A 57,671-nucleotide genomic window follows, 5' to 3' on the forward strand; every position below is an offset into this window, starting at 1 on the left:
TCTTTGTTAGTAACTGCAACTACATTTGAATTACTTGACTCTGCGACAACATAATATTTACCTTCGTCTTTATTAGCCATAGTACCTGTAGTCATATCAACTTCTCTGCCATACTGATCTTTAACAGATAATCCGCCCCAATCCCATCCAAAGTCTAATAGTTGCTCTACTTTACCAGATTCTTGACCTACTTGCATAATAGTTTTAAAAACTGTAGTATCTAAAGATAATTTATCAGCCATAACTTTTTTCTGAACATTTATAGTTATGCTACTAGGTTTACTTGTATCCGTTGCTACTGTTATAACTCGTTGTCCCTCATTTGGATAACCTTTACCATCCATATCTCCAACTCTTAATGAAGCAGTTCCATCAGTATTTCTAACCCAATGTGCTCCAGAAATTAAAACACCTAGTTGAACTATATCTGAATATTTTGTTAATACTTTTCCATTTTGATCTAATGCTACAAATAGAATCTCTTTATCTTCTCCAATAGCTATCTTATAAGTAGGTTCAATTAATTTGATTGAATCTATTTTAGTACCAATATTTATACTTGAATTGTCATTCCGTAACTAATAAGCTTATATTGATAGTGGGAAGCCTATCAATTTTCAACAAATTTTCGTCCGGTCCACACCATACGTGCGGCTTTCATCGCATACGGCGTTTCCTCGATAATAGAAATTTTAGGAAAGTTATTCAAATTTTATCTTTTTAATAATAGCATATTATTGTATTTTTTGATAGCTAATATTGTATTTTTTAAACAATTTATTTGTTTTTTGTTAAAATATCTATTTTTTTGTTTAAATCTGTTTATTTAGTTTGCAGAATGATAAACTCCCCTGCACCATCTATTGATAAAAGGAATTCAATAAATCTAATGTTGATATTTTTTTCTTTTGCTGTAGACTCAAAAAAAGAAAAGAAGAGCATCCCTAAAGATACTCTCAGTATTAATTTCACTATTTAGTTTTCAGCCAGTGTATGACCTGACTATTTTATGATTTTTGATGTGATTGACTTGGTTTGTCCCTGAGATGATAGTTATATAATCTGCTTCCCACAGCTTATACAACTTTATATTTAAATTTAAATTACTTCCGCTTAATTCCTAACTTTCTATTACCGACTAGGTTCCTTCGCTATCCCCTGTTTTATCCTCATCTTCTGTTACCAGAAAGCTACAAACGGCAGGAGGTCATCACTACTATGAACCCGCTGAGCCTCTATATACTTCAATGGAGCTGTATCTCCTCTTTATATAGAGCATCAAACGTTCCATTTTGTGTATCCCTTGTGTTTTGTTTACCTTAGGTCTCCACTAACGAGCTAAGTATATTGAGTTTAACAGCCTAAATTGTTCTCAATCCAATATGTTATCTCAAACATATTGTTTCATGCCAAGCTAAAGACAGACATCTATTTTAACAGCATGAATTATTCTGAGCACGCCTAAACATGGATTAGGTATCCTTGACCATAGTAAACTTTTAAGGAGCCCCGCATACGACTCCCACGTATTACGTCTTTACCAGGCTTCATCTGTTATGCAATACAAATCATAACAAATGCTGGAGGATTAGGCATCAAGTTTAAAAGGCTATTACTTGAGACAGGGCTTTCACCTGACTATTCCACAAAACAGTTAAAACTTTTCAAAAAATAGATTTGACATAAGAAGGTATAAAGTTACCTTTATACCTTCTTATATGTATTACTATTATCTGCTTAAGTTTTACTTTTTTCGCTAGAAACTAGCTTATAAAGTAACGTTTCGCACTTTTATTATTTAGCTATTGTTATTGTATAAGTAGTTGCATTTTCTGCAGCATCTACTAAAGTAACAGTTGCCCCATCCAACATATTAACTGTAGCTAGTGTAACAGTTGAATCTGTACTAAATGTTTTAAATAAATCAGTAGTTGTAACCGCTTTATCTTTAGCTAATTTAGTTCCATCTTTTAAAATAACAGTAACTTTAACATTTTCGTTTAAAGTACTTTCTGCTTTTGTTATTTCTGCTGATTTTAAAGTTATAGTATTTTCAGTTCCTACCTCTACAGCATTACCATTAACTTTTATACCTGATACTGTTGGTGCAACTGTATCAACCTCAGCAGCTAATGTAAATGTTTTACCACCATAAATTGAAGCAATTTCCACGATAACTATAGCGTCATTATCTACTGCTGTTACTGTTTTAATTGCATCAGCTGGTAGTTTATCTCCATCAACTACAGCAGCTATAACAGCGGCTTTTAAATCAGTTAATTTATTTACTTTAATTTTTCCAGCTGGACCTTCTTTTAATGTTAAAGAAGTAATTTGAGGAGTAGTATTATTAACCGTTACATTATATGTTGCAACTGGTGTCTTAAGATCACCTTCAACTGTGTACAATGTAATTGTTGTAGATCCTTTAGCAACAGCAGCAACTTTAATTTTAGAACCATCTCTAACTACTGTTGCAACTTTCTCGTTAGAAGATAAAACTTCATATTTAACACCGTTAGATGGGAAATCAACATTCACGCCATTAACATATGCTTCAACCTTAATATCCAATGCTATATTATTTTTATCTGCAGCTGTATTCATGTCTAATTCAGCTGTATCAGCAGCAACAACTAGTTTATAAGTATCTGGTGCAACATTTGCTACTTCTACAGCTTCAACTGTAAATGTACCAAGTTTGTTTGTCTTTTTAGCATCGTCATACACATTTATTGTATTTATGCCTTTAACAAATGTAGAATTAATTTCACCTGCAGCTTTTACAACATTAAGATTGTTTAAAATTGTACTTTCAGTTGTAGCACCATCAGCTGTTACAGTATAGAATACTCCAACAGTAGTTCTCATTTCTTCTTTGGCTTTATCAAGAAGTGTGAACTTAGCAGTTTGGTTAGCTACTCCTGCTTGTACTTTTTGTGCGTCAGCTTTAATGCTTGTAACTTCTTGAGCATCTTTTGTTGTTACTTGGATTGTTTTTGTTTCTGTTATTCCTTCAAATTCAACCGTTAATGTAACTGTACCAGCTTTTAGAACTTTAATTCCATCAGCATAGTAAGCAGTTAATGAATCGCTTGATTTCACTGTTTTTACTTTTGGTTGTGTAACCGTAGAATCTTTATCTTTATTGCTTTCTGCAAAACCATTCTCATATAAAGTAGCTGCGATTCTAACAGTATCCTCTTTAGTTATTGAAGGTGCTGTCCATTCTTTACCAGTAGCATTAACAAGACCAATTTCATTCACTTTAGTAGCTTTTGTAGCATCAACAACTGTTACTTCAACAAAATCAGCTGGTGCCAATGTTTTAGGAAGCATGTTACCATCTTTATCTGTTACTTGAACTGCATATTTAAAGGCATCACTTACTGTTACTTTACCATTAAGATCTAAACCCATTTTATTATATTTGAAGTCTACTTTATAACCTTCATACTTCTTTTCAAACTCAGTTTTTGTAAGCTTCTCTAATCCATTAACTGAGAATTTAAGATCTGTTGCCTTGTTAGCAGCGATTGTTTGGTTAATAGCACTTACTGATGTAACTGTTAATTTTGTTGTTGCTGGCTTATATGCATCTAAAATTTCTTTTGTTGCTTCAGTCTTTCCAGCTGTAGCAGCCTTTACGATTGCTATTGATGGATCTACATGATCAGCTATAGCAGCTACGAAAGCTGTGTTAGCTTTATCATAATCAAGATATTTTCCATTGCTTACTTCTTTTATAACTACATTTTTAGCATCCATTTCAGCTTCTAGTTTACTAACTAAGGCATTGTTAGATACTAAATCTGCTTTTAAATATTTTGTACTTGTAGTTTGATTGTAAAAATCACCTACTGCAGCATTTGCACTAATCATTTGAACTGAACCTAATACAACTGCCATTGCAGCAGTAGACATAATCTTATATGGTAATTTCATTAAAATTTCCCCCTCGATTTTTGAATGTCAAAAATATAAATTTCTAACATTTCAATGTTTTCCTATATAATATAATACGATGGGGCAACTGCCCCATCATACTACTTATTAGATTAAAGGCCTCTAATTACATCTTTTGAATTTACTTCTTTAGCATTTGCATCATATGCTTTTACTACAACAGTAGCTCCAAGTTCAACATCATTCATATCAATAACGAATGTTCCATCAGCATTGATTGTAACTGCTACAATTTCTTTTCCAGCAACAGTAGCTTTTACAGACTTAACTTTTGTTGCATCAACAGTTCCTTTTATTGTTGTAGTTATTCCCTTATATGAAGGTGATGCTACCCATTCAACAGTTACAGTTATAACTATTGCAGTTATTTTATCTTGTAAAGCTGTTTTATCTGTTCCTGTTGGTAATGCAGTTACTAATAATTTTGCTGCATCTACATCAGCTTGTAATTTGCTTTTTTCAGCTTTAACTACTGCTGCTGTTGCTGCTGCTAAATTATCTTCTAAAGTAACTATTTTAGATACTCTAGCTTGTAAATCTGTTTTAACTGTTGCAGTTGCTAATAAATCTACTGCAGTTTGTGCTGCTGTTTTATCAACTGCTAATTTACTAGCTTCAGCTTTAACTACTGCTGTTGTTGCTGTTGCTATTTTAGTTGTTTCTGAATCTGCTGCTGTTGTACCAGCGAAAACAATCTTAATTGTCTTAACTTTTCCATTAACAACACCAGAAACTGTAACAAAATCACCAGGCTTAACATCCATAGATGTAATAGTACCATCATTAGCAAGAACGAATGTTGATCCAGTTGCAAGCTTAGTTTCATTAGGAACTACTTTAAATGCTGACAATGCCATACTGTCTGTATCATATTGATCTTCTGCTGCAATATAAACATTTTGTGTAGTACCAGCTTTTCCATTTGCATCGTATTGTGCTAAAGAATTTCCTAACATATCTGCATAAGAATTACCAGCAGATTGAGCAAGAGTTATAACATCATCTTGTTCAGAAATACCAAATACTTCAGTTGATACATGAGCATATATTGATTTAGCTTCTGGATCTACTGTTGTAGATTTAATTGTTGTAGATCTTGCATAAACCTTATCATCAGCTCCCATAAAACTTACTTCTAGTTTAGTGCTTGATGCTGTCTTCATAGAATCTGCAAAGTCAAGTGCAACTACTCTTACTTTATCATACTTACAAGTACCACCTAATGTTTCAGGTCCTCTAATTATTTTAAAGTCTTTACTATCAACTTTTGCTTGGAATATTGGCTCACCTGATAATATTACTTGTGCACCACTTGCTGTTGTACCAAAAACTTTTACACCAGCTTTATAATCTACTTGTCTATCTGATACAGTCTTAGTAACATGATCAACGTTAGCATATATTGGTTCAGTTCTTTCAGATATTACATAATCTTTAATATCATCATTAGCTAATACTGAGAATGTTTGAGATTGAGTATCAACAGGCACAAGAGGATCTCTGTTAGTGCCATCAGCCTTTGTAGGATCAGTGTTATACAATTTAAATGTAATAGTTGCTGTTCCTGCTTTATCTGCTGTAAGTGCTATATAACCTTTTCCTGTACTTAACTTGTTATCAGTTATAAGCTTTTCGTCTCCGTCTTTGTTAGTAACTGCAACTACATTTGAATTACTTGACTCTGCGATAACATAGTATCTGCCTTCGTCTTTATTAGCCATAGTGCCTGTAGTCATATCAACTTCTCTGTCATACTGATCTTTAACAGATAATCCGCCATTATCCCATCCAAAGTCTAATAGTTGCTCTGCTTTACCAGATTCTTGACCTACTTGCATAATAGTTTTGAAAGCTGTAGTATCTAAAGATAATGTATCAGCCATAACTTTTTTCTGAATATTTATATTTATGCTACTAGGTTTACTTGTATCCGTTGCTACTGTTATAACTCGTTGTCCCTCATTTGGATAACCTTTACCATCCATATCTCCAACTCTTAATGAAGCAGTTCCATCAGTATTTCTAACCCAATGTGCTCCAGAAATTAAAACACCTAGTTGAACTATATCTACATACTTTGTTAATACTTTTCCATTTTGATCTAATGCTATAAATGGAATTATTTCGTTTTCACCAACAGCTATATTAAAAGAAGGTGACAATAATTGGATTGAATCTATTACTGCTGCTTTCTTTAATGTTACCATCAATTGTGAATTTTTTCCTGTATAAGTCATAGCTACAATTTGTACGTTTGGCATATCTTGTTGAAGAATATCTGTTGCATTTTTAACTTGAACTTGAATTGCTGCTTTCTTTGAATCTTTTGGATCATGTACAATTTTAGTAGTTAAATATGAGCTTGACGCAGTTAACTCGTCATTATCATTTAATATTAAACCATTTTTTACAAGATCATAATCTGTTGTAGGATTACCACTAATATCAGTTGCAGTATAAGCAACATAGAATACAGTTGAAGTATCTTCTGCAGTTAACACTTTGTTATCAGCATTTGTTAAAGCTGTAAGGTTTATTGCACTTAATGTACCAGATTCTGTAGATACTGGTAATATAGCACTTGTATTAGTTCCTGAACCTGAATCAAAAGCACTTATTGTTACTGAAGTAAATTGTAAAATATTCATATTTGGTGTTAATTTAATTACACCATTTTTTCCTTCTACATTACCTAATCCACATTTGAATGTTAAGCTGTTAGCAATAGGAGCCTGTGTAATATCATTTCCAAATTGATCTAATACTTGATAAGTTACAAATCCAACTCCGAAATCATTGCTATTTTTTCTAACTGAATTGTTAATTCCTAATTTAGTTGAAGTTATATTAATCTTAGCAATTTTTTGTTCTACTACACTTAATTTTGTAGTTCCAAGATCAGTTGTACCATTTACTACATTAACTGTATACTCTCCTATTGGTAAGTTTGATGTATTATTTAATGTAGCTTCTGTTTTAGCAGTATTCCAAACAACTGTTAAACTTTTAACTGCTGATAGTCCTTGTTTAACTGTAAATACAACCTTTGATGTATCTGTTACTTCAGCACTAAATGTTGCTTTGAAACTTTTAGCACCATTATTAGTTACTGTTACTGCAGCTGAATCTTTATCTGCTGCTGGATAATTAGTTACTACTCCAGTAGAACTTTTGTAAGTTACTGCTGGTATAACACTTGCTGCTACTGTTGTTCCAGTTACATTGTTAATCCAGTTTCCTTCAAAGTTTTTAACATAAATTGCTCCACCTGCGACCATTGCATTAGTGATTTCAGTAAGGTTTTTTGCATCATTAGCATAAGCTAAGTCAAAAGCTTTGTCTCCTATTACTACAGTACCATTAGACATTGCTGCAAAAGCTGAGAAAGATGTTGATCCTGCTATCATTAAAGCAGCAAGAGCTGTGCTTGTAATTTTCTTGTTCATATATTTATACCTCCATTTAATTTGGTTTTATTTTGATACTTTATTTATTAACTACCCTTAATTAAATATTAATTAAGGGTTAAAGTCCTTTTAAAAGTTACTATTTAGCAGCTACTAAAGCTACTTCATTTGTTGCAATTACTGTTCCAGCTGCATTTATTAATTTAACATTAACTTTGTCTCCTGCAACTTTAGCTGGAATAGACATAACTGTTGTAGCTGTTCCTAAAACTTCTATAGCTGATAAAGCTGATGTACCATTAAATACTTGGTATTTAACTGCATCTTTTGAAGTTGATGTAACAGTTACTAATGCTCCAAATGTACCAGCTTTTACTGTTGCTTTAATTTCTGATGTAGTTGGATCTACTGGTACTACTGGTGCTACTGTGATTGTTCCTGATTGTCCTAAAGCTACTTCTATAACTTTAACTTCTTTTGCATTTGCATCAAGTAATTTAATATTTACTTTATCGCCTGCAACTTTAGCTGGTATAGACATAGCTGTTGTAACTGTTCCTAAGTTAACTATAGCTGATATAGCACTTGTACCATCAATTACTTGATATTTTGTAGCTGTAGGAAAGTTTTTAGTACCTCCTGTTGTCATAGTTACATTTACTGCTGCTCCAAATGTAGCTGCTTTAACAGTAGTGTCAAATACTTTTACTGTATCTTCTGCTTTAACAGTTACCATTATTGTTTTCCAAGCTTCATATGTTCCGTATGTTGAACCTTGATTAGCATCTGTTTTGTCTTGTGCTAAGTATTTTGCCCAAGTTGTTGATTTTTCTGTGTTTGCATGTACAACAACCATATAAGTTCCTGGTTTTGTGAATGTATATGATGGAGATTCTTGGTAAGTAGTTACTCTTTTTGTCCATACTCCAGTTGTTGGATCCATTACGTGCATTGCATATTTGTATGGTCCTGGAATTCCGTTAATTCCTTCTATTTTGTTGAAAGTTAATTTCATTCCATTAACAGTGTAATCAGCTTTTCCATTAGCGTATACTCTACTCGCATCATTTTTAGCAACACAATTTAATTCTGCAACATAATAACTATCAAAGTTACCATTTTTGTTTGATTGAATTCCTGTTTCTCCGTCTCTTTTTACCCAAACTGAAACTTTAGCTTTTCCTAATTTGAATGCTGGTGTTTCTGGTAAAACATATGGTGTTTTAGCATCTACTGATGCGCCATATCCCTTTGTTAATTCTGCCCATGTTTTACCATCGAACATAAATGCTCTGTATTGAACTTTTCCTGAAAAGCTTGAAGTTACTGTGAATTTCTCAGTATCTCCTACTATTAGTGGTGAATGTTCTACTCCAACATAATTTATCGCTGGAACAAGTACCTGTGTAGCCTTTGTTGTAACTGCTTGTGCAGCGTTTGCTGTAACATTACCTAAAATTCCGGCCATTACGAATATTGCTGCCATGAATATGCTTAGTGATTTTTTGATTTGTTTCATATAGTTTGTCCCTCCCATTAATATATACTTTTTATTTTTAAAAAAATAAAAACTTAGTTATAATTGTAGACTTTTTAAAAGAATACAATATTTTCTCCTTTAACTACACCCCCTAGGGAGCTTTTTTTTATTACTATAAAAGATAAAAATCAGTTTAAAGTAACTTAGTAATTAAAGACTTCAATGTGTTTGTGATACCTTTAGAATGTATGGTGCTTTACCATATTATGAAATGACATAAATATTTGTGATAACATTAATCCAATTACACAAAATTCATGCTGTACCTATTATATAACTCTTTCTGTTTAATTTCAACTTTTTTATTAAAATTTAACTCAATTTCTTTAATTTTCACATGGTACACTTATTTTCATAACTTACACTTATATAACGTTTATGGTTATGTTTTAGTTGCACCTTTTAGAAATCTTTTTTACTTTTCTTTACTTGGGTTAATTTTCACTTAGTTATTAAAATTTCCTCTAGTTCATATGTTTTCATATTTTATACTTATATAACGTTTATGACTATATTTTAGTTGCAACTTTTAAGAAATCTTTTTTACTTTTCTTTGCTTGGATTAATTCTCATTTATTTATTAAAATTTCCTATAGTTCATAGCTTTTCATTATTTACAATTATATAACGTTTATCACTGTAATATAGTTGCACTTTTCTAAATTTTTTTTTAGAATTAAATTATCATCTAGGAAACTGCAATGTGCTTAAACTATAAGATCAATAGGGTATACGCTAGCATGTTTATAGTCCTTTACATATTTATTACAAACAAATATGATTTATTACAATAAATTTTAGTAACCTTCTAGAATATTTCTTCATATATTAATATAGTAGAAATATTTGAAGGGAGCCTTTTATGTTCTATTGTCCAAAAAATGTTTATAATCCTTATTCCTTATATAGGGTAAGCCCTATTAATAACACTCGCCCCATGACTTCATATTTAAGAATTCTTCATGCCGCGCCTAAATCCCCAGTTGTTGATATATATATTAATGATATGTTAAAATTCAAAAACCTAGCCTATGGTGATTTCACAGATTATATAGATGTTATAACTGGTAATTACAATGTAAAAATCTATGCAGCTGGAACTATTGCCTCTCCCGTACTTAATAAAACACTTTTTATTCCACCTGAAAAAATTTACACTATTGCTGCCATTGGAATGTTACCTAACATGGATTTACTTCCTGTTCCTGAAACTAAAATTATGCACCCAGCAGATAAGGTGTATATTAAATTTGCTCATTTATCGCCTAATACTGGGCCTTTGGATATTGTATTACCCGGCGGTAAGATTTTGTTTAAGAATATTAGTTACAAGGGATTTACTGACTATATAGAAATTCCTGCTGGAACCTATACTTTAGAGGCTAGACCTACTGGTACACAAACTACAGTTTTATATGTTCCTAATGTAAAACTAAAGTCACAGCGTTTTTACACCGTTTATGCTATAGGCCTACTTAATGGTCGCCCAGGCCTTCAAGCTTTAATCCCTCTTGATGGTAGTTCTTATTTAGAAATGCGAGAAGACTAAATATTTGGTGCCACCCAGGTGGCAAGTGGCATATTTTAAATAAAAAAAGGCTTCTATAATAGACTAATATATTATAGAAGCTTTTTTTTCATGCTACCATACTTTTTGTCTCCGCCTTATTGATGTCCTTATAAGAAGATGTTATAATGTTGTCAGTTTATAGGTGTATATACATAGGTATATGTTTGTGTATAGAAGTTGATTAACAATAAATGTACATAATATTATAAACATGGTTTGTAGCCATAGCATAACAAAAGTACATATTGCAAACACTATATTTCATTAGGAGGAGAACTCATGGAAAAATTCAAAATTGCTGCAAAGAAAACATTTAAACGTGATTTTATAGATGCCTTAAGTGCAATGGCATTAGGTCTATTTGCTTCATTAATTATCGGACTAATATTAAGTCAATTATCAAAAATTCCTGGCCTAACCTTCCTTAAAGAGTTTACAGAAATCATTTCAGCTAAATCCCCTGTAGTTGGCTGCGCAATAGGTGTGGCTGTAGCTTGGGGCTTAAAGGTTGCCCCTCTTGCAATGTTTTCGTCTGCTGCCACCGGTGCCTTCGGGTATATGTATATGGGTGGTGGCCCTGTGGGAGCTTTCATTGCTGCTGTAGTAGGTGCAGAGCTTGGAAACTTGGTGTCTGGAAAAACAAAACTTGATATTCTAATAGTTCCCATTGTTACTATTGTTACTGGAAGTATAGCTGGTAAATTTGTGGGTCCTTATATTGCCGTCTTTATGACGGGTTTGGGTGCAGTCATTAATTCCGCTACTAATCTTATGCCTATTCCAATGGGTATCGCTGTATCTACTTTAATGGGCATGACGCTTTCTTCTCCAATTAGTAGTGCTGCCATAGCAATTTCTTTGAATATGTCTGGCCTTGCAGCCGGTGCTGCCACGGTGGGTTGCAGTGCTCAAATGATAGGCTTTGCTGTTTCTAGTTATAGAGAAAATAAAGTAGGTGGTTTGGTATCCCAAGGACTAGGTACCTCTAAGCTACAATTACCTAACATAATAAGCCACCCTCAAGTTTGGATACCTCCTACCTTAGCAGGTGCAATTCTGGGACCTCTTTCTACAACTGTTTTTTCTATGAAAAATAATTCTATAGGTGCAGGTATGGGCACCAGTGGATTTGTAGGTCAATTCGGAACCCTTGCAACTATGCAAGGCAGTGAGCCTACTTCTATAATAATTTTAAAAATATTATTTCTACACTTTATAGCCCCCGCAGTCTTAACTTTAATTTTCTCAGAGATTATGAGAAAGAAAGGTTGGATTAGGGAAGGAGACTTAAAGCTGAAACTTTAAGTGAATTGAGAATTGAAAGTTTATAGGTATTTTATAGTGGAGCAGTAATATTTTACTTTCCCGAACATGACAATGAAAGAAATACACTGAATGATGATTGGCAAGGAAAACTAACTATTGATTATAACTATGAAGTAATTAAAGTATGGGAGCTTAAAAAGGACTTAATCATTAATCAGAAATTATATGGGTTATATCCACTTCTTCCTCTTATGCAAATTGAAAAAATGGAAATGCCTGAAGATATTATAAAAAAAACAGTAGATGCTATAGATACTGTTGAAGATACCACCTTGAAAGCGGATCTTATGGCAGCTATGTCAATACTCGCAAGTTACAAATTTTCAGAACATTTAGTAAAAAAATACGTAAGGAGGGAAACACTTATGGGATCTCCACTTTATAATGAATGGATGGAAGAGGAAAGAAAAGAAGCAACTACTGCTACTTCGCAAAAATTTATAATTGAATCATTAGCAGAAAGATTTGATATAGTCCCAAAGAAAACCAGAAAAAATATTGAAGAAATAAAGGATATAGTTATCTTAACTGAATTATTCAGGAAATCCATTAGAGTTGCAACCATAGAGGATTTTCAAACCATATTAGACAAAGCCATCAAAAATAAATAAAAATTTCTGACTTAACCCACACAATGCAAATGAAAAAAATCCCTATATTTTTAGGGATTTTTTCTTTTGCACTCTTAATCTAAACAGCGTCTTGTGAACTACTCATCACTTTAGCTATGTCCTCCCGTAGTTGCTCCTATTTGATATTCCTGATATTTTTCCCCTTTAGCCCTGCCGGACGTACAAAAGGAGCTGCAAGCGAAATCCCTGCAACTCCTTATTTAACAATATTCTATTTATATAAATCATTATAAATTATCTTAAATACTTCCAACGCTTCTTCGATTTTATCTTGCAATAGATATTTTTTATTTTCTAATTGCCTTTTACCGACATCGGTGATCTTATAAATTTTCTGAGCCTTCTTAGAGTTACACCATTCACCAACTATTAGTTTTTCCTTTTCCAATCTTTTTAAAAGAGGATATATCCCACCTGTACTAGGAACCCAAAGACCATTTGTCCGCTCTCCTATTTTGTGAGATATATCATTTCCATTAGTTTCACCTAAACTTAGAATAAATAATGCGTACAGTGGTAGTAATCCTTTTGTGAATACTTGCCCCACTGCTTCTTTTTCCTTTTGAACTTTTCGGAGTTCTAGAAGTTTTTTCTTATATTCTTCATAAAGTCTTTTTTCTTCAGCCCTAATGTCTATCTCACTTTCTTTAATCTCTATATTACCCATCTATATCTAAGGTTCCTCTATACAAACCATTCCTATTAAACCTGGTCCACTATGAACTCCTGATACAGGGCTTATATATCCACCAAATTCTATAGAAATAACGTTTGGATGAGGACGTATACTCTCCATTACTTTTTTAGACTCTTCTAAAGCATCGCCGTGAACTATATAAACTCTACACTTTTTTTTATCTAAAATATTGTTTGTAAGTTCTACAAGCTTATTAAGAGATTGCTTTCTACCTCTTACCTTTTCACAGGTAATATACTTACCATCAGTATCTACAGCGATTATAGGCTTAATATTTAAAAGCTCTGCTATAGTACCTGAAACCTTTCCTATTCTTCCACCCTTTTTTAAGTACTCTAAAGTGCCTACTAGAAAATATAAATGGATTCTCTCTTTAATAGAGGGAATAGCTTCTACAATTTCTTCAAAGCTCTTTCCTTCTTCTATAAGTCTTCCACATTCAGTTACTATTAACCCTTCACCAAGAGCTATAGATTGTGAGTCACATATGTGTGTATTAATTCCTGGATGATTTTCACTTGTAAGTTTCATTGCATTGAATATACCCGATAACCCAGTGGACAGCGTTACTGCTATAGCATGAGTGTATCCTTGTTCTTCTAATTTCAAAAATAGTTCTTCCATATCCTTCATTGATGGCAGTGAGGATGTAGGTACTTCTTTTTCCATATTTGCATAAACTTCCTGTGAAGTAATATCTACATTGTCTAAATATTCTCTATCAGAATAGATAATCCTAAAGGGTAATACATTAATATTATATTTCTCTATGACTTCTCTACTTAAATCGCTTGTAGTGTCTGTAATTAAAGCTATTTTGTTCAAATTAACTCCTCCTATATGCTTTATATTGACATTATATCACTATCCATTATATGTATCAATAGTGATACATAAGAAAAAAATTACCTGGGGACGGTTAACAATTAATTCAACTTTATGTAAGGGGACAGTTAACAATTAATTTAATTAATTACGCAAATTGGAGAAACAGCTCTAACATAAAAACAACCCTCTTTAGCTACTATAACGCTAAAGAGAGTTATTTAAGGAAGATTCTATTCTAACTCCATGTACTCACCTATAATATCTAATAAAATCTCACAATCTTCTGCTTCAACTAATTCCCCATTTATTCTGGCAATTAATGTATTCCCGCATTTATCGCAGGCACCTATACATTTATTGAGGGTAACTGTACATTCTGGGTACTCATTTCTAACAGCTTCAACAACTTCTCCTATTCCGTCGTTATGCTTACAAAAACTAATCTTCATATATGTAATCTCCTTTTGCTGATTTTACTAAATGCAAAATATTTTCTTCTAATGTATTGTACCAAAAAATTCGAATAAAAGGAATATAGTTAATTGTTTTGCTTTTCATCTATTTAAATATTTCCTTAAACCATTCTAAATTTCCAAAAAAATGCACATGTCCATAGGCTGCTAAGGTGTTTTTCAAAGCATATCCACATTTCCAACTTTTAAGGCTACCATCATAAATCTGTTTAGAAAGTATACAGACCTTTTCCTCCTGTACCAGAACAGTAGATTTATGAAATTCATGGCAGTTTATACTCATGTTTTTGGATATAATATTATTTTCTACCTCTACCTTAATTTCTGCATATCCAAAATTCTGAAGTTTTTTTGTCAAAGTATAATAACCTTCAAAAAAACCAACTGTATTATTTGATATTGGCTCTTCCACACCTAGTTTTTCTCCTAAAGTAAGATACATTAATCCTCCACATTCCGCATAGCAACGCAGTCCATTATTAAGAGATTTTTTTATACTTTCTAGCATAGATGTATTTTGAGATAACTCTTTTATAAACACCTCTGGATATCCTCCACCTATATAAAGAAAATCAATATTACTTGGAAGCTCATCATCCTCAATTGGACTAAAGTATATAACTTGTCCCAGTTCCTCTAAAAGCTCCAAATTTTCTTTATAATAAAAACTAAAGGCTTTATCATAGGCCACAGCTATTCTTTTCCCCTTATTCTCCACATGAAAATTGTCTACATATTTTTCGCTTTCTTTAAATCCCTCTAATAATAAATTCATATCCAAATGCTTTTCTAATAACTGGGCACATATTTCAATTTTCTCTTCTAAATCCTCTACTTCACTGCTTTGAATTAACCCTAAATGCCTACTTTTTAAATCTAACCTGTCATCCTTCGGAAGATAACCTAAGACCTTCACGTTACAGTTTTCTTTAATAGCAGCTTTAAGTAAATTGTAATAACTTTCTGTTACATTGTTTAGTATTATGCCCTTTATATTAGCGTCTTTGAAATTCACTATTCCATTTATTTCTGCACAAAGAGTTGCTACCTGAGCCTTTGGAGACAATACAAGTATAATGGGCAAGTCCAAAACCTTTGATATGTGATAAGTAGAATAGGATGTATCTATACCTTTCCCATCATATAAACCCATAACACCCTCAACTACCCCTAAGTCACCATCGCCTCTAGAAAAGCTAGCTTTAACTCCCGCCTCTCCCATAAGATATAAATCTAAATTTCTTGAATCACTACCGGTTATCTTTGTATGAAAAGCTGGGTCTATATAGTCAGGGCCTACTTTGTACCCTTGTACCTTAAATCCTCTATTTTTTAGTGCTTTCATGATTCCCAGTGTTACTGTGGTTTTACCACCACCACTGCAATTCGAAGCTATAATTATACTCTTCATTTTTAATCTTCACATCCTTGTTTTGCTAAAATTGAAATAGTTTTATCGGTGTCTAATGTTTACCTGTCCCCGCTTAATTACCGTATTTGTCTCCAATGTTTACCTGTCCCCGTTTAATTATCGTATTCATCTCCATCTCCAATGTTTACCTGTCCCCATTTAATTAAACTTAATTAAACTTAAAATTTCAGACTCTCTAACATTGCCACCAATTTTTCATTGCTAGCCCTATCCTTAATAGCCAGCCTTACATACTGTTTATCAAGTCCTCTAAAATTGTCTGCTTTTCTTATTACAAAGCCTTGTTCTAGGCAAGTCTTATAAAATTCCTCTGAGTTTAGTCCTTTTTCAAAGGCTAGTCCATTTAATTTGCAAAGCACATAATTTCCATAGGTTAAAAATACTTCTTCTATAAAATAAATATTTTTCAATGATTTTAAAAACCTAGGTCTTTCGGCTCTTATCCACTCTTTGCTTTTTTCAATATATATACTATCCTTTAACACATGGCGTGCTGCAAGTTCTGCAAAGCAATTTATGTTCCATGGGTTTTGTTTTAATTTAATATTTTTTATTAAAGCAGCATTACTACTTATTCCATACCCAAACCTTATACCAGGCATTGCAAAAAATTTAGTTAAAGCTCTTATTATAAATAAACACTTGTACTTTTTAACTTCATCTACAAAACTGTGCCTGGAATCTCCCGTAAATTCAATAAAAGCCTCATCTATTATTATTACTTTATTATTACTCTCACAATATTCAAGAATTTTTTGAAACTCCCCTCTATCAATGATATTGCCATTAGGATTATTGGGATTACCTAAAACCATGGCTTCTACCTTTTGTAATTTATTTAAAATATCTTTATAATCATAGGAAAGCTGAGCATATTCATTCTTTAATAAGTCATTGTAATTAATATCCTCTTTTAAATATGAATACTCTATATTACAACCCCACTTTTTAGCATCAATCTCATACTCCACAAAAGAAGGCACAACAATTAATAAGCTTTTATGACAAGCTATAACCAAGTCAATTATTTCTGCAGCTCCGTTGCCTAAAACAAAATAGTCTTCTGGGCAATCAATGTATTCTTTTAAACCTTTTAACACATTTCTATATTGAATATCTGGATATCTTGTTAAGGCATTTATTGCTTCATCAATGTTATCAATGAAGCTTTTAGGAACCCCTAATGGATTTATATTAGAACTATAATCAATTAACTCTCGGCCCTGAAGTAATCCATCAGTATAAACGTCTCCACCATGTATCATTAAATACCTTCCTTTCTATTTATAACTTTTCAGAAGCCACCCAGCTTCTTCAATATACTATCTTTTTAAACACAAAAAAAGTAGTAAGCTTAAGATAGCGACTACTTTTTAATTAATTTATAATTAAATTAACTATATTAAAAAGCTATTTCCCTCCGAAATCTTTGTTAACATCATTTAGGCAGGTCTCCTGGCTTTTGAGGAGCTATCCTCAATTACAGTAGCGGGGGGCTGCTGCGGATTTAAACCGCATTCCCTTTTCACCTATTAAAAGGCACCTAAAATTCTATTCTATTTTAACTACAGTTTATTATAATTACGCCCTCATGTCAATAAAATGCTTGGGGACGGTTAACAACTTTTTGAACTATGAATATCTTCACCAGATAAAGTCAATAATATAAAGAATTATATAAAGAGGTGTTTTTTATGGCAAGAAAAGCAAGATTAAAAACAAATGATGCTATATATCATATTATGTGTAAAAGCATCACTGAGGTAGATTTGTTCAGAGATGATGAAGATAAGAAAAAATATTTATCCCTTGTAAAAAAATACAAAGATCTCCATCATGTTAAAATTTATGGGTACTGTCTTATGGATAACCATTCACATCTATTAATTGATGCTAATGGTGCAGATATATCCAAAGTCATGCATGGAATTAATTTTTCTTACGCAATGTACTTTAATAAAAAGTATAAAAGAGAGGGCCATCTTTTTAAAGACAGATTCAAGAGCAAAATAGTTGATAGTGATAGATACTTAAGGACTGTATCACTATATATACATAATAATCCTACAGATATAAGTGAATTTAAAGATTGTCCTGAAAAATACGCTTTTTCTAGTTTAGGAATATATATTGGAAAACGACGTGACCATTTAAACATAGTTGATTACGGATTTGTCATGGGCTTTTTTGGTAATGATCTTAAACTGGCAAGGAATTATTACTATAGCCTTGTTTTTGGATGCACCGACGAAAAATTAAAAGAAGAATTTGAATTTAAAGATGAAAAGACAAATTATAGCAGTGTACGGACAATACTTGTAAGAAACTTTAAGCCTGAAGATATCATAGAATTTATAGCAGTAAAAATGAATATAGCAAAGCTTCAACTTCATATGAAGTACAGTAGAAAACTTGTAGAAGCAAGAGCATTAACCGTTGTTTTAATGAGGAGTATCTGCAATTTGAAATCCAGTGATATATCCACACTACTTGGAAATATTACACCAGCTAGAGTATCAAAATTAAGCAGTATTGGTATAGAATTAATTAGAACTAACAAAAACTACGAAAATATCCTTGAGGAATTTATTAAATGTTACGCTCAGTGATTAATATTAAGCTTAATACCTTATTGTATATACTTTAATTTATAAAAAATTGCAAGATAATATAAAGCTATCTTTAATTAAATAAATTTGGACAAGCCTTTAAAAATACAATATCTTTTTAAGATATCTCATAAAAATAATGGAACCAAGTACTGAAAACATCATCAATTAATTAAAAGTACAAAGTTCCATAAAAACCTTGTACCAAAATATAGTTTAATTAATTGTTAACCGTCCCCGTTTAATTCATAGCTATAAATAAAATCATAATTAAAATTTCAACTAATTCATTATTAGCACCTAAACTATCTCCTGTAAGCCCTGTAATTTTGCTTTCACAAAACTTATTAAATAATAAACTTAAAAGGAGCCCTGAAGCTATTAATATAACACTTTTATTAAATCCTATTAATAAAGTCCCCAGTATAATAGTTGTAATACCTGTAATCACAACCCTTTTAACATCTATATTGCCAATAAATATATTGCCTGAGCCATTTTCTTTAGCATTTTTTCCTATAAAAGATAAAAACACTACAGTAAACCTTGCAATTACAGGCGTTGCGATTAATATAAATGGTAAATTTAATTCTATAATAGTATATACCGCTGCATATCGGGCTAACATATCAAATACTATAGCAACACTTGCATAAGTACCTACTCTACTATCCTTCATAACTTCTATTATTTTATCTTTACCACCTTTTAAGGAAAAGAAGCCATCGCAAGTATCTCCAAGTCCATCTACATGTAAGGCACCAGTAATAACTATTGGTATAATAACTACAAATACTGATGTAATATTTATTGGTAGCACTTTTATTAATATATAATAAATTAACCACTGAACAATTCCAATAAATAATCCTACCACAGGAAAAAATATAGATCCTCGTCTAAAGTTCTCTTTTTCGCATTTTAAATTTATGTTTATCGGTATACGTGTAAAAAACTGAAAAAACAGTAAAAAATCATTTAAATATTCTCTCATTTTGTTTGCTTGCAAAGACTTATCCTTGCAAACCTCACCTCTTTCCTAAATATGCGTTATGCATTATGGTATCAATATATAAATTCCCATATTCATATTTTATAACGCTTATATCTCCATTTTTACAACCAAATTTCCAAAATAAATCTATGTTTTCGTTCATAACATAACAATATATAGCTCTTATTACTCCAGAATGAGTACAAATTAAAATATTATCACATTCTAATTTTTTAATATCCTCCATAAAGTTCTTAACTCTTTCACATAGCTGAATATAACTTTCACCTCTAGGAGGTACAAATTCCATCCAATTGTTTTGCCAACAGAGACATTGCTTGGGATAGAGCGTCTTAATTTCCTCATATGTTTTTCCTTCAAAATCTCCAAAATTAGTTTCATTTATTCTATTATCCTGTATAACTTGAATTTCCGATTGTCCTAAAACCAAATTTGCCATTTCTGTGGTTCTTTTTTTATCGCTAACATATACTCTATCTAATTTTATATCATTAAAGAAAGCATTAGCTTTATTTCCTTGACTTATGCCAATTGCATTTAGACTTACATCCAAATTACCATAATATGAGCCTCTTCTATTTTCTTCCGTCTGACCATGCCTTAACAAATAAATATTCATAATTTCTCACCTAAATCGTGCCCCATGGTATTATCCCTTATATCTATATACTTTTTGCTATCCAAGGTTGCCTCTTCAAAGGTTCCCATATTATCCATTGTGAATAACGCCGCTTCGATTATATTAAAAGCAAGAGGGCACCCTGAACCTTCACCGAGTCGCATATTCAAATTTAGCATAGGTGCAAGTCCTATTTCCTTCATTATAAACGCTGCTCCAGGTTCCGCAGATAAGTGAGATGCAAATATATATTCCTTTACTAGGGGATTTAATTTATAAGCACAAAGTGCAGCTGCTGAAGCTATAAAACCATCAATAACAATAGGCACTCTATTTTTCGCAGCGGATAGGAAGCAACCACATAGTGCTGCAATGTCAAATCCTCCAACTTTTGAAAGTACATCAATAACATCATTTTTATCTGGCTTATTTACTTCAATAGCTTTTTTAACCACTCTTTTTTTATTCGTAAATTGCTGCTCCGTAATTCCTGAGCCTTTACCTACCGACATCTCTACATCAAGCCCCGAAAGAACACTTAAAATTGCTGCACTTGTGGCAGTATTTCCTACACCCATTTCACCTGTACCAAACAAATCATAGCCTTTAAGTGCCAAATCATCTATTGTTTCTATACCAATTTCTATAGCTTTTATTGTTTGCTCTTTAGTCATTGCAGGCCCCTTAATCATATTCATGGTACCGTATGCAATTTTTCTATTTACGATTTTAGGGTTATTAAAGTCTGCATCAACCCCTACATCTACAACTGTAATATCACTTCCAACAAATTTTGATAAAACATATACGCCTGTAATTTTTTTAGTGAAATTATTAGTAACCGTAGCCGTTACACTTTTAGGGCAATTAGATACTCCTTCTTCTACCACTCCATTATCGCCACACATTATAACCACATTTTTTTTATTAATCTTGTTATGTATCTCTCCAGTAATACCTGCCATTTTGGCTATAATATTCTCTATTTCACCAAGACTTCCTATAGGTTTTGTTAAACTATCAAGTCTTTCCCAAGCCTTTTTCATAGCTTCTATATTTGCCGGTTTAATGCACTGCAAAGTATTTTTTAAAATTTCCACTTGCTTATACCCCCGTTCTGATCTAAGTCTACCCCTTAATTTTAACACATAAAACTTAAATAGTGTTCAATAGTTGCATTAGTTTAATTAGTTGTTAACTGTCCCCACTTAGTTAACTTAAAAAAGCAGGGACAACCTAATGTCCCTGCTTCTTAATAGATATCGTTATCGTCTATAACTGGTAAACTGTCTAAATTATTAAATTTATCTCCATCAGGTAAACTTCTGAGAAATTCTTCACCTTTTTTTGAAGTTGATATAGAAACTCCACCTATATTGCCTTGCCTCGCCAAAAGGACTGCTTGCTCTTTTGAAACTATATCTCCATTTTCGAATTCGTAGGCTGTTATTTCTCCACTATTGTCCTTAACCACTCTACTAATCATATGAGTTGAACTTTCTTTTTTATCCATAATTACACTTCCTCCCTTAATTGATTAAACACATAAAATATGTGCTTTTTATTTTAGATGCATAACCAATGTTAAATAGATTATAAAACGAAATATCTACTTATACAGTTTTACCAATTATATAATTATTTATGATAAATATTTATATATTTATCAATAATACTAAGAGAGTTATTCCAACTTATTGTAATTCATAGTGGTTTTACTGCTAATTCTAAATAAAATATAAGAATCAAAAAAAAATAACAAGTCAATATGCTAGCATACTGACTTGTTATTTTTTCAGCTTTGTCTAAACAAAACTATGAAAGGATTTATTCAAATTTAAAATCCTTAAATTTATCTTTTAATATATCTCCTAAAGTTAAGCCTTGCTCTTCACCATTGTACTGTGAAAGATCACCATAACTTTTATCTAATGCTTCTTTAATACTTAAGCTTATTCTTCTATCTTTTTCATTTATATCACCAATTTTAACTTTTACAACATCTCCAACCTTTAATACATCAGAAACCTTTTCTATACGATCTTCTGATATTTCTGATAGATGAACAAGTCCATCTATACCTGATGGTAGTTGAACAAAAGCACCAAATTCCATTATTCTTACTACAGTTCCTTCTACTATATCATTTGTTTTATATGTGCTTGATATATTATTCCAAGGGTTTCCTGCTGCTGCTTTAAGTCCTAGAGATATTCTTCCTTTTTCTCTATCAAGATCTATTACACGAACTTCCAATTCCTGTCCAACAGATACTACCTCTGATGGATCTTGAACTCTTTTCCATGATAATTCTGAAATGTGAATAAGACCATCAACGCCACCTAAATCTACAAAAGCACCAAATTTAGCGAGTCTAGTTACAACGCCTTTTCTCATGTCGCCCTTTTTAAGTTCATCCCAAACTAAATTTCCCTTAGCTTCATTTTCTTCTTTTTCTATAGCTTTTCTAGATAAAACTAATTTTTTGTTTTCTTTCTCTAATTCAATTATCTTAACTTCCATAGTTTTTCCTTTAAAATCTTGTAAATTTTCTATGTAAGCATTTGACATTTGTGAAGCAGGTATAAACGCTCTAATTCCGTCAACATCAGCAGTAGCTCCGCCTTTTACTATTTCATTAATAGTAATTTCAAAAGTTTTATTTTCATCTAAAATTCCTTGCAATTTTTCCCATACTTTATCGCTATCTCCAGCGTTTGTAGAATCCATAGATTCCTCAATACTGCCCATCACGTCTTTCATTGATATTTCTTCTTTATTTTCTGTTGTTAAATTTTCTGTTGTCATATAATACACTCCTTCTATTAAATAATTATTATTAAAACTATCCTTGAACTACCTATTTAGAATAATATTTCATTCTATATATGCTTATTCAAATCATGGTTATTTTGATGATTTCATAGACCGAACATAAAATCAGTTTTGTTTATCTGACTTTCTTATCATTGTTACCATTTAAATATCACACTATCCATTATACACAAAAAAATCATAAAATACAAAGTTGTTTGAAATTATTCATAAAATAGTTGGGGACGGTTAACAACTATTGGAACTATTTGCATTTAAAAGTGCATTAATTGTTAACTGTCCCCATGATTTCATGATTTTAAAAGTGCCGGCAATGTTAAATATTTCCTAACATTGCCATCACTGGCGTTTATCTTTCTTCCCTAAAATAAGCATTAGAAAGTCCAGCCGGTGGTGAATTTTTGCTAGATTTCTTCATGGACACTATTACCAAAATTATTATTGTAACTATATAAGGTAGCAAATCAATAAGATATTGGTTTACCGCAAAATTAGGTAGGCCCTGAAGTCTAAATCCTAATATGTCAAGACCACCAAATAGGTATGCGCCTATAAGTGCTCTATGAGGCCTCCAAGTAGCAAAAATCACTAAGGCCACTGCTATCCACCCTCTGCCTGCTGTTACATTCTCCTGCCAAGCTGGTACATAAACAAGGGATAGGTATGCTCCACCAAGACCGCAAAGAGCTCCGCCTATTAAGGTATTAACATATTTATATAAATTAACATTTATACTAGCTGCATCAGCAGCTGCTGGATTTTCTCCCACTGCCATGGTATTTAAGCCCTTAGCAGTTTTATATAAATATATAAACAAAAGTAGGGTTATAATATATCCAAGATATACAAATACATCTTGATTAAAAAATATATCGCCTATAAAAGGTATATCGCCTATTAGAGGAATTCTTTTAGGCACAAAAAATGTTTTAATTTTATCTGGGGTAACTTGCCCTATCAATTTTTTGCCTACCATACTTGAAAACCCAGTTCCAAATATAGTTAGTGTAAGCCCACATACAACTTGATTTGCTCTTAGTGTTATAGTTAAGAATGCATAAATCAGTGCACCAAAGCCTCCCGCAATCGCTGCAGCCAACATTGCTATAATTGGGCTTCCTGTACTTAAACCTGCCATAAATCCAATGACAGAGCCCATAAGCATCATACCTTCTACACCTAAATTAAGATTACCTACTTTTTCAGTTAATATTTCACCTAAGGTAGCAAAAAGTAAAGGCGTACCAGCTACAACTGCAGCGGCTAAAAATGTTGTTATACTATTCATTTTTATTACCTCCCTTTTTCTGAAAATTTACAGTTCGAAAATTTATTTTGTATCTAGTAAAGAATTCGCTGCCCAATACGAAAAACAGTATTACAGCCTGTATTAGCTGTGCCGCCGCTTGAGGTATTCCAAAGGCTGTTTGAATAAATGAGGCTCCCTGTAAAAGTGCCGCAAAAAGTATAGATACTATTACTATAATAGGTGCACTTAAGGCTGAAAGCCAAGCTATAATTATAGCTGTAAATCCAGCACCACCTGCCACCTCCGCAGTCAAGGTTCTACTAACTGCTGATGCTTGAATTACGCCAGCGATTCCACATAGAGCGCCACTTAAGAATATAGCTATATACATGGTTTTTCTAATTTTAATCCCTGCATATATTGCTGTTTTTTCACTTTCACCAAGCACCGCAATTTCATAGCCCTTTTTAGTATATTTCATGAAAATATAAACTAGAATAACAAGTATAATTGCAATTATCCATCCCATATGTATGCCAAAAACATCTGGTAACGTTGCATTTGGAGAAAAATTAGGTATTTTAGGGAAACCCATTGCCCTTTTATCCTTCCAAGGTCCATATTGCAAATAGGTGATGAATTTTAAAGCTATGTAATTTAGCATTAAGGTTACAATGGTCTCATTAGTTTTCCATTTACCTTTAAGTAGGGCTGCAATTAATGCCCATAAGCCACCACCGAGTATTCCTGCGCAAAACATTAAGAGTAATAGTGGAAATTTATCCATATGAGGAAATTTTAAAGCAAAAAAGCTAGCGGCAAAAGCTCCCATAACTATTTGCCCTTCTCCACCAATATTCCAAAATTGCATTTTGAAGGCTATAGATATACCAAGTGAAGTTATAATAAGTGGTATTGCCTTAATAAGTGTTTGCTTAATACTATAAGTAGAGCCAAGGCTACCATCTATAATCGCAGCGTATACATCTATTGGATTAAGTTTAATTACTAGCAAAAACATGCCTAATACCAAAAGGGATAGGAGAATTGCAATGCATCTGATTTTAAAATTATCAGTTTTACTTATTTCAGCTTTTTTAACAATGTGCATCATCTATATCCCCTCCTCAACTGTTTTTCCCACCATCATCATACCAATTTTTTCTCTTGAAGCATCCACTGCAGAAACAATGCCAGTTACCTCACCATGACAAATTACCATAATCCTATCACATAATTGAATTAACACATCCAAATCTTCTCCAATGAATAATACCGCAGTTCCTTTTTTCTTTTCTTCATTTATTAGGTCGTAAATTGTATAACATGTATTAATATCCAGACCTCTTACGGCATATGCCATAATAAGTATTTTTGGGTACATGCTTAATTCTCTTCCCACTAATATTTTTTGAATATTTCCACCGGATAAATATTTTATAGGATGATATATGTCTGGTGTTTTAATTTCAAACTCATCCACCATTTTTCTTGCCTTTTCAATGACTGGTTTTCTATCTATAAATAGTCCTTTTTGTTTATGATAATCCTTTAGTAAAAGGTTATCCACCATGTCCAAGGACGCAACAAGGCCCATGCCTAATCTATCCTCTGGTATAAAGCTCATGCTTATACCTTTATTAATAATATCTCTAGGAGATTCCCCTACCAAGTTCTCCCCTTCAAGAAATATTTCGCCACCAGCTACCTTCTCGATTCCTGCAATGGCTTCACATAATTCCTTTTGTCCACTACCAGCAATTCCAGCTACACCAAGAATTTCACCGCGTCTTAAGCTGAAACTCATATTTTTAATTATTTCTGCCTTTTCAGCGTTTAACACTTTCAAATCTTTTACCTGCAGCAATATTTCTCCTGGCTCTTTGTCAACACGATTTATAGATAAATCCGCCCTGCGTCCCATCATTAGTTCTGTTAGATATTTTGGTGTGGCATTTTCTTTTTCCACGGTTTTTACAGCTTCACCTTTTCTTAAAACAGTAATTCTGTCACAGATTTCCATTACTTCATCCATTTTATGGCTTATAAATATAATTGCACAACCTTGCTGCTTCATCTTTTTCATTATCTTGAATAATTTAGCTGTTTCACTTTGCGTAAATACTGTGGTAGGCTCATCTAATACCAAAATATCAGCACCTCTATAAAGCACCTTTAATATTTCAAGATTTTGCCTCTCTCCAACTGCCATATCACAAACATATTTGTTTATATCTATCTCCAACTGAAATTTTTCACATATATCAACAATTTTTTTAACTTCTAACTTGTCCTTAAAAAATATGCCACTATTTTGACCTAGTAATATATTTTGCTTGGCAGTCATTTCCTCAACTAATTTAAAATGTTGATAAATCATTCCTACTCCAGCTTTTATGGCATCCTTGGGGCAAGTGAAATTCATATTTTTCCCATGAATAAAAATAGAACCGCTATCAGGGGTATATACCCCTGATAGCATGTTCATAAGAGTGCTTTTACCTGCTCCATTTTCACCTAAAAGTGCATGGATTTCTCCACCATGCACCGTTAAATTCATATTCACATTAGCTACTACTTTTCCGAAGGTCTTACTAATATTTTCTATAGATACATAAGGGATTTTATCCATATTTTAGTTCTCCTGTCCTTAATATTTTAAATATATATTATTTTTCTATTTTTCCTTCTACTCCTTTAACAAACCAATTGAATTGTAATAATTCTCCATCAGTCATAACTTTACCCTTTGCAACTTTAACTGCTCCACTTTGATCTTTTAGTGGACCTACAAATATTTTATTTTTACCGCTTATAATAGCTGCCTTACCAGTTTCTACAGCATCTTTTGCTCCAGTTGGTGCATTTGCCGTTAGTGGTGCAAGAGACACAATTCCAGACTCTAAGCCTTTCCAATAACTTCCTGATTTCCAAGTACCTGCTTGAATAGCTTTTATTTGCTCAACATAATATGGTGTCCAATTCCAAACTGGTGATGTCATGTATGCTTTAGGTGCTTTAGCTTGCATATCTGTATTATACCCGATGGCAGATATTCCAGCTTCTTCTGCTGCTTGTAATGGTCCTGCAGTGTCTTGATGCTGAGTAATTACGTCTACACCTTCGGCAATTAGTGCTTTTCCTGCTTCTTTTTCTCTAGCTGGGTCATACCAAGTATTAGTCCATTTTACCTTTACTATTGCTTCTGGTTTCACCGATTGTACCCCTAGTGCAAAAGCATTGATTCCTCTTACTACTTCTGGAATTGGATGTGCTGCTACATATCCTATTTTATTAGTTTTAGTTTTCATTCCAGCAACCTTACCTGAAAGATATCTCGCTTGATACATACGTCCAAAATAATTTGACATATTTTCTGATGTTTTGTATCCAGATGCATGAAGATATTTAACATCAGGGTGCTTTGCCGCAGAGGCTTCCATCCCATCCATAAAGCCAAAGCTTGTTCCTACAATAACATTTGCTCCTCCATTAATCATTTCTTCGCATACCTTTTCTACTTCTGCTAAATCCTCTTTTACTGATTCTTTAAATAGCGTCTTTACACCCAGTTGTTTTTCAAGCTCTTTTCTTGCAATATCATGAGAATAAGTCCACCCTTCATCTCCTACTGGTCCTACATATATAAATCCTACCTTTATTTCTTTTTTCACAGTATCTTTTGTCTCAGTTTTTTTCTCACTACCACATCCAACTAAGGCTAAAGACATAATTAATGTAAATGCTATTAGTAAGCTTCCTAATTTTTTTTTCATTATAAATACCCCCTTTATTCTTCTCTTGCATATGTTTTGTCTAGTAATACTAATTATTAATCCTTATGTGAACTGCTTACCACTTAAAAGGTGGTATAATTCCACTCCTTATTTAAAAACTACCTTGTTATCTTTTATAGATTTTATTATGGCCAGCGACTCTACCTTAATACCTTCCTTTTCTATTCGACTGCGTCCATCTTGAAATGCCTTTTCAATTACAATTCCCACTCCGACAACCTCAGCTAAGGCCTGACGTACAATTTCTACAAGTCCCAGTGCTGCATTTCCATTTGCTAAAAAATCATCAATTATTAAAATTTTATCTTCACTATTTATGTATTTTTTACTGGCTCTTATCTTATAATTCTTATTTTTTGTAAAGGAGAATACATCTGCTTCATATGTATCAGAATCTAAATTAGCAGCTTCATGTTTTTTTGCGAAAACTACAGGAATATTACCAAAATATTGCGCTACAATGCATGCTATTCCTATACCCGATGCTTCAACTGTTAGTATTTTTGTAGTTTCATGACGCGCAAATCTTTCTTTAAATTCCTTTCCGATTTCATTAAAAAGGTTTATATCAATTTGATGATTCAAAAAACTATCCACCTTTAAGATTTCACTACCTATTATTGTTCCCTCAACTAATATCTTATTCTTTAATGTTTCCATAATTTTTCTCCTTTATTCATTAAATTTTCAACATATTTTAAACAACAAAAAAACTCCACAGTTAATTTTAACTAGGGAGTTTATAATAAAAATAATAACCTTAAAATTCATAAGTATAAAAAGTAATTTCTTTAATCTTAAAGAACAAACTTTTTATATTTTAAAATAAAGGTAACCACAATAATGACGTATTCCAAAATCATTGCACTATTTTATCAAAACACCCATAGTCAAGTATTTTACGGTTACTTGGTAGAAACGCTTAGTCCATATTTCTAAGCATATATGAGTTTACGAATATTAAATTTTATTTTCTTGTTAATTGTTCGTATATGTATTCTTTATAACAATATTACAACATTTTTTTTATTAATTCAACATTTTTTTATTGATTGTACTTATTTGTAGATTTCAATGTAAAATATTCCATTAAACATTAATTAGTTGTTAACTGTCCCCATATAAAAACATTAATTAGTTGTTAACTGTCCCCATATAAAAATAACATATAAAAATAATGCTAACCTATTTGTAGGCTAGCATACTTACTTGTATTTTACTTATAATTTAATTCTAAACGTTGGTGTATCCCAAATTTCTTTGGCATATTGATTTATAGTGTTATCGCTGGAGAATATTCCAGACTTCGCAATATTCGTAATAGACATTTTTTGCCAAATAGACTTTTGTCTAAATAGAGAATCAATTTCACTTTGAGCCCTTACATAAGAATCAAAATCTTTAAGCACGAAGAACTCATCATTGTGAGGGATCAAACTATCGTATATAGTCATAAATTCCATTTTATCAGTTTCTAAAAATCCATTTACCAACTGATTTACTATACAATTTAATCTCATATCGCTATTATAAATATCAGAAGCTCTATAATTTCTATTCTTGTAATATTCTATTACTTCCTGAGAAGTTAGTCCAAATAAAACAATGTTTTCTTTTCCAACTGCATCAAATATCTCTACGTTAGCTCCATCTAAAGTTGCTATTGTTATAGCCCCATTCATCATAAATTTCATATTACCAGTTCCAGAAGCTTCTTTAGATGCAGTAGATATCTGCTGACTAACATCAGCACAAGGAATAATTTTCTCAGCTATTGATACTCCATAATTTTCAAGGAATACTATCTTTATTTTATCGCGAGCTATAGGATCATTATTTATCTTTTTAGCAAGTGTATTAATAAGCTTAATAGTTTCCTTTGCTAAAGTATAACTTGGAGAAGCCTTTGCACCAAATATAAAAGTTCTTGGCACTATATCTAGATTAGGATTTTCTCGAAGCTGATTATATAAATGCATTATATTGAAAACATTTAAAAGTTGCCTTTTATAGGCATGCATTCTTTTTACATGAACATCAAATATGGAACTTGGATCAATTTCAGTACCATAATTTGATAATATATAATTTGAAAAAGTTATCTTGTTATTTGTTTTTATATCTTGTGTTTTCTCTTGAAAAGCAGCATCCTCCGCATAATCCATTAATTTATTGAGCTCATTTGGAGATTTTATCCATTTGTCACCTATTGTTTCAGTTATAAGGTCCGCTAACTCTTCATTAGAATTTAATAACCATCTTCTATGCGTTATGCCATTAGTTTTATTATTAAATTTTTCTGGAAAGAATTCATAAAAGTCCGCAAGTTCTTGGTGCTTTAATAATTCTGTGTGCAGCTTTGCAACTCCATTAACAGAATGACTTCCTACAATAGCTAAATATGCCATCCTAATATATTCATCATGAATAATGGACATTTTATTAACTTTATTCCAATCCCCATTGTACTTATGGTAAACTTCATTACAAAAACGCCTATTTATTTCTTCTATAATCATGTAAATACGTGGAAGTAATTTTTTAAACATTTCTACAGGCCATTTTTCTAGTGCTTCTGCCATAATTGTATGGTTAGTGTAGGCCATTGTACCAGTGGTAATAGTAAAAGCCTCATCCCAAGTAAGTCCCTGCTCATCCATTAATAATCTCATGAGCTCAGCCACAGCTACAGCTGGGTGGGTATCATTTATCTGCACTGCCACATGCTTATGAAATTCACTAAGTGAAATATTCATTTTTTTATAGCTTTTCATAATACTTTGCATTCCAGCACTTACAAAAAAATACTCTTGTTTAAGTCTTAGGAGTCGTCCTTTTTCGTAGCTATCATCCGGATATAAAACTTGTGAAATAGCCTCAACTGAATATTTTTCCTCACCTGCTTTTGCATAATTACCTTGACTAAAAGATGAAAAATCAAAATCTTCTTCCATAGTCTCAGCACTCCAAAGCCTTAGTGTATTTACAGTATTATTTTTATATCCTTTTATTGGAGTATCATAGGGTACCGCTCTTACAGATTGATAATTTTCATGGATAACTTTTGTTTCCCCATTTTCTTCCTTCAAATATACCTCTCCATAAAATCTTACTTCTACAGCCTTATTTTCTTTTCTTATTTCCCAAACGTTACCGTTTTTTAGCCAATTATCAGGAACTTCTACTTGATAACCATCTTCTATTTTCTGTTTGAATAGTCCATATTTATACCTTATACCACAGCCATGACCAGGCACTTTCGTAGATGCCATGGAATCTAAGAAGCATGCTGCCAATCTTCCAAGACCACCATTACCAAGTCCAGCATCCAGTTCTATATCCTCTATATCTATCCAACTAATTCCGAGATCTGCAAAGGCCTCCTCGCAGACATCCTTTATACCTAGATTAACTAAATTACTATTGAGTAACCTACCAACTAGGAATTCCATGGAAAAATAATACACTTGTTTTGTTTTGCTTTTCCCGTATTGTTTATTAGTTTCTATCCAAGATTTAGAACAATAATCTTTTATTAATGCACCTAATGCAACATATTGATGGAGCCTGGATGCATCCACTGCATCTTCTGCAAACATATTCTGTAATTTTTCTATATAATCTACTTTAAATTCTTCTTTATCTATTACCACAATACTCACCACCTAAAAATTTTAAAATCTACAACAAATAAAATCTTAATCTGTTAAATTACTATATAAATCCATATAATTTTTAGCTGAATTTTCCCAACTATTGTTTGAAATCATAGCATTTTTAACTAATTTATTCCAAGAATCTTTGTCGTTATATAAATTTAGAGCACTAGTTATGGTGTCCATTAATTCATCACTACTGTAATTTTCAAAAGAAAAACCATTGCCAGTACCAGTATATTTATTATAAGGTATAATTGTGTCCTTTAGCCCTCCAGTTTCACGTACAATTGGAATACTTCCATATTTTAATGCTATAAGCTGACCAATACCACAAGGTTCAAATAATGATGGCATTAAAAATATGTCTGAAGCAGCATATATTTTCTGTGCTAGAACCTCATCAAAAACAATATTTGTTGATATCCTGCTTGGATATATAGACGCATAATATTGGAATATATCTTCATAGTACCCATCGCCATTGCCAAGCAATACTATTTGAATAGGAAGGCTTAAGAGTTCTTGGAGTTTCGCAACTATTAAATCTAAACCCTTTTGTTTTACTAGTCTAGTTACAATTCCTACCAATGGTATATTTTCATTTACGGTGAAGGATAGTTGATTTTGAAGTTTTAATTTATTTTTCACCTTTTGTTTTATAGAGTCTGAATCAAAATTGTAAAATATTTTTTTATCAACTTTAGGATTGTAGAGTTCATAATCTATACCATTTACTATGCCATATAGTTTTTCTGATTTTGAGCGCAATAACCCATCTAGTCCTTCACCATAAAAGGGAGTCTGTATTTCCCCTGCATAAGTTTCACTTACAGTCGTTACTGCATCTGCAAAAACAATTCCGCCCTTCATAAAGGATATAGCATCATAAAATTTAAGTGCATCATCACTAAAATACCCCTCATCTAAATTTAATAACTCATCAAGTATTTCTTTTGGAAATACTCCTTGATATTTTAAGTTATGAATAGTGAATACACTTTTTATTTCACTGTACATTTCATCATCACTATAGCTATCTTTAAGCAGTGCCGGCAAAATTCCGGAGTGCCAATCATTGCAATGAATTATATCTGGCACAAAATCTCCCATATGCTTTATAGATTCTAATACGGCTTTTGAAAAATAAGAATATCTCTCTCCATCATCATAACATCCATATATCTCAGGTCTCTCAAAATAGTATTCATTATCTACAAAGTAGTAAGGCATATCCTCATAAGTTAAGTATTTCAAACCACAATATTGATTCCTCCACCCAACTGGCACAGTAAAACTAGCTAGATTTTCCATGCAATTTTTAAAGGACAGTGGAATGGTACTATATTTTGGTATAATAACTCTTGCATCAATACCCATCTTCCTTAATGCCTTAGGTAGCGCATATGCTACATCCCCCAGACCTCCAGTTTTTATAAAAGGATAAGCTTCTGAAGCCACAAATAATACTTTCATACTAAACCCCCCTTAGTTTTTTTATTATTCTAATCTGGATTTTTTCTCTATAACAACTGGGAAATCTTCATCTCCTTTCAATACTGTATTCTCATGTATAATAGTATTCTTATCAAGAATAACATTAGTTAATTTACATCCTTGTTTGATTTCACAACTTTCAAATATTATGCAATTTTTAAGTTCTGCACCAGCATGAACTATTACTCTTCTTGAAATTATACTATTTTCTATACTTCCTTTTAAAATACATCCATTGGATATCAATGCATTTCTAACTTTTGACTCATTAAAGTATTTAGTAGGTGCTCCATCTTTACTCTTTGTATTAATTAACCCATTGTTAAAAAATAATTCCTTGGTTACTTTTCCATTTAGCATATCCATACTAGTTTTGTAATAATTTTTCACAGAATTCACACATTGAAGGTATCCTTTAAACTCAAATGCATTTACATTAAGCTTAGAAACACTATTATAAATAGCTGCTTTTATGGAATTATTATATCCTGTCTGAACTGCATTGTTTATAATGTTTATGAGGGTGCTTTTTTTCATTATAAACATTTCCATGGATATATTTAGTTTGTCCTCTGCTCCAATGTTTTTACCAATGCTCAAAACCTTATTTTCCTCATTAATATAAAGTGTATTGTTATCTATGTAATGTTTTTTTCCATTATTTGTTTTTTTATATAATAAGGTTATATCACTACCTGACTCTTCGTGAAACTTAGCAGCCTCATTATACTCCATGTTACATAACATATAAGAAGAAGATATTATTACATAGTCTTGCTTTGTTCTACGAATATATTCTATATTCTCACTTAATGCATCTATATCCCTTAACCTAGATCCATCTGTTGTTGAATTAAATAAATATAGCCCGTTTATTTTTCTATCCAAGTCCCAAGGTTTGCCTGAGCCTAAATGGTCCACTAATGATCTAGTTTTTGTGTTAGCAAACACACCTATATTATAAATACCTGAATTGACCATATTTGAAAGCACAAAATCAATAATCCTGTATCTTCCGCCTATAGGTATAGATGCTATGGGCCTTGATTTTGTAAGACTTTTAATATTATCTTCATTCTCATTTAGCATTAATATTCCTATGTAGTTTTTAAGCATACTGGCACCTACCTCAATTTATAATTTAGTTAATATTTTCGAATCAACTTTAATGTCCTTTCCTTCTTCTATAACAATAATATCTTCTCCATTGCCAATGTGTGAATTACGTCTTATGCAAACATTGCTTCCGATAATTGCTTTATCAATAACCACATTATTTCCTATTTTAGTATTTGGCAGAATAACCGAATTGGTTATTTTTGTATTTTTGCCTACATGTACTCCTTGAAAAAGCACACAATTGCTTACCTCTCCAAAAACAGTACAACCCTCATTTACCATGGCATTACTTATCTTAGCATCAGGTCCAATATATTGAGGTGGCAACATAGCATTAACTGTATATATTCTCCATTTAGCGTCATGTATATTCAAATCATTGTCTTCAGATAGTAAATCCATATTGGCTTCCCAAAAGCTTTCAATAGTACCAACATCTCTCCAATATCCTTTGAAGGGATAGGCATATAGCTTTTGATTATTTTCTATCATTTTTGGTATTATATTCTTACCAAAATCATTACTAGAACTTTTATCAAGGTTGTCCTCTTTTAAAAGTTGTTTAAGAACAGACCAATTAAATATATAAACTCCCATAGATGCTAAATTGCTTTTTGGGTTTTCTGGTTTTTCCTCAAATTCATAAATAGTATTATCTTCCCGAGTGTTCATCATTCCAAATCTACTGGCCTCATCCTTTGATACTTCTAATACTGCAATAGTAACATCTGCAGCTTTTTCTTTATGATAATCTAGCATTTTGGAATAATCCATTTTATAAATATGATCTCCTGATAAAATAAGTACATATTCTGGATCATAACTATCAATGTAATTTGTATTTTGATATATAGCATCTGCCGTACCATTGTACCAATTGCCTCCGTCTTCGCTTTGGTAAGGGGCAAGCATACTTACGCCGCCATTTCTTCTATCCAAATCCCAAGGTGCACCTATGCCTATATGAGCGTTTAAAGTCAAGGGTTGGTATTGAGTAAGAACTCCTACGGTGTCTATATTAGAATTAGAACAATTACTTAAAGAAAAATCAATAATTCTATACTTTCCTCCAAAGGGTACTGCTGGCTTTGCTATGACTTTTGTTAATTGTTTTAGTCTTGACCCTTGGCCTCCTGCGAGTATCATAGCTATCATTTCTTTTTTTAACATGCTAGTTCTCCCCCTTTTTAAACTTCTGTTAATAATTTAACATACAATAGTTTACAATAAATAAAATTTAAAACCATATCAGTAAAAAATAATGTTCTATATTTTTTAAATTTTTAATAATGAAAAGAAAATTTCTTTTCTATAATTTGTTAGAATATTTAAATAATATATTTCAAATTATACCATATTATTATCAAAAAACCATAAAAAAAACATTAAATAATTGGAATTTTATATTTTATTTAATTTTACCATCTTTTATCTATAATATAAGTATTTTATTTGAATTTATGCAATGTTTTAGTTTGAACGATTTTCTAGCTTAGCATTCCTCAATAAATTATAATTTGTAATAGGAACACATAATTGTGCCCTTGCGTTTTAATGAAACAATTCTACCTTATACAAATAAATTCATTTCAGAAAAAAGTGTGATTTTAAGGCTTTCACAGGGCAATAAAAAAAAAGGCATGAACTCCTTAGTTCTTGAAGATTAACATAGCTTATATTGAAAATCTCAGATTTTTAGACACAGTAAAATAAGAATAACAATCATAACGACTTGCTATTCAATCACCTCTAAATTTATTTTATTAATATTATTGTATGCCATTTCTATTAAAAAAATAACCACTACATCTTAATTTAAAGATGTAGTGGTATCTATGTTTAATAATATTTATAATTTTTTAATATCTATTTTTTGATTTTCTGCCACATTCCTTAGCAAATATCATCCTCTTTATTTTCTTCCAGATCAGTTTCAACTAATTTAATATTCGCACCCAGTGATAGGAAATCCTTAACAATATTCACATATCCACGTTCAATATGTTCCACCCCAGTAATATAGGTTGTACCTTCTGCAATTAATCCAGCTAAAATAAGAGATATTCCAGCTCTTACATCTGAAGCGTTAACCCAGGCGCCTTTTAAAGACCTATTACCAGGAATTATTGCACTTCCTTGTTTTATAATAATATCTGCTCCCATGCGATTTAACTCCTGGCAATGATTAAATCTTCCTGGATAAACCTTATCAACAATAACACTGTGACTGCTTGCTAATATAAGCAGGGCAGTTAGTGGCTGTTGCAGATCCGTTGCGAATCCGGGATACATAGTGGCCTTAACATTTACACCCTGAATTTTCCCTTGTGTATATGCTCTTATAAAATCATTTCCTTCTTCTATACATACCCCTGCTTCCTCAAGCTTTGCTGTGCAGGATATCAAATGCTCAGGTATAATACCGGAAGCTTTAATATCCCCTCCTGTTATAGCTGCTGCCATTAGATACGACCCAGCAATTAATCTATCCGGAATAGCGCAGTGGGTACCTCCACCTAGTGATTTTACACCTTCAATAGTAATTATGTCTGTTCCAGCACCCTTAACGAAAGCGCCCATTTCATTTAAAAATATAGCCACATCAACAACTTCCGGGTCCTTAGCCGCATTTCGTAATATTGTTTTGCCCTGCGCAAGTACAGCTGCAAGCATTATATTTATAGTTGCTCCGCTTGAAATTACATCTAAATATATATCTGCTCCAATAAGTTTATTTGCCTGGACCACATAATAATCCTTATAGAAATTAAATTTTGCGCCCAATGCTTCAAGCCCTTTGATATGTTGATCAATAGGTCTTGACCCAAAATCATCGCCTCCTGGATATCCTATAGAAACCCTTTTAAATTTTGCTAGCAATGCTCCGGCAAAATAATAAGAGGCTCTAAAGTCAGCAGATTTACTATGGTCTATAATTGCACTATTAATATTAGATGGATCTAGTATTAATTTATCTTCTTTAATTATTATCTTCATCCCAATATCCTTAGCAATATCACATACTAAGCTAACATCAGAAATATTAGGTATGTTTTTTAATATAACCACTTCATCACATAAACAACACGCAACAAGTAATGGCAACGAGCTGTTTTTTGACCCAGGTATAGTGATACTACCTTTTAAAGGATTACCCCTTGTGATTTCTAACCAACGCATGTACAACTCCTACCTTTTTTGTTTTTTGCTTTTATTATACCATATTTGTTCCTATTTATCATTTATAACCCTTTATATTCCATCATATTTAGAATAAACAAAAGATTTTTTTTACATTTTTGAGTAAATTTCTTAGCTTACATAATTAGAGGCTTTGACCCCTACAAATAATATCTATAGAATCAAAAAAAATAAAACTTCAATGGGAGTATTAATCTCCTTTTGAAGTCTTTAATTAAAATGATTTAGTGGGTTTTAAAGAAGTTACCCATTAGAAATGTCCATACCATAAAATATTTCCACCATTTCTTTTTTTAATTTCTTTATAATATCACATTTTTCATCATTATTTAAATCTTTTTCTGTAATCTCAAATAAATAATTATCAAGCTCAAAATCATTTAATATCATTTTTGTATGAAATATATTAGATTGATATATATTCATGTCAATTAAATTGTATCTATTTATAGTTTCACTTGCTATATAATTTTGTATAGAATTAATTTCATGATCTATAAAATGCTTTTTACCATCCATATCTCTAGTAAAGCCACGAACCCTGTAATCAATAGTAATAATATCAGAATCAAAGCTACCTATTAAATAGTTTAGAGCTTTTAATGGGGATATAGTTCCACATGTTGCTACATCTATGTCCACTCTAAAGGTGCTTATATTGTTTTGAGGATGACTTTCAGGATAAGTATGTACCGTCACATGACTTTTGTCTAAATGAGCCACAATATTCTCACGAATTGGAGTTAAAACCCCTCTATTACAAGAAGGGTCAACCATATATAGTGGAATTTCTTCCTCTGAAATAAGTAGTGTTACACTTGCTCCCTGAGGGTCATAGTCTTGCTTGGCAATGTTTAGTACGCTAGCGCCTATTATGTTAGTAACATCAGTAAGAATTTTTGTTAATCTCTCAGCATTATATTGTTCATCAATGTACTCTATATATTTCTTGCGGTCTTCTTCCGTCCTTGTATAACAAATATCATAAATATTAAAACTTAATGATTTTGTTAAATTGTTAAACCCATATAGCTTTATCTTATTTTTATCATTTTTAACCAACTTTATTCCCCATTTCTCTTAGACATCTTCTAAAAAAATTATATAACTTATAGCTTCTTTGTCAAGACATAAATTTAAGTACATATCTATTCTATATAATTTTTTACTTGAAGTATATACTTTTTAACATTATAATCATTAATAATAGTAAACTGTATATAATTTTATATATTTATTATTAACTTTGTAACGTGGATTTGAATATATATAAGTATAGCATTTATATGTTATCACAAATATACATCATTAAAATATGGAGGTATCAATACAATGGATAAAAAATTAAAAGTTGGTTTACTAGGTGGAACTGGATTTGTTGGTCAACGTCTTGTTACACTGCTAGCAGATCACCCTTACTTTGAAATAGCTGTTATTGCTGCTAGTGAGAACTCTGTGGGTAAAACTTATTTTGAAGCTGTAAATAATAGATGGAAATTAGATATTCCAATGCCAGACAGTGTTAAAAGTATAGTAATAAAAAATATAGATCAAGTAGATTTAATAAGCAGTGAAGTAGATTTTGTATTCTGCGCTGTCAATATGCCTGCCAATGAAATTAGAGAAATCGAAGAAAAATATGCAAAAGCTGAAACTCCTGTAATTTCAAATAACTCTGCACATAGACATACTAGCGATGTTCCAATGGTTATTCCAGAAATAAATGCTGACCATTTTGAATTAATTCAGGTTCAACGCAGGCGTCTAGGAACTAAAAGAGGCTTTATTGTTGCTAAACCTAATTGCTCAATTCAAAGTTATGTTCCTGCTATAAGTGCACTTATGCAATATAAGCCTAAAAAAATATTAGTTTGTACCTATCAAGCTATATCTGGCTCTGGAAAAATATTTTCAGACTGGCCAGAAATTAATGATAATGTAATACCCTATATAGGTGGAGAAGAAGAAAAGAGTGAGCAGGAGCCTCTAAAAATTTGGGGTCATATAGAAAATGATATGGTGGTTAATGCTGTGGATCCTATTATTTCAACTCAATGCATACGTGTTCCTGTGTCAGATGGACACTTAGCTGCAGTGTTTGTTTCCTTTGAAGATAAACCATCTAAAGAAACTATTTTGCAGCATTGGGCAAGTTTCCAGGGAAAACCTCAACTTTTAAAACTCCCAAATGCCCCTAATCAATTTTTAACCTACTTTGAGGAAAATGATAGACCGCAAACTGGGCTAGATAGAAATATTGAAAAAGGCATGGGCATATCAATTGGAAGACTACGAGAAGATAGTTTGTTTGACTACAAATTTGTTTGCCTATCACATAATACTCTACGTGGTGCAGCCGGTGGAGCAGTTCTTACAGCTGAACTTTTAATGGCTGAAGGCTATTTGACTTCAAAATAAAAGTATAAATATAACCCCCTATTATTTCAAGATAATTTTCAATTTGAAATAATAGGGGGGTTTTTATTTTAATTTAAATGCGGGGACAGTTAACAACTAATTCACCTTCACCTTAAATGCCAGGGACAGTTAACAACTAATTCACTTTAATCAAAATTAAGTGAGGGACAGTTAACAACTATTTAGTTGTTAACTGTCCCTCACTGTTTATAAAATAGTTGTTAACCGTCCCCTAGTATTTAAAACTCTTAAATACCTCTAAGAATCTCTCAATATCCTCCTGCGTATGTTTCACACATAAAAATGTTGCCTCAAATTGAGAAGGTGCAACATTTATTCCATTTGTTATCATATGCTCAAAGTATTTTGAAAATATCTTAGCATCACAAGTTTTAGCATCTTCAAAATTTTTAACTTCTTTCTTTTTCGTAAAGAAAGGTGTAATCATTGAACCACATCTATTAACTACCATTGGTATGCCGTTTTCTTTTGCAATTTCTAGTAGTCCCTTTTCAAGTTTTTTACACAGCTTCTCCATGTGCTCATAAAGACTTGGGTTATTATAAAGCTTAGTTAATGTTGCGTATCCAGCTGCCATTACCACAGGATTTCCTGACATAGTACCGGCTTGATAAACTGGTCCCATAGGTGATAATTTCTCCATTATCTCTTTTTTACCACCATAAGCACCACAAGGAAGTCCGCCTCCCATGATTTTTGCATAAGTTATTAAATCAGGCGTTATTCCATAAATGCTTTGCGCGCCTTTATATGCTACTCTAAATCCACTCATTACTTCATCAAAAATAAGTAGGCTCTTGTATTTATCACATAAACTTCTGATTTCTAACAAAAATTCTTTTTCAGCAGGGATAACTCCCATATTTCCTGCCACTGGCTCAATTATTATGCAGGCAATATCATCCCCGTATTTCTCAAATATTTGTTTTACGCTATCTATATCATTGTAATTTGCTATTAATGTATTTATGATGCTTTCTTTTGGAACACCTGCAGATCCAGGTATGCCAGCTGTAATTACTCCTGAACCTGCCTGAACTAGAAATCCTTCAGCATGCCCATGGTAACAACCTGCAAATTTTATTATTTTATCCTTTCCTGTGTACCCTCTTGCAAGTTTAACTGCACTCATTGTAGCTTCTGTACCTGAGTTAACCATTCTTACCATATCTACATTATCCACGGTGCTACAAATATGTTTGGCAAGTTTTAGTTCTAATTCTGTAGGTGCACCAAATGCTATAGCATCAGCACAGGTATCTTGTATTGCTTTTACTACCTCTTTATCACTATGTCCAAGTATCATAGGTCCCCATGCACATACGAAATCTATGTATTTGTTTCCCTCTTCATCATAAATGTATGCACCCATACCTTTTTTAATAATTGGAGGATTTACAGTTAAATCCTTAAAAGCTCTAACTGGACTATTAACTCCACCAGGCATGTATTGTTTTGATTCATTAAATATGTCTAAATTCTTCATATTAGTTTCCTCTTTTCTTAATATTAATTTTTGATGTTTTTATACTACAGTAGAAAAATCACTACAATTGTGTAGTTAAAAATCTACTAAAATATTAATTTTATTGGCTAGCAAAGTAATTAAAGCTAAAAAATCCTGCTTATTATGTCCACACATTCTTTAGCCCTCCCCTTCAAATGTTCCTCCTTTAAGACATCTATAGCTCTATTTATATAGGCATTTGAAGTACTCTTCAAAAGTATCTCTGCTAATTTCTCATTATCTTTAGTCTCTTTCTTGTGCTTAAAAGTATCTAATCTTTCTTTGTAGATGTCTTCACCATTGTGTTTTATCCTTTTTATAAAGGATGATAGCTCTTTCATGGTTTTCCATTCTATATAATCTTTTACAGCTTTGTCCACAATGTATCTGTTATTCTTCATGGAGGCTTCTCTTTTTTTATAGTTATCATCATGGATGTCTTTTAACGTATCTATGTCATATACTTCATATAAAGGATTTTCACTTACTATTTCTTCAATATCCCTTGGCACAGCTAAATCGAATAATAATAAGCGCTTATTAGGTAACTCCTTTAAGTGGACCACAGTATGAGGAGCCGATGTACAAGATATAACACAATCCACCTCTTCATAATACTTATGTATATCCTTAAAAGGTATCATTTTTACTCTTGGATCTTCTATATTAACCTTTTGAAGATCTCTAACTGCAATATATAGTAAATCGATTTTCCCCTCTAGTATATATTTTGAGGTTAATTCACCTACAGCTCCACAGCCTAAAACCATAAAGCTTTTAAGGCCCCTACCTATAGCCTTTTTAACTACCATAGAAGACGAGGAAACTGGTATATCACTTATTTTAGATTTAGTTCTAAATTCCTTGCCACAGGCAATAGCATTTTCAAAAAGCCTTTGAAGTTCCTTTTTAGTTGTTTTAGAACCTTTCGCAGCTTCATAAGCGTCCCTAACTTGTCCTAAAATTTGGTCCTCTCCAAGTAATAATGAATCAAATCCACAAACCACTTCCATTAAGTGCCTAATAGCTTTTTCTTCCTTATAACTTTCTACACACTTTATCAAAGTCTTATCCCAATTTAATGCTTCAAAAACTCTACCTATAATATCTTCATCTTTAGATTCAAAATATATCTCTGTCCTGTTGCAAGTACTTAAAATAACTGCCTCTTCACAAATATTTAAAAGAGCTTCTAAATATTTTGCTTGACGCTTTGGTATAATTGAAAGTTTTTCTCTGATTTCTATTTTCACATCATGCTTTAGTCCTATTAATTGTATCATTTTATCATCTCCAAAAACACATCACTATTACTAATATTGCGTATAATACGTATAGTATTATTAAATAAAACATTGACCCATACATTAATTTTATTGTATCTACTATATGTTCTTTTCCTAACTCTTTTATTTTATTTCCTATGGTTGGTTTGTACATTTTTTCTCCAAAATATATATTTGTCCCACCTAGCTGAACTCTCATAGCCCCAGCTGCTGCACCTTCTGGATAAGCACAATTAGGGCTTTTATGATTTTTTCTATCTCTTATCATTACTTTTATACTGGCAAGAATATTCCCTCCAACCAGTGGTGCTGCTAAACAAATTAAAAATCCTGTTATTCTTGCAGGTACAAAATTAAATACATCATCTGTTTTTGCTGGAAAGAATCCAATATATTTATATTTTTCATTCATATATCCAAGCATTGAATCCATAGTATTTACGCCCTTATACATCATAGCTAAAGGCGCTCCACCTAGTATTGCATAAAGAATAGGGGCTATAACACCATCTGCTGTATTTTCTGCAATAGTCTCCACATCTGCCCTTATTATTTCATATTCATTAAGAGATTTTGTATCCCTACCTACAATATAAGATAATTTAACTCTTGCGTCTTCAATATCATTTTTAGCTAAGGAGTCATATACCTTTTTCCCCTCTTTATGAAGTCCTCTAGTCGCTATTGTTGTCCAAAGCAATATTATATTAAGAATATGATATATCAAAAAAACATCACTAGAAATCTTCAAAATTATAAAGGGTACTAAAAAACTAGAAAAAGCTATTATGACTACAATGGCACCCCCAAAAACTTTAATTTGCTTATTGGTTTTACATAGCTTTCTAGCCCTATTATCTAATGCAGATATAAGTTTTCCTATATAAATCACCGGATGTGGAAACCAATATGGATCTCCAATTAATAAGTCTAGAATAACCGCTAATATTAAATCTACTACATTCATGGCAAATAGAATTTCCATATTAATTCCTCACTATCTTATAATGTTTTAATTTTTTATAAAGTTGTTAGCTGTCTTCAATTTTTCAGCTTAGTTCAATTAATTGTTAACTGTCCCCCACTTTTTAGTTTAATTAGTTGTTAACTGTCCCCAGCTTTTTTAGTCCCATGATTTTATAGATTGAGTCCATGTCTATACTATCTCTCACTATATCTGCTAGCTTGTCTATTTCTTTTTCTCTTAAACTTTCGTAGACCTTAGATTTTTTAGGCTCCATAGCTTTTTTTACTCTTAGCGCATTTACTATATATTCTCTAAATTCTACTCCATCGAAAATTCCATGGATATATGTACCCATAATATTTCCGACTTCATTAATTGCTCCGTCAAAGGAAGACGAATGATCACCTTCTAAAGAAGAGTGCTCACTATTCTTTTCATATATTTCAAAGAGTGGTTTTGCCTTATGCCCATACTTACAAATCCCCATATGTATTTCATAACCATAGACTTCAATATTATCACTATTCACTACGTCAATAGCTGTCATATTGATGCTGCGCGCCTTTACTCTTGTAGTTATTTTTTCTTCTTCGAATACTGTATCTATGTCTAAAAGCTTCAAACCCTCTATTTTTTCTAAATTTGTTTCTACGCCATAAGGATCATTTAAGCTATTCCCTAGCATTTGATACCCTCCACAAATACCTAATACCTTACCTTCTACGCTATATTTCACAATGGCCTCTGCAAGTCCTGACTTTCTTAGCGTGATTAAATCCTCAATGGTGTTTTTAGTTCCTGGTATTATAAGTAAGTCTGGATTTCCCAATTCTTCTTTAGTTGTAACAAATCTAACTGATACATCCTCTTCAGTCTTTAATGCATCTAAGTCTGTGAAGTTTGATATATGTGGCAACCATATCACTGCAACATCAATAGGTGCAGTAATTTTTTTGTTGAATTCTACTGTGCCATCTTCATCTTCTAAATCCAGTCTAAAGTAAGGAACTACTCCAGCGCAAGGGATATGTATAATATCCTCTAGCATTGTAAGACCTGGCTTTAGGATTTCTATATCCCCTCTAAATTTATTTATAATAGTGGCTTTAACTCTTTTTTTCTCTTCCTCATTCAGTAAAAGCATTGTTCCTGCTAGAGAAGCAAATACTCCACCCTTATCTATATCTCCAGCCAGGATTACAGGGGCATCTATAAGCTCTGCCATTCCCATATTTACTATATCTCTATCTCTTAAATTAATTTCTGCTGGACTTCCTGCGCCTTCCATTACTATAATATCAAATTTCTTTTCTAACTCTTCAAACTGCATCTTTAACATATCTTTAAATTCCACTTTCATATTATGATATTCCATAGCTGTACTATTTCCAAAAACCTTCCCATTAACTATAACTTGGCACTTTTTATCTGAGGAAGGTTTTAATAAAATTGGATTCATAAATACCTCTGGCTCAAGCCCAGCTGCATAGGCTTGGAGTACTTGTGCACGCCCCATTTCTTTTCCATCCAATGTAATATAAGAATTCAATGACATATTCTGTGACTTAAAAGGACATACAGAAAACCCATCTTGCTTAAAAATTCTGCAAAGTGCTGTTACTAATATGCTTTTCCCTACAGATGAAGCAGTTCCTTGAACCATTATTTTAGCCATTACTGTCCCTCCTTGTATGCTTTTTTTATGCAAAATAAAAAACAGCAAGCTTTCGCACCTGCTGTTATGTACAAAATTTCATTGCACTAACTTAATTTCTACAAGTTCTTTCCCGCCGAAAGTTTAATATTACTGATTTAGGCAGGTCTCCTGGCTCTTGATTCACTCTCCCCTTTCCCTTGCCCTTTCGGGTGGTTATAAAAGGTTCGTCCTCAATTACAGTAGCGGGGGCTGCTGTGGATTTAAACCACATTCCCTTTTCACCCTATTAAATAATCTACTAACGTAGCTTAATTAATAAAAGGCACCTAAAAATATCTATTCACTTTTTCAAAAAAAATCCTATAATAAAATCAAATTTATTGAAAATCACAATATTTAATGTATTTCTACATTGTTAAGTTTATAGCATTCCATCAGTTATGTCAATAAATAAGATTTTCATATCCTTTAATATGTTTCTTGAATTTTGGAATCAACTAATTATATATATATTCATTATTGTGCTTATCTATTTTTTCTATTTTATTCACTTTAATTATTGGAATCACAGTAATTTGTCCACTTTTAGAATCCACATATTCTCGCTCCCCAAGTGTTCCCTCTACATTTACCCAGGTGCCTTCTGTGAATGATTTTTTCTCGGAATAACCACACAAAATTCCCAAGGGCTGTGCATCTGCAGCGCAACAACTTACAATAATTCTAGATAATATAAATTCCCCTTCATTAAGTCCCTTTTGTTTATATATGAATCCTTTGGTATTAATAACTCTACCAACATAATTATGCGGATTTCCATATATATCTTCATAAGTTTTTATAAAATTTTCTTTAGTAATATCTATAGTTCCACCTTTTACTGCTACTATATTTTCTAAAGACTTATTTAATGAAACGTTAGCGCTGTCAATAGAATTAATGTGTTCTTCATTATGCCCACATACCTCTGTTCCATCCGCTAGAACTTTATGTTTATGCTTTAAGTTACTAATTTTCAACTGTGAAGTTAATGAAAACCCCTTGTTTATTGCGCTGTAAGTGCTCATACCCACCGGTTTTAATAGAAATCCTAAAGCAAGTGGGATTAAAAACATGATATATCCAATTTTCAACCTTTTAGCCTTTTTAACTGCGTAAATATTTTTTCCTTGGAAAATAAGCAAAGCAATAAAAAAGTATAATGCAAATTTTACGTATTTAACCATTTTGGGATGTACAAATAAAGTTATTTTATTTGTACTTATTATCATATAAAAATAACAAGTGAAGCCTGTGAGTATAAGAAACCATATGAATTCATTTAAATTTAACTTCTTTTTCAAACCTTTCCTCCTTATAGCATCCTGTGATTGGATAATAATTATTAATTAATATATCCCTTGTAGCTACTTATTATAGATTTATCCATATAAAGAATTATCTATAAAGTTAAAGCATTGCTTAACACCTCAAGAGGAAATATATTTGCTATAACAGCTAAAATAAAGCAAATAGTAATTATAAGAAAAATAAGTTTGGCTACAAAATTTAATTTAAAACTTCCACAAAGCATAATTGTATTTTTTATATCTAACATAGGCCCTAAAATTAAAAATCCTAAAATTGAACCTGAGGTAAATTGACCTAAAAAACCTCTAGCTATAAATGCATCTGTTTCTGAACAAACTGATAATACAAAAGCAAGCACCATCATCACTATTATAGAGGATAACACTCCACCACCTATTGATAAAATATATGTTTTAGGTATAAAAACTTGCATACATGTAGATAAGAAAACCCCCATTATAAAGAATCTACCTATGTCATATAGCTCTGCACTTGTATGTGATATTATTTCCTCTATATTACGTATAATCACATTGCCTGCTTTACTATGATTATGACTATGTCCACAAGAACAGTTATCATGATTATGTTTAAGATTTTGCAGAGTATGATGTCCACAACCGCAATCAGCCTTATGTAATCTTCCTCTAGGCTTTTTAACTGCTTGTGGCTTAAAAGGACTATCTTTATGAAGTACCCCTATAAGAACACCTATTGTTATAGCACCAACCATACCAAACATAGCTCTTGCTATTACCATATATGACATTCCCATAAAGGCATAATGTGTTGACAATAAAACCACGGGATTCATTATGGGAACTGATAGCATAAATGTAACTGCAATACTTAGTGGAACACCCTTTTTAAGTAGTCTCCTAGTTATAGGAACAATAGCACACTCACATACTGGAAAAACAAGTCCCACTAGGGATGCAATTAAAACTCCTACAAATTTATTTTTAGGAATTATTTTAGCAATTGCTTCCTCTGATACAAATATTTGAATTATAGAAGAAGCTAATGCCCCAATTAGTATAAATGGTATACCTTCAAAGATTATACTAAGAAAAATTGTAGAAAAATCATTAATAATCCTAGAATCAAATTTAATAACTGTAGTACTCTGTGCAAAATATATGCCCAATAGTAAGACTATGATGATAATTAAAATTTTTATTAGGTTAATCTCACTATCATAAACTCTTTTATTTTCCTGAATCAAGTTCCCAACCCCTTACTATTAATATTTATACATTCTGAACTATTATATTATCTTGTAATGCTACTTATGCAATTGCACTTGTTGATTTTTTAATTATAATTACATTGTTTTATTTTTTTTAACTTAAATCCAAATTTTTGCTATAAATGTTTTAATTTATGTTGATTTCATTCGAGAAATAATTTATTATGTTATGTGTTGGACAAATTTAAAAGGAGAGATTATATGAAATTTAAAAGTTTTAAAATGAACAGCATTCGTACTAAATTAATTATTAGTTTGGTAGGAATTTGTGTAATTCCATTAATAATAACAGGTTTTGGCTCTTACAATCAGTCAAAGTCAATTCTCAATAAAAAATTAACAGTCACAAGTAGCCAAACGCTTACAGAAATAAACAACGGATTAGTTGATTACTTTAATGGATTTTCTAATATGATTTTAATGGTATCAAGCAATTATGATTTTGTGAATGTTGATACAGGTAATAATGCTAAATATATACCTGATATATTAAAAGGCGTAAAAGAAAGCAACAAAGATATACTTTGTATCTCTTATGGAACTGCCTCTGGCAAGTTTGATACATATCCTAATGATAAAATGCCTGAGGGATATGATGCAACCACAAGACCTTGGTATAAACAAGCTTTAGAACATAAAGGTCAAGTTATAATAACTCCTGCATATAAAGACCCGGGAACTGGAAACAATGTTGTTACACTTGCAATAACAGTAGAAAAAAGCGGACAAGTAGTTGGCGTTGTGGGAATAGATTTACCATTAACTACACTTGCACAGCGAATATCTACAAAGAAAGTAGGTAGTACAGGATATGTGTTTATTTCGGATGTATCAGGAAACATTTTAGCTCATCCACAAAAGGAGCTTATTAACACAAATGCAGCCTCCAAGTTGTCTTTTTGGAATAAAGCAAAATCAGAAAATAGTGGTTTTGTTAATTATAAAGATAATGGTACTAAAAAATTTGGAGTCTATCAAACAAATGCATTAACAGGTTGGAAGCTCGTAGCTACTTTAGATGAAAGCGAACTATCCAGTGATACAAAATCTATTTTACAAACAACCTTTTTAATGATATTGGTAATGGGAATAATTTCAATATTTATGTCATTATTATTAAGCAAGGGGATATCTAATAACATCCTGAAATTAAAAGAAGTATTTGCTAAGGCATCAAATGGAGACTTAACGGTGTCTATTAAAGCTTCAACAAAAGATGAATTTAACGATTTAGCTATATCCTTTAATTTAATGATAAAAAATATATCTGATCTTATGCATAGTGTTACAAACTCTTCTAAGACGGTACTTCTAACATCAACAAGTCTTACCAATATGTCAGAGGGGGTAACCGCTTCTATAAGTGAAGTAGCAAGTGCAATAGAGGAAGTTTCCGTAGGTGCAACGCATCAAGCTCAAAATGCTCAAAATGGTGCTTCTCAAATGGAGGACCTATCAAACAGAATAGATAAAATCAGTGTTAACTCTAATGAAATGGACAAAATTTCAAGCAATACTAAAGATTTAGGCTCAAAAGGCCTATTAATGGTAAATACCTTAATTGAGAAATCAAATAAGACTAAGATAGCTACTGCAGAGGTTAACAATATAGTGCAAGATATGAATGAAAGCACTAAGCAAATAAATGCAATCTCTGAAACAATAGCCAATATAACAGAGCAAACTAATCTTTTATCATTAAATGCAAGTATTGAATCTGCACGTGCAGGTGAAGCCGGCAGAGGATTTGCTGTAGTTGCAAACGAAATAAGAAAACTTGCTGACCAGTCAAAAACTTCAACTGAAGAAATAAAGGCAATTATAGCAAGCATACAGAAAAAGTCAGATGTAGCGGTAAATGCTATTAAATCCACTGAAACTGTAGTAAATGAGCAAGAGTTAGCGGTAGTTCAAACCCAGGAGATATTTAGTGAAATTCTAAAATCAATTGAAGTAATGATTACTAAAGTTGATGAAGTAAAAATATCTATTATTGATATAAATGAGAAAAAACAATCTACAGTATTAGAAATCGAAAATATTTCTGCAATATCAGAACAAACAGCTGCCTCTTCAGAACAAGTTACAGCTTCTACAGAAGAAATAACAGCCACTATGGAAGAGTTTACAAAGCATTCAGGTGAGCTACAAATCTTAGCCGAGCAGTTAGGGTCAGAAATAAATAAATTTAAAATTAATTAATCATCCTCACTTTCCCTTAAATAAATTCATTAGAATTTCGAGATTTATTACTGAATGTACCCTAAAAGAAAAATTGTCCACAGTAGAACCAAATTTTATGGCTCTACTGTGGACAATTGTGCTTCTAACTGTGTTTATATTATTATTTATCTATATTAGTTTAGCCCTCAAAAACATAGCTTTCATGCCCAGGCTCGCAAATTTAGCTTCATACTCTGTAACTACATTTTCTTTAAAATCACTATTATGCAAGTCATAGGTTGAAAATAATATTTCAAATCCACATTCTTTGAAATACTCTACTGAGTCCTCAAATAACTCTGTGTCATCTGTTTTAAACCAAACTTCAGATCCTGTCTTTAAGAATTTCTTATAATTTGTTAAAAATTTAGTGTGAGTTAATCTTCTTTTGTTATGTCTTTCCTTTGGCCAAGGGTTACAGAAATTTATATAAATTCTACTTATCTCATCTTTTGCAAAAACATCATCAATAAGCATTATATTTAGAGGCATAAGTCTTACATTTAGATTTTCTGACCCTTTAACTTCCCTTACCTTTATTACTTTTCTAAGGGCAAATACTAGCACCTCATCTTTTAAATCTATACCTACAAAATTAATATTAGGATTTTGCTTAGATTTTTCTGATATAAATCCACCCATGCCACAGCCTAGTTCTAAATGTATTTCATTAGTATTTTTAAATTCGTCATTCCATTTTCCTTTATGAACATAATGATCTGTTACTACAATATGGCTAGACTCTAGCTCTGGCCTAGCCCAATATTTTTTTCTTAGGCGCATATACTTTTCTCCTTTTATTTATATATTAAAAAATTACTACATAATTTTTCTCAAATTCACTTTATTATTATATCACAGGAATTGCACTAAACAAACTTTATACTTCTAAATTTGCATTAGTTATTAACTGTCTCTACCTTAAAGGTGAATTAATTGTTACCTGTCCCCAACCTTTTAACATTTAAACATCAATTAGTTGTTACCTGTCCCCACCTAAATGAATCTTTCTACATTTCTATCTTTTTTTATTTTATAAACTGAAATCAGAAAAAACGCAAGTGCAAAACCTAACAATATTGTTATATTCCACAATATATCTTTAAACTGCGCTCCTGTTTGAAGCTTTCTTATAGCTCCCAGCGCCCAACTTTGTGGAATGAAATCTGATAGTCTTTGAAGATATTCTGGCATCATAGAAACTGGCCAAAAACAACCACCTAGCATACAAGAAGGTGTAATTATTAAGGTGGATAGATTACTAGCTGATGCAGAAGATTTTGCAAATGCCACTATTGCAAGCCCAATTGATACAGCTACTACTCCAAAGCTCATTAATATAATTAGTAACTGCATAGTTGGTACATGCATGTTATATTTTAGAATTTTAGTAGCTAAAAACATAACTATAGTAATCTGAATAAACACAATAAACAAATTTACTATTACATTGGAAGTCATATACTGTTTTGAGCTTACGGGTGAAGTACATATCCTCTGGTAGGTTCTTTCTCTTTTTTCTTTTAAAATCAATGTTGAGGTTGTAGTTGTTCCCATTAACATTACCATAATAAATAATCCCATTGTATTTTGTGTTGAACTTCTTCCCTTTGTATTATCCGTTACAAATTTACTTTGGAGTGTTAACTCCTGTTTTGAGTAGCCTTTATATATTTTATTAAAAACTTCTTCTTTTCCATTTGCAGCTTTTGATATACTCATTAGATTTCCCATATACATATCTATATAATTTTCTATCCACACAGTAGCATCCTGACCTTTTATAGATATTATTTGAATATTTTCCATGTTCCTTTTTAATATTTTCTCCTTCATATTTTCAGGGATTATTAATGCAAATTGCACATCCCCATTGGATACTTTATCTTCTAAATTTTCTTCGTTTATTGGCACTATTTTAAATTTCTCAGTAGAATCTAAATATTTAAGCATATCCACAGCTATTTCTGTATTATCTTTATTAATAACTCCCAGGGATACTTTAGAATCAGAAGACGGCCCTTGCAAGCTCATAAAAATCAGAACAAGAACTATAGGTAATATTATATATACTACTATATTAGATTTTTTTTTAAATATAATTTTAAACATATTTTGTGCTATCAAAAAAATATTCCTCATGTTATGCCCTCTCCTTTCTAAATATCAAGGTAGATATAGTTAAAAATACTGTAGCTGCTATTAAATTAATAGCAATGGTACCAAATACCTGACTAAAATTCCCACCGTATATTACTTTAAAAATAGTGTCATTTGACCATCTTACTGGAGAAAATTTTGCTATATTAAATAGAAGTTCACTATTAAACTGTTCTAATGGAACATATCCGCCGCCAAGAAAAATCATGACAGGTACCATTATATTTAATACTCCTGACATTGCTGCTTCAGAATTAAAGATAAAAGCAGCTCCTATTCCTAAGGCTATTGACATAAAGGCTTCTGATGCCATTATTAAAAATATTATTCCTGGATTATTTCCCCAATCTACTTTTAAAACATATCTACTAAAAATTATCACTATTAATAATTGAAATAATAGACTTACAAAAGATCCAATATTCTTTCCTATAAAATATTCATATTTTTTTATAGGAGAAGTTAATATTCTATTCCCTGTCTTTCTTGTTTTTTCTCCCCTGATGCCATAAGCCCCTGACATAGCACCATACATTATAATTAAGGTTGTCATTGTTACTCCATAATAATCAATTGCTCTTGGCCGCTTTTTTTTATCAATGGATTTTACCTCTACATACTTTTTAGAATCTTCTTTTAAAACTTCCTTTACAGCCTTCGGATTAACCTTTGCTATTTCTGATATAACATTATATTTTTGTACAAAAGCTTGGAAAATGCCTTCTACAAATGCAGCTTCAACGTTATATCTTTCGTTTTTAAAAAGCTTTATTTTATTTTCACTATCATTAAAATCTATATAGCAGGCATATTGTGTTTCCTTAACACTATTAATCCCACTATCATATTCTTGTATTTTCGTAGGTTTTATTCCAAGTTTTTCTATTTTTTTTATAAACTCTTCAAAAGCCTGCGCCCTTTGGCCTTGACCCTCAATAGAGTAAACTATCTTTGGATTATCAAACATTAATGAACTTCCCTCCATACCACCAGAGAAAGCAGTTCCTAAAATCCACATAAGAACTATAGGAAATGCTATCATTATACCCATTATTTGCTTATTTCTTATATTATGCTTTATTTCCTTCAATACTATATTAAAAATCCTCATTCCTATCCTCCTTGTATTCCTTATAAGTGCATAATTTTTATTAACAGTTATGCCTAATCTCTAAGTTTTCTTCCCGTTAGAGTAAGGAATACTGACTCTAAATCTGGATTTTTACTTTCTATATTCTTAATAGAAATATTATTGCTGGTGAAATATAATATTATCTTATCTAAATTAGTAACATCTTTTTTGCTTTCTATTTTAATTTTCTCATCCTGGACTTCTATTTGCACAACTCCAGGTATTGCCTTAACTTGCTCTATATTAAGCACTTCTACATCTTCTACAGTAATCTCAACATAATTTACATCTGTAACTATAGACTTTAACTCTTCCACAGTTCCTTGTGCAATTACTTTTCCATGGTCCATTATAGCTATATTCCCACATATAGCCTCTACCTCTTCCATATAGTGAGTAGTGTAAATTATAGTACATCCCAATAAGTTTAATTTTTTTACAGATTGTAATATATGATTTCTTGATTGAGGATCAATTCCTACTGTTGGTTCGTCCATTATAATTAGCTTAGGTCTATGAGCTATAGAGCATGCAATATTTAATCGTCTTTTCATTCCACCTGAAAAACTTTTTGGATACTGTTTTTTCTTATCTAAAAGTCCAACAAACTCTAGTGCCTCTTCTACTTTTTCTTTAAGCTCAGACCCTTTTAATCCATAAAGACTAGCAAAAAACTTAACATTTTCATAGGCTGTTAAATCTTCATAAATAGCGATTTCTTGAGGTACCACACCAATATTTTGCTTAATATACGTGCTACTGCTTTCAATGCCTTTACCTAAAATTTCAATTTTACCTTTATCCATTGTAAGTAATCCACATAATATATTTATAATAGTACTCTTACCTGCTCCATTAGGCCCGAGTAGCCCATAAATTTCACCTTCTTCTATAGATAAGCTTGCATTATCTACTGCTATTACATCTTTGAATTTTTTGGTTAATCCTTCAATTTTAACTATCTTCATATATAACCCCTCTTTATAATTTTTGTTGTTTAAGTACATTTAAATAATAAGTCAATATGCTCGTCTATTTCATGTAACTTATATTTCTATTATATAAAAAAAATGACTTTCTAATAAGTAGTGAAAGTCACCTTTTCTATATGACTAAAGTCACATAAGGCACATGAAAATAAATAGACTAGTCTTCTGACTTGTTATTTACTTTCATGTGCCTTATATTATATTTCTCCTTGTAGATAATATATCGCAATTTGTGTTCTATGTTTCAAACCAGTCTTATTCAAAATAGAAGTGATATAGTTTTTAACTGTCCCCTCTGATATATAGAGTTTATTAGAGATTTCCTTATTAGAAAGACCTTCTGAAATAGCTTTTACTACATCTATTTCTCTTTCGGTAAAGGTATCTCCCTTTGGAACTTTATCTTGCCTAGAGGTTTTAAATCCTTGTGTAACCTTATCTAATATTACATCTTGCATAACAATATTGCCCCCAAAAACAGTCTTAATAGCATCTTTTATTTTATCTGGGGAATTATTTTTCAAAAGATATCCTCTCGCTCCATTTTTTAAAGCCTCAAATATATATTCATCCTCATCAAATGTAGTTAAAATTAAGGTTTTAGTTGTGGTTTTCATTGCTATTTCCCGTACTGCTTGTACCCCATTCATAACTGGCATCCTAACATCCAATAATGCTACATCTACAGTTTCCTCAATACACATCTCTAGGGCTTCTAATCCATTTGAGACGCAACCGACCACTTCAAATTCACTATCCAATCCAAGTATAATCTTAAGTCCTTCTCTTATAAGTATATCATCATCAGCTATCAAAACTTTAATTGCCATACCCCTAACCCCTTATTTATTTTTTATTCCTTCTTCCTAATTAATAAATGTGCATTAGTTCTTAACTGTCCCCCACCTTTTCACCCTTCTAAACATTCATTAGTTGTTAACTGTCCCCGGCTTTTCTCACTTGGCCTAATGGAATAATTGAAATAACGGAAAAGCCTTGCGTTCCATCTACAATTACCTGTCCACCTTCATTGCCTACACGATCCTCCATGCCAGCAATACCTAGACCTTTAATAACAGTATTAGAGCCTATTCCATCGTCCTTAACTTCTAATTTTATAATTTTATTGTGGATTTCAATATTAACATTTACCTTGGAAGCTTTGGAGTATTTCATTGTATTAGTTAAGGCTTCGTTTATATTGTCGTATATTAGCTTCCACTGCCTTGGAGTTATTTTATTTATGTTTCCATTGTAAAGAAAATTAGACTTTATACCACTATTAAAACTAAATTCCTGGATTAATAGTTTAAGCTTGTTTATGCCTAATTGTTCTGAGGGTGGTTTAATATTTTTCAAAGTAATTCTTATATTGTCCAGGCCTTCACGTAGTACATTAATAGTATTTTGGATCATTGATTTTGATTTAGGTATATCAATTTCGAGCAAAAGCTTAGCTGCCTCTAGTTGCATAATGCCTCCAGACAATGTATGTCCAATTTTATCATGTATTTCCTGGGCTATTTTATTCCTTTCTTCAAGCCTTGACATATATTTAAATTGCTTATGGAACTGCAGATCTTTATTTAGTTTATTAGAAAGTATAGTATTTTTATTCTTTAAGCTTTCATTTTCTTCTATAAGCCTTTGAATTTTACTAAAGCTACTATTCACCAAAGTATATACTAGATAACCTAATATGGCAGCCAATATATATTCTTGTAAAATATCATGTTTTATAAAATGTACACTAATGATAATAGCTAATGCATTTATCCACTTATGCTGGTCACTCTTACCTATTAACATATAAATGTTAATAGGTAAGAGTAATATTATTAAATTATAAACATAAGTACATTGGAACAATATTAGCATTAAAGTCACTATCAATATGATATTCTTGTGTTTAGACCTGCTAAATATATAATAACAAATCTTAATACATATATAAGATAAAATAATGGATATAGCAAAAGTGGAATTTTTCATTCCACTTTGTACGTAATTGCTTATACAATAAATCAAAATAGAAAATTCATAAAGAATAATCCATCCTTCCACTTAAATCATCACCTTCTGAATGTTATTAAAACATCCCTACAATATTTGTGAAAAAATAAAATAATAAGGACCCCGGTACTTGCACAAGATAATAGAAGACTGATTGCCCACCAAATAGTGGCAACATTAATATAATAAATATCGGAAATTGATACCTAGTAACTGAATCTGATAAATTGTAAAAAAACTTTGGAAATAAATCTCTAACTATATGAAATCCATCAAAACCTGGTATTGGCACTAAGTTAAGAAAAAACAACACACAATTTAGACCTCCAGTAATTTTTAGTATATCAAAAATAATTTTACCTAGGGCACCATTAATTGGTGAAAACTTTGCAAATAATACAGTGAAAATTGCAAATACAAAACCTAGAATCAAATTAGCAACTGGCCCTGCCACAGAAACTTTCAAATCGTCCTTATAATAGTTTTTATAGGCACTAGGATTTGTCTCAACTGGTTTTGCCCACCCAAATCCTACTAGTAAAATTAAAATAAATCCCATTGGGTCTATGTGAGCAGTTGGACTTAGCGTAAGTCTTCCTTGAAATCTGGGAGTTTTATCTCCTAACCTATCTGCTGTGATAGCATGTGCATACTCGTGAAAAGTAAATGCTATTAAAATTGCTGGTATCATTAAAATCTTAGATAATATTTCTGATGTATCCAAATTTATACCTCCTAATATTCCTACAGGTTAGATATCAACTGCTAATTGTTACTTACAATGTAGGGCATCTTTAACTTATATTTTTTTCAGATGTCTAATATATCTATTATAGCAAAGTTTATTGTTATTTTGAATGTATTATTTCTAAAACAAAAGAATATATTTCTACAACTGGATTTCTTATGAATAAGCTTATATTTTTATATAAGGCATCTTCAAAAAATAGTGAGTATACTCTTCTGATCTATTTAAGATTCCACATAAAAAGACCCTATCTTCAACAGATAAGATCTTTTTTTACAAAATATAGTTTTTAAATAACACTTTATATCATCTTCTACATCTAATTCGAAATATAGTATTAAAATACCGTATAGACAATATATTGCTATAGGGTCTACACGGTACTTTATTGTAGAATTCTTTTTTAAGCCGCAGTCACAAGCTTAGCCGATGCTACTTTTGTGTAAGATTTGTAGATATAACCTACTTTGCCATTGTAATTAA

At 31.7% G+C, this 57,671-nt stretch carries 45 protein-coding genes and 3 riboswitches (1 of these 48 cut by a window edge); of the genes, 6 read left to right on the forward strand and 39 right to left on the reverse strand.

Going from position 1 to position 57,671, the window contains the following annotated elements; translation table 11 throughout:
- From Ctaglu_RS06995 to Ctaglu_RS07010, 4 genes are all read right to left on the reverse strand, one after another.
- The coding region (locus Ctaglu_RS06995) for a hypothetical protein (protein ID WP_185732613.1) at window positions 1-344 on the reverse strand (344 nt) is incomplete at its 3' end.
- Window positions 345-1,794: 1,450 nt separating this feature from the next.
- Window positions 1,795-3,945 carry a hypothetical protein gene (locus Ctaglu_RS07000; protein ID WP_124999471.1) on the reverse strand — a complete coding sequence of 717 codons (2,151 nt, stop codon included), beginning with the start codon at window positions 3,943-3,945 and terminating at the stop codon, window positions 1,795-1,797.
- Window positions 3,946-4,058: 113 nt separating this feature from the next.
- Window positions 4,059-7,412, reverse strand: a complete 3,354-nt coding sequence (locus tag Ctaglu_RS07005; protein ID WP_124999473.1) for a cell wall-binding repeat-containing protein — start codon at window positions 7,410-7,412, stop codon at window positions 4,059-4,061.
- Window positions 7,413-7,512: 100 nt separating this feature from the next.
- Window positions 7,513-8,892, reverse strand: a complete 1,380-nt coding sequence (locus tag Ctaglu_RS07010; protein ID WP_124999474.1) for a hypothetical protein — start codon at window positions 8,890-8,892, stop codon at window positions 7,513-7,515.
- Between the two features lie 883 nt (window positions 8,893-9,775).
- Between Ctaglu_RS07010 and Ctaglu_RS07015 the strand changes: the two genes are divergently transcribed.
- The 3 genes from Ctaglu_RS07015 (at window position 9,776) to Ctaglu_RS07025 (ending at window position 12,420) form a co-directional block, all read left to right on the forward strand.
- Entirely contained in the window at window positions 9,776-10,462 is a 687-nt protein-coding gene (locus Ctaglu_RS07015; RefSeq protein ID WP_233439705.1) for a DUF4397 domain-containing protein, read from the forward strand.
- A 300-nt stretch (window positions 10,463-10,762) separates the two neighbouring features.
- A complete protein-coding gene (locus Ctaglu_RS07020; protein WP_124999478.1) occupies window positions 10,763-11,788 on the forward strand; it encodes a PTS sugar transporter subunit IIC in 1,026 nt (341 codons plus the stop codon).
- A 233-nt stretch (window positions 11,789-12,021) separates the two neighbouring features.
- Entirely contained in the window at window positions 12,022-12,420 is a 399-nt protein-coding gene (locus tag Ctaglu_RS07025; RefSeq protein WP_207669451.1) for a hypothetical protein, read from the forward strand.
- 232 nt (window positions 12,421-12,652) lie between these two features.
- Here the strand turns inward: Ctaglu_RS07025 and Ctaglu_RS07030 are convergent, their stop codons facing one another.
- From Ctaglu_RS07030 to Ctaglu_RS07050, 5 genes are all read right to left on the reverse strand, one after another.
- Window positions 12,653-13,108, reverse strand: coding sequence for a PadR family transcriptional regulator (locus tag Ctaglu_RS07030; protein ID WP_124999482.1), 456 nt, complete (start codon window positions 13,106-13,108; stop codon window positions 12,653-12,655).
- 6 nt (window positions 13,109-13,114) lie between these two features.
- Window positions 13,115-13,963, reverse strand: a complete 849-nt coding sequence (locus Ctaglu_RS07035; protein WP_124999483.1) for a DegV family protein — start codon at window positions 13,961-13,963, stop codon at window positions 13,115-13,117.
- Between the two features lie 233 nt (window positions 13,964-14,196).
- A complete protein-coding gene (locus Ctaglu_RS07040) occupies window positions 14,197-14,415 on the reverse strand; it encodes a DUF1450 domain-containing protein (RefSeq protein WP_124999485.1) in 219 nt (72 codons plus the stop codon).
- Window positions 14,416-14,524: 109 nt separating this feature from the next.
- Window positions 14,525-15,850: a cobyrinic acid a,c-diamide synthase CobB gene (locus Ctaglu_RS07045; RefSeq protein ID WP_124999487.1), complete on the reverse strand. Its 1,326-nt coding sequence runs from the start codon at window positions 15,848-15,850 to the stop codon at window positions 14,525-14,527.
- 179 nt (window positions 15,851-16,029) lie between these two features.
- Window positions 16,030-17,136 carry a pyridoxal phosphate-dependent aminotransferase gene (locus tag Ctaglu_RS07050; protein WP_124999489.1) on the reverse strand — a complete coding sequence of 369 codons (1,107 nt, stop codon included), beginning with the start codon at window positions 17,134-17,136 and terminating at the stop codon, window positions 16,030-16,032.
- A 163-nt stretch (window positions 17,137-17,299) separates the two neighbouring features.
- Window positions 17,300-17,433, reverse strand: a riboswitch (cobalamin riboswitch).
- Between the two features lie 132 nt (window positions 17,434-17,565).
- On the opposite strand from Ctaglu_RS07050, the gene Ctaglu_RS07055 reads away from it, so the two are divergent.
- Window positions 17,566-18,480 (forward strand): transposase, encoded by a 915-nt coding sequence (locus Ctaglu_RS07055; RefSeq protein WP_124999491.1) that lies wholly within the window; start codon window positions 17,566-17,568, stop codon window positions 18,478-18,480.
- 241 nt (window positions 18,481-18,721) lie between these two features.
- Here the strand turns inward: Ctaglu_RS07055 and cobS are convergent, their stop codons facing one another.
- The 16 genes from cobS to speD form a co-directional block, all read right to left on the reverse strand.
- Complete coding sequence (gene cobS, locus Ctaglu_RS07060; protein ID WP_124999493.1) at window positions 18,722-19,474, reverse strand: adenosylcobinamide-GDP ribazoletransferase; 753 nt, start codon at window positions 19,472-19,474, stop codon at window positions 18,722-18,724.
- Between the two features lie 34 nt (window positions 19,475-19,508).
- Window positions 19,509-20,114, reverse strand: a complete 606-nt coding sequence (gene cobC, locus Ctaglu_RS07065; protein WP_124999495.1) for an alpha-ribazole phosphatase — start codon at window positions 20,112-20,114, stop codon at window positions 19,509-19,511.
- Entirely contained in the window at window positions 20,111-21,214 is a 1,104-nt protein-coding gene (cobT, locus tag Ctaglu_RS07070; protein WP_124999497.1) for a nicotinate-nucleotide--dimethylbenzimidazole phosphoribosyltransferase, read from the reverse strand. Before cobT ends, cobC begins: the two co-directional genes overlap by 4 nt.
- Window positions 21,215-21,366: 152 nt before the next feature.
- Complete coding sequence (locus Ctaglu_RS07075; RefSeq protein WP_124999499.1) at window positions 21,367-21,627, reverse strand: DUF3892 domain-containing protein; 261 nt, start codon at window positions 21,625-21,627, stop codon at window positions 21,367-21,369.
- Window positions 21,628-21,941: 314 nt separating this feature from the next.
- The gene (gene rpsA / locus Ctaglu_RS07080; RefSeq protein WP_224626530.1) at window positions 21,942-22,922 is read right to left on the reverse strand and encodes a 30S ribosomal protein S1; all 981 of its coding nucleotides are present in this window, start codon (window positions 22,920-22,922) and stop codon (window positions 21,942-21,944) included.
- A gap of 376 nt (window positions 22,923-23,298) precedes the next feature.
- Window positions 23,299-24,237 carry an ABC transporter permease gene (locus Ctaglu_RS07085; protein ID WP_124999501.1) on the reverse strand — a complete coding sequence of 313 codons (939 nt, stop codon included), beginning with the start codon at window positions 24,235-24,237 and terminating at the stop codon, window positions 23,299-23,301.
- The gene (locus tag Ctaglu_RS07090; RefSeq protein ID WP_124999503.1) at window positions 24,230-25,312 is read right to left on the reverse strand and encodes an ABC transporter permease; all 1,083 of its coding nucleotides are present in this window, start codon (window positions 25,310-25,312) and stop codon (window positions 24,230-24,232) included. The genes Ctaglu_RS07085 and Ctaglu_RS07090 overlap by 8 nt, the downstream gene beginning before the upstream one ends.
- Window positions 25,313-26,830: an ABC transporter ATP-binding protein gene (locus tag Ctaglu_RS07095; protein ID WP_124999505.1), complete on the reverse strand. Its 1,518-nt coding sequence runs from the start codon at window positions 26,828-26,830 to the stop codon at window positions 25,313-25,315.
- A gap of 37 nt (window positions 26,831-26,867) precedes the next feature.
- Window positions 26,868-27,974: a BMP family ABC transporter substrate-binding protein gene (locus Ctaglu_RS07100; protein ID WP_124999507.1), complete on the reverse strand. Its 1,107-nt coding sequence runs from the start codon at window positions 27,972-27,974 to the stop codon at window positions 26,868-26,870.
- A gap of 108 nt (window positions 27,975-28,082) precedes the next feature.
- A complete protein-coding gene (locus tag Ctaglu_RS07105; RefSeq protein WP_124999509.1) occupies window positions 28,083-28,655 on the reverse strand; it encodes a xanthine phosphoribosyltransferase in 573 nt (190 codons plus the stop codon).
- 207 nt (window positions 28,656-28,862) lie between these two features.
- Window positions 28,863-28,964: riboswitch (purine riboswitch) on the reverse strand.
- A 251-nt stretch (window positions 28,965-29,215) separates the two neighbouring features.
- A complete protein-coding gene (locus Ctaglu_RS07110; RefSeq protein WP_124999511.1) occupies window positions 29,216-31,648 on the reverse strand; it encodes a glycogen/starch/alpha-glucan phosphorylase in 2,433 nt (810 codons plus the stop codon).
- A 45-nt stretch (window positions 31,649-31,693) separates the two neighbouring features.
- Window positions 31,694-33,127, reverse strand: a complete 1,434-nt coding sequence (gene glgA, locus Ctaglu_RS07115; protein ID WP_124999513.1) for a glycogen synthase GlgA — start codon at window positions 33,125-33,127, stop codon at window positions 31,694-31,696.
- A gap of 24 nt (window positions 33,128-33,151) precedes the next feature.
- Window positions 33,152-34,264, reverse strand: a complete 1,113-nt coding sequence (gene glgD / locus Ctaglu_RS07120; protein WP_124999515.1) for a glucose-1-phosphate adenylyltransferase subunit GlgD — start codon at window positions 34,262-34,264, stop codon at window positions 33,152-33,154.
- 18 nt (window positions 34,265-34,282) lie between these two features.
- Window positions 34,283-35,437: a glucose-1-phosphate adenylyltransferase gene (locus tag Ctaglu_RS07125; protein ID WP_124999517.1), complete on the reverse strand. Its 1,155-nt coding sequence runs from the start codon at window positions 35,435-35,437 to the stop codon at window positions 34,283-34,285.
- Window positions 35,438-36,160: 723 nt separating this feature from the next.
- Window positions 36,161-37,447, reverse strand: a complete 1,287-nt coding sequence (gene murA / locus Ctaglu_RS07130; RefSeq protein ID WP_124999519.1) for a UDP-N-acetylglucosamine 1-carboxyvinyltransferase — start codon at window positions 37,445-37,447, stop codon at window positions 36,161-36,163.
- Between the two features lie 264 nt (window positions 37,448-37,711).
- A complete protein-coding gene (gene speD / locus Ctaglu_RS07135; protein WP_124999521.1) occupies window positions 37,712-38,530 on the reverse strand; it encodes an adenosylmethionine decarboxylase in 819 nt (272 codons plus the stop codon).
- A gap of 270 nt (window positions 38,531-38,800) precedes the next feature.
- On the opposite strand from speD, the gene asd reads away from it, so the two are divergent.
- On the forward strand, window positions 38,801-39,886 hold the full coding sequence (gene asd, locus Ctaglu_RS07140; RefSeq protein WP_124999523.1) for an aspartate-semialdehyde dehydrogenase: 1,086 nt from the start codon (window positions 38,801-38,803) through the stop codon (window positions 39,884-39,886).
- A 232-nt stretch (window positions 39,887-40,118) separates the two neighbouring features.
- On the opposite strand, the gene hemL is transcribed toward asd, so the two are convergent.
- The 6 genes from hemL to Ctaglu_RS07170 form a co-directional block, all read right to left on the reverse strand.
- On the reverse strand, window positions 40,119-41,393 hold the full coding sequence (gene hemL, locus Ctaglu_RS07145; protein ID WP_124999525.1) for a glutamate-1-semialdehyde 2,1-aminomutase: 1,275 nt from the start codon (window positions 41,391-41,393) through the stop codon (window positions 40,119-40,121).
- A 125-nt stretch (window positions 41,394-41,518) separates the two neighbouring features.
- Window positions 41,519-42,697: a glutamyl-tRNA reductase gene (gene hemA / locus Ctaglu_RS07150; protein WP_124999527.1), complete on the reverse strand. Its 1,179-nt coding sequence runs from the start codon at window positions 42,695-42,697 to the stop codon at window positions 41,519-41,521.
- A 4-nt stretch (window positions 42,698-42,701) separates the two neighbouring features.
- On the reverse strand, window positions 42,702-43,685 hold the full coding sequence (gene cbiB / locus Ctaglu_RS07155) for an adenosylcobinamide-phosphate synthase CbiB (RefSeq protein ID WP_124999529.1): 984 nt from the start codon (window positions 43,683-43,685) through the stop codon (window positions 42,702-42,704).
- Between the two features lie 112 nt (window positions 43,686-43,797).
- Window positions 43,798-45,342 carry a cobyric acid synthase gene (locus Ctaglu_RS07160; RefSeq protein ID WP_124999531.1) on the reverse strand — a complete coding sequence of 515 codons (1,545 nt, stop codon included), beginning with the start codon at window positions 45,340-45,342 and terminating at the stop codon, window positions 43,798-43,800.
- A gap of 123 nt (window positions 45,343-45,465) precedes the next feature.
- Window positions 45,466-45,669: riboswitch (cobalamin riboswitch) on the reverse strand.
- Window positions 45,670-45,821: 152 nt separating this feature from the next.
- The gene (locus Ctaglu_RS07165; RefSeq protein WP_124999534.1) at window positions 45,822-46,667 is read right to left on the reverse strand and encodes a TIGR03943 family putative permease subunit; all 846 of its coding nucleotides are present in this window, start codon (window positions 46,665-46,667) and stop codon (window positions 45,822-45,824) included.
- Between the two features lie 98 nt (window positions 46,668-46,765).
- The gene (locus tag Ctaglu_RS07170; protein WP_124999688.1) at window positions 46,766-47,896 is read right to left on the reverse strand and encodes a permease; all 1,131 of its coding nucleotides are present in this window, start codon (window positions 47,894-47,896) and stop codon (window positions 46,766-46,768) included.
- A gap of 228 nt (window positions 47,897-48,124) precedes the next feature.
- Between Ctaglu_RS07170 and Ctaglu_RS07175 the strand changes: the two genes are divergently transcribed.
- Window positions 48,125-50,125, forward strand: a complete 2,001-nt coding sequence (locus Ctaglu_RS07175) for a methyl-accepting chemotaxis protein (RefSeq protein WP_124999536.1) — start codon at window positions 48,125-48,127, stop codon at window positions 50,123-50,125.
- A 150-nt stretch (window positions 50,126-50,275) separates the two neighbouring features.
- Here Ctaglu_RS07175 and trmB read toward each other — a convergent pair whose 3' ends face one another.
- The 8 genes from trmB to Ctaglu_RS07215 all read right to left on the reverse strand — a co-directional run.
- A complete protein-coding gene (gene trmB, locus Ctaglu_RS07180; RefSeq protein ID WP_124999538.1) occupies window positions 50,276-50,929 on the reverse strand; it encodes a tRNA (guanosine(46)-N7)-methyltransferase TrmB in 654 nt (217 codons plus the stop codon).
- 213 nt (window positions 50,930-51,142) lie between these two features.
- Entirely contained in the window at window positions 51,143-52,288 is a 1,146-nt protein-coding gene (locus Ctaglu_RS07185) for an ABC transporter permease (protein WP_124999540.1), read from the reverse strand.
- 1 nt (window position 52,289) lies between these two features.
- Window positions 52,290-53,417: a SagH family ABC transporter permease subunit gene (sagH, locus tag Ctaglu_RS07190; protein WP_124999542.1), complete on the reverse strand. Its 1,128-nt coding sequence runs from the start codon at window positions 53,415-53,417 to the stop codon at window positions 52,290-52,292.
- A 53-nt stretch (window positions 53,418-53,470) separates the two neighbouring features.
- Window positions 53,471-54,406 (reverse strand): ABC transporter ATP-binding protein, encoded by a 936-nt coding sequence (locus Ctaglu_RS07195; RefSeq protein WP_124999544.1) that lies wholly within the window; start codon window positions 54,404-54,406, stop codon window positions 53,471-53,473.
- 218 nt (window positions 54,407-54,624) lie between these two features.
- Complete coding sequence (locus Ctaglu_RS07200) at window positions 54,625-55,257, reverse strand: response regulator (protein WP_124999546.1); 633 nt, start codon at window positions 55,255-55,257, stop codon at window positions 54,625-54,627.
- A gap of 106 nt (window positions 55,258-55,363) precedes the next feature.
- Window positions 55,364-56,491: a sensor histidine kinase gene (locus tag Ctaglu_RS07205; protein WP_124999548.1), complete on the reverse strand. Its 1,128-nt coding sequence runs from the start codon at window positions 56,489-56,491 to the stop codon at window positions 55,364-55,366.
- Between the two features lie 25 nt (window positions 56,492-56,516).
- On the reverse strand, window positions 56,517-57,131 hold the full coding sequence (locus Ctaglu_RS07210) for a site-2 protease family protein (protein WP_124999690.1): 615 nt from the start codon (window positions 57,129-57,131) through the stop codon (window positions 56,517-56,519).
- A 460-nt stretch (window positions 57,132-57,591) separates the two neighbouring features.
- Window positions 57,592-57,671 carry the 3' end of a 5'-nucleotidase C-terminal domain-containing protein gene (locus Ctaglu_RS07215; RefSeq protein WP_207669452.1) on the reverse strand. 3,448 nt of this gene lie beyond the right edge of the window, so 80 of the gene's 3,528 nt are visible here — the last part of the coding sequence; its start codon lies beyond the right edge, outside the window; the stop codon is at window positions 57,592-57,594.

It is taken from the genome of Clostridium tagluense (assembly GCF_003865095.1).
Lineage (GTDB): Bacteria > Bacillota > Clostridia > Clostridiales > Clostridiaceae > Clostridium_AD > Clostridium_AD tagluense.

What these genes read in the sequence shown, in the direction of transcription:
- Ctaglu_RS07000 (WP_124999471.1), bottom strand. Translation starts at nt 3,945, where the DNA reads ATGAAATTACCATATAAGATTATGTCTACTGCTGCAATGGCAGTTGTA.
- Ctaglu_RS07005 (WP_124999473.1), bottom strand. Translation starts at nt 7,412, where the DNA reads ATGAACAAGAAAATTACAAGCACAGCTCTTGCTGCTTTAATGATAGCA.
- Ctaglu_RS07010 (WP_124999474.1), bottom strand. Translation starts at nt 8,892, where the DNA reads ATGAAACAAATCAAAAAATCACTAAGCATATTCATGGCAGCAATATTC.
- Ctaglu_RS07015 (WP_233439705.1), top strand. Translation starts at nt 9,776, where the DNA reads ATGTTCTATTGTCCAAAAAATGTTTATAATCCTTATTCCTTATATAGG.
- Ctaglu_RS07020 (WP_124999478.1), top strand. Translation starts at nt 10,763, where the DNA reads ATGGAAAAATTCAAAATTGCTGCAAAGAAAACATTTAAACGTGATTTT.
- Ctaglu_RS07025 (WP_207669451.1), top strand. Translation starts at nt 12,022, where the DNA reads ATGCCTGAAGATATTATAAAAAAAACAGTAGATGCTATAGATACTGTT.
- Ctaglu_RS07030 (WP_124999482.1), bottom strand. Translation starts at nt 13,108, where the DNA reads ATGGGTAATATAGAGATTAAAGAAAGTGAGATAGACATTAGGGCTGAA.
- Ctaglu_RS07040 (WP_124999485.1), bottom strand. Translation starts at nt 14,415, where the DNA reads ATGAAGATTAGTTTTTGTAAGCATAACGACGGAATAGGAGAAGTTGTT.
- Ctaglu_RS07045 (WP_124999487.1), bottom strand. Translation starts at nt 15,850, where the DNA reads ATGAAGAGTATAATTATAGCTTCGAATTGCAGTGGTGGTGGTAAAACC.
- Ctaglu_RS07050 (WP_124999489.1), bottom strand. Translation starts at nt 17,136, where the DNA reads ATGATACATGGTGGAGACGTTTATACTGATGGATTACTTCAGGGCCGA.
- Ctaglu_RS07055 (WP_124999491.1), top strand. Translation starts at nt 17,566, where the DNA reads ATGGCAAGAAAAGCAAGATTAAAAACAAATGATGCTATATATCATATT.
- cobS (WP_124999493.1), bottom strand. Translation starts at nt 19,474, where the DNA reads ATGAGAGAATATTTAAATGATTTTTTACTGTTTTTTCAGTTTTTTACA.
- cobC (WP_124999495.1), bottom strand. Translation starts at nt 20,114, where the DNA reads ATGAATATTTATTTGTTAAGGCATGGTCAGACGGAAGAAAATAGAAGA.
- Ctaglu_RS07075 (WP_124999499.1), bottom strand. Translation starts at nt 21,627, where the DNA reads ATGGATAAAAAAGAAAGTTCAACTCATATGATTAGTAGAGTGGTTAAG.
- rpsA (WP_224626530.1), bottom strand. Translation starts at nt 22,922, where the DNA reads ATGACAACAGAAAATTTAACAACAGAAAATAAAGAAGAAATATCAATG.
- Ctaglu_RS07085 (WP_124999501.1), bottom strand. Translation starts at nt 24,237, where the DNA reads ATGAATAGTATAACAACATTTTTAGCCGCTGCAGTTGTAGCTGGTACG.
- Ctaglu_RS07090 (WP_124999503.1), bottom strand. Translation starts at nt 25,312, where the DNA reads ATGATGCACATTGTTAAAAAAGCTGAAATAAGTAAAACTGATAATTTT.
- Ctaglu_RS07095 (WP_124999505.1), bottom strand. Translation starts at nt 26,830, where the DNA reads ATGGATAAAATCCCTTATGTATCTATAGAAAATATTAGTAAGACCTTC.
- Ctaglu_RS07100 (WP_124999507.1), bottom strand. Translation starts at nt 27,974, where the DNA reads ATGAAAAAAAAATTAGGAAGCTTACTAATAGCATTTACATTAATTATG.
- Ctaglu_RS07105 (WP_124999509.1), bottom strand. Translation starts at nt 28,655, where the DNA reads ATGGAAACATTAAAGAATAAGATATTAGTTGAGGGAACAATAATAGGT.
- glgA (WP_124999513.1), bottom strand. Translation starts at nt 33,127, where the DNA reads ATGAAAGTATTATTTGTGGCTTCAGAAGCTTATCCTTTTATAAAAACT.
- glgD (WP_124999515.1), bottom strand. Translation starts at nt 34,264, where the DNA reads ATGCTTAAAAACTACATAGGAATATTAATGCTAAATGAGAATGAAGAT.
- Ctaglu_RS07125 (WP_124999517.1), bottom strand. Translation starts at nt 35,437, where the DNA reads ATGTTAAAAAAAGAAATGATAGCTATGATACTCGCAGGAGGCCAAGGG.
- murA (WP_124999519.1), bottom strand. Translation starts at nt 37,447, where the DNA reads ATGCGTTGGTTAGAAATCACAAGGGGTAATCCTTTAAAAGGTAGTATC.
- asd (WP_124999523.1), top strand. Translation starts at nt 38,801, where the DNA reads ATGGATAAAAAATTAAAAGTTGGTTTACTAGGTGGAACTGGATTTGTT.
- hemL (WP_124999525.1), bottom strand. Translation starts at nt 41,393, where the DNA reads ATGAAGAATTTAGACATATTTAATGAATCAAAACAATACATGCCTGGT.
- hemA (WP_124999527.1), bottom strand. Translation starts at nt 42,697, where the DNA reads ATGATACAATTAATAGGACTAAAGCATGATGTGAAAATAGAAATCAGA.
- cbiB (WP_124999529.1), bottom strand. Translation starts at nt 43,685, where the DNA reads ATGGAAATTCTATTTGCCATGAATGTAGTAGATTTAATATTAGCGGTT.
- Ctaglu_RS07160 (WP_124999531.1), bottom strand. Translation starts at nt 45,342, where the DNA reads ATGGCTAAAATAATGGTTCAAGGAACTGCTTCATCTGTAGGGAAAAGC.
- Ctaglu_RS07175 (WP_124999536.1), top strand. Translation starts at nt 48,125, where the DNA reads ATGAAATTTAAAAGTTTTAAAATGAACAGCATTCGTACTAAATTAATT.
- trmB (WP_124999538.1), bottom strand. Translation starts at nt 50,929, where the DNA reads ATGCGCCTAAGAAAAAAATATTGGGCTAGGCCAGAGCTAGAGTCTAGC.
- Ctaglu_RS07185 (WP_124999540.1), bottom strand. Translation starts at nt 52,288, where the DNA reads ATGAGGAATATTTTTTTGATAGCACAAAATATGTTTAAAATTATATTT.
- sagH (WP_124999542.1), bottom strand. Translation starts at nt 53,417, where the DNA reads ATGAGGATTTTTAATATAGTATTGAAGGAAATAAAGCATAATATAAGA.
- Ctaglu_RS07195 (WP_124999544.1), bottom strand. Translation starts at nt 54,406, where the DNA reads ATGAAGATAGTTAAAATTGAAGGATTAACCAAAAAATTCAAAGATGTA.
- Ctaglu_RS07200 (WP_124999546.1), bottom strand. Translation starts at nt 55,257, where the DNA reads ATGGCAATTAAAGTTTTGATAGCTGATGATGATATACTTATAAGAGAA.
- Ctaglu_RS07210 (WP_124999690.1), bottom strand. Translation starts at nt 57,131, where the DNA reads ATGATACCAGCAATTTTAATAGCATTTACTTTTCACGAGTATGCACAT.